Source organism: Sphingobium sp. FG58 (assembly GCF_057809055.1).
The window spans coordinates 226,809-284,479 of sequence record NZ_JBMDJF010000004.1 but is presented as its reverse complement, the minus strand read 5'-3'; the positions used below and the strand labels follow the sequence as shown (position 1 = coordinate 284,479).

49 protein-coding genes (2 of these 49 cut by a window edge) are annotated in these 57,671 nt (G+C 63.4%); 25 read left to right on the top strand and 24 right to left on the bottom strand.

The annotated features are described in order from the left end of the window. The 8 genes from ACODR8_RS07870 to qhpE form a co-directional block, all read left to right on the top strand. Positions 1-1,249, top strand: partial view of an agmatinase family protein gene (locus ACODR8_RS07870; protein ID WP_489006717.1) — the 3' portion only. It extends 137 nt beyond the left edge of the window; only the last 1,249 of its 1,386 coding nucleotides appear in the window; its start codon lies beyond the left edge, outside the window; its stop codon occupies positions 1,247-1,249. A 123-nt stretch (positions 1,250-1,372) separates the two neighbouring features. Further along, entirely contained in the window at positions 1,373-3,103 is a 1,731-nt protein-coding gene (gene peaA / locus ACODR8_RS07865) for a quinohemoprotein amine dehydrogenase subunit alpha (RefSeq protein ID WP_489006716.1), read from the top strand. Next, complete coding sequence (gene peaB, locus ACODR8_RS07860) at positions 3,100-4,554, top strand: quinohemoprotein amine dehydrogenase maturation protein (RefSeq protein ID WP_489006715.1); 1,455 nt, start codon at positions 3,100-3,102, stop codon at positions 4,552-4,554. Before peaA ends, peaB begins: the two co-directional genes overlap by 4 nt. Further along, positions 4,551-4,910 (top strand): quinohemoprotein amine dehydrogenase subunit gamma, encoded by a 360-nt coding sequence (gene qhpC / locus ACODR8_RS07855; RefSeq protein ID WP_217675223.1) that lies wholly within the window; start codon positions 4,551-4,553, stop codon positions 4,908-4,910. Before peaB ends, qhpC begins: the two co-directional genes overlap by 4 nt. Positions 4,911-4,918: 8 nt before the next feature. Further along, a complete protein-coding gene (locus tag ACODR8_RS07850) occupies positions 4,919-6,007 on the top strand; it encodes a YncE family protein (RefSeq protein ID WP_294135285.1) in 1,089 nt (362 codons plus the stop codon). Further along, the gene (locus tag ACODR8_RS07845) at positions 6,004-7,011 is read left to right on the top strand and encodes a hypothetical protein (RefSeq protein WP_489006714.1); all 1,008 of its coding nucleotides are present in this window, start codon (positions 6,004-6,006) and stop codon (positions 7,009-7,011) included. The genes ACODR8_RS07850 and ACODR8_RS07845 overlap by 4 nt, the downstream gene beginning before the upstream one ends. Positions 7,012-7,167: 156 nt before the next feature. Next, entirely contained in the window at positions 7,168-8,781 is a 1,614-nt protein-coding gene (locus tag ACODR8_RS07840; protein WP_489006784.1) for an ABC transporter ATP-binding protein, read from the top strand. After that, a complete protein-coding gene (gene qhpE / locus ACODR8_RS07835; protein WP_489006713.1) occupies positions 8,774-9,448 on the top strand; it encodes a subtilisin-like serine protease QhpE in 675 nt (224 codons plus the stop codon). The genes ACODR8_RS07840 and qhpE overlap by 8 nt, the downstream gene beginning before the upstream one ends. Here qhpE and ACODR8_RS07830 read toward each other — a convergent pair. Together ACODR8_RS07830 and ACODR8_RS07825 are read right to left on the bottom strand one after the other, a co-directional pair. Beyond that, positions 9,382-10,380 carry a HupE/UreJ family protein gene (locus ACODR8_RS07830; protein ID WP_489006712.1) on the bottom strand — a complete coding sequence of 333 codons (999 nt, stop codon included), beginning with the start codon at positions 10,378-10,380 and terminating at the stop codon, positions 9,382-9,384. The genes qhpE and ACODR8_RS07830 overlap by 67 nt on opposite strands. Then, on the bottom strand, positions 10,364-11,221 hold the full coding sequence (locus tag ACODR8_RS07825) for a peptidylprolyl isomerase (RefSeq protein WP_489006711.1): 858 nt from the start codon (positions 11,219-11,221) through the stop codon (positions 10,364-10,366). Before ACODR8_RS07825 ends, ACODR8_RS07830 begins: the two co-directional genes overlap by 17 nt. Before the next feature lie 139 nt (positions 11,222-11,360). Between ACODR8_RS07825 and urtA the strand changes: the two genes are divergently transcribed. The 5 genes from urtA (at position 11,361) to urtE (ending at position 16,090) form a co-directional block, all read left to right on the top strand. Beyond that, complete coding sequence (urtA, locus tag ACODR8_RS07820) at positions 11,361-12,572, top strand: urea ABC transporter substrate-binding protein (protein WP_489006710.1); 1,212 nt, start codon at positions 11,361-11,363, stop codon at positions 12,570-12,572. Positions 12,573-12,716: 144 nt separating this feature from the next. Further along, on the top strand, positions 12,717-13,604 hold the full coding sequence (gene urtB, locus ACODR8_RS07815; RefSeq protein WP_489006709.1) for an urea ABC transporter permease subunit UrtB: 888 nt from the start codon (positions 12,717-12,719) through the stop codon (positions 13,602-13,604). Further along, the gene (gene urtC, locus ACODR8_RS07810) at positions 13,597-14,625 is read left to right on the top strand and encodes an urea ABC transporter permease subunit UrtC (protein ID WP_489006708.1); all 1,029 of its coding nucleotides are present in this window, start codon (positions 13,597-13,599) and stop codon (positions 14,623-14,625) included. The genes urtB and urtC overlap by 8 nt, the downstream gene beginning before the upstream one ends. Continuing rightward, positions 14,622-15,380, top strand: a complete 759-nt coding sequence (gene urtD / locus ACODR8_RS07805) for an urea ABC transporter ATP-binding protein UrtD (RefSeq protein ID WP_489006707.1) — start codon at positions 14,622-14,624, stop codon at positions 15,378-15,380. Before urtC ends, urtD begins: the two co-directional genes overlap by 4 nt. Further along, positions 15,377-16,090, top strand: a complete 714-nt coding sequence (gene urtE / locus ACODR8_RS07800) for an urea ABC transporter ATP-binding subunit UrtE (RefSeq protein ID WP_489006706.1) — start codon at positions 15,377-15,379, stop codon at positions 16,088-16,090. The genes urtD and urtE overlap by 4 nt, the downstream gene beginning before the upstream one ends. 72 nt (positions 16,091-16,162) lie before the next feature. Here urtE and ACODR8_RS07795 read toward each other — a convergent pair whose 3' ends face one another. Further along, complete coding sequence (locus ACODR8_RS07795) at positions 16,163-17,170, bottom strand: Ldh family oxidoreductase (protein ID WP_489006705.1); 1,008 nt, start codon at positions 17,168-17,170, stop codon at positions 16,163-16,165. Positions 17,171-17,277: 107 nt separating this feature from the next. Between ACODR8_RS07795 and speB the strand changes: the two genes are divergently transcribed. After that, positions 17,278-18,321: an agmatinase gene (gene speB / locus ACODR8_RS07790; RefSeq protein ID WP_489006704.1), complete on the top strand. Its 1,044-nt coding sequence runs from the start codon at positions 17,278-17,280 to the stop codon at positions 18,319-18,321. After that, positions 18,318-19,745 carry an APC family permease gene (locus ACODR8_RS07785; RefSeq protein WP_489006703.1) on the top strand — a complete coding sequence of 476 codons (1,428 nt, stop codon included), beginning with the start codon at positions 18,318-18,320 and terminating at the stop codon, positions 19,743-19,745. Before speB ends, ACODR8_RS07785 begins: the two co-directional genes overlap by 4 nt. Here the strand turns inward: ACODR8_RS07785 and ACODR8_RS07780 are convergent. Further along, entirely contained in the window at positions 19,733-21,763 is a 2,031-nt protein-coding gene (locus ACODR8_RS07780; RefSeq protein ID WP_489006702.1) for a tetratricopeptide repeat-containing sulfotransferase family protein, read from the bottom strand. The genes ACODR8_RS07785 and ACODR8_RS07780 overlap by 13 nt on opposite strands. Before the next feature lie 369 nt (positions 21,764-22,132). On the opposite strand from ACODR8_RS07780, the gene ACODR8_RS07775 reads away from it, so the two are divergent. Then, on the top strand, positions 22,133-24,865 hold the full coding sequence (locus ACODR8_RS07775) for a TonB-dependent receptor (RefSeq protein WP_489006701.1): 2,733 nt from the start codon (positions 22,133-22,135) through the stop codon (positions 24,863-24,865). Positions 24,866-24,944: 79 nt separating this feature from the next. Here the strand turns inward: ACODR8_RS07775 and ACODR8_RS07770 are convergent, their stop codons facing one another. From ACODR8_RS07770 to ACODR8_RS07740, 7 genes are all read right to left on the bottom strand, one after another. Then, positions 24,945-25,451 (bottom strand): cytochrome C, encoded by a 507-nt coding sequence (locus tag ACODR8_RS07770; RefSeq protein ID WP_489006700.1) that lies wholly within the window; start codon positions 25,449-25,451, stop codon positions 24,945-24,947. Between the two features lie 281 nt (positions 25,452-25,732). Continuing rightward, on the bottom strand, positions 25,733-26,278 hold the full coding sequence (locus ACODR8_RS07765) for a methylamine dehydrogenase light chain (protein ID WP_294135315.1): 546 nt from the start codon (positions 26,276-26,278) through the stop codon (positions 25,733-25,735). 23 nt (positions 26,279-26,301) lie between these two features. After that, positions 26,302-26,904 carry a thioredoxin domain-containing protein gene (locus ACODR8_RS07760; protein ID WP_489006699.1) on the bottom strand — a complete coding sequence of 201 codons (603 nt, stop codon included), beginning with the start codon at positions 26,902-26,904 and terminating at the stop codon, positions 26,302-26,304. Between the two features lie 6 nt (positions 26,905-26,910). Continuing rightward, a complete protein-coding gene (locus ACODR8_RS07755) occupies positions 26,911-27,441 on the bottom strand; it encodes a MauE/DoxX family redox-associated membrane protein (protein ID WP_489006698.1) in 531 nt (176 codons plus the stop codon). 2 nt (positions 27,442-27,443) lie between these two features. Then, positions 27,444-28,619 carry an amine dehydrogenase large subunit gene (locus ACODR8_RS07750; RefSeq protein WP_489006697.1) on the bottom strand — a complete coding sequence of 392 codons (1,176 nt, stop codon included), beginning with the start codon at positions 28,617-28,619 and terminating at the stop codon, positions 27,444-27,446. A gap of 174 nt (positions 28,620-28,793) precedes the next feature. Continuing rightward, on the bottom strand, positions 28,794-29,447 hold the full coding sequence (locus ACODR8_RS07745; RefSeq protein WP_489006696.1) for a TetR/AcrR family transcriptional regulator: 654 nt from the start codon (positions 29,445-29,447) through the stop codon (positions 28,794-28,796). Positions 29,448-29,500: 53 nt separating this feature from the next. Further along, on the bottom strand, positions 29,501-29,731 hold the full coding sequence (locus tag ACODR8_RS07740; RefSeq protein WP_489006695.1) for a hypothetical protein: 231 nt from the start codon (positions 29,729-29,731) through the stop codon (positions 29,501-29,503). Positions 29,732-29,859: 128 nt separating this feature from the next. Between ACODR8_RS07740 and ACODR8_RS07735 the strand changes: the two genes are divergently transcribed. After that, positions 29,860-31,035, top strand: a complete 1,176-nt coding sequence (locus tag ACODR8_RS07735) for an FAS1-like dehydratase domain-containing protein (protein ID WP_119748410.1) — start codon at positions 29,860-29,862, stop codon at positions 31,033-31,035. Between the two features lie 24 nt (positions 31,036-31,059). Here ACODR8_RS07735 and ACODR8_RS07730 read toward each other — a convergent pair whose 3' ends face one another. From ACODR8_RS07730 to ACODR8_RS07720, 3 genes are read right to left on the bottom strand one after another with little or no spacing between them, the layout of a single operon-like run. Continuing rightward, complete coding sequence (locus ACODR8_RS07730; protein WP_489006694.1) at positions 31,060-32,415, bottom strand: efflux transporter outer membrane subunit; 1,356 nt, start codon at positions 32,413-32,415, stop codon at positions 31,060-31,062. After that, positions 32,412-35,573, bottom strand: coding sequence for an efflux RND transporter permease subunit (locus tag ACODR8_RS07725; protein WP_489006693.1), 3,162 nt, complete (start codon positions 35,571-35,573; stop codon positions 32,412-32,414). Before ACODR8_RS07725 ends, ACODR8_RS07730 begins: the two co-directional genes overlap by 4 nt. Before the next feature lie 10 nt (positions 35,574-35,583). After that, entirely contained in the window at positions 35,584-36,711 is a 1,128-nt protein-coding gene (locus ACODR8_RS07720; RefSeq protein WP_489006692.1) for an efflux RND transporter periplasmic adaptor subunit, read from the bottom strand. A gap of 342 nt (positions 36,712-37,053) precedes the next feature. On the opposite strand from ACODR8_RS07720, the gene ACODR8_RS07715 reads away from it, so the two are divergent. Then, entirely contained in the window at positions 37,054-37,788 is a 735-nt protein-coding gene (locus ACODR8_RS07715; protein WP_119748388.1) for a response regulator transcription factor, read from the top strand. Further along, complete coding sequence (locus tag ACODR8_RS07710) at positions 37,785-39,152, top strand: ATP-binding protein (protein ID WP_119748386.1); 1,368 nt, start codon at positions 37,785-37,787, stop codon at positions 39,150-39,152. Before ACODR8_RS07715 ends, ACODR8_RS07710 begins: the two co-directional genes overlap by 4 nt. 70 nt (positions 39,153-39,222) lie before the next feature. Here ACODR8_RS07710 and ACODR8_RS07705 read toward each other — a convergent pair whose 3' ends face one another. The 3 genes from ACODR8_RS07705 to ACODR8_RS07695 form a co-directional block, all read right to left on the bottom strand. After that, a complete protein-coding gene (locus tag ACODR8_RS07705; protein ID WP_489006691.1) occupies positions 39,223-39,387 on the bottom strand; it encodes a hypothetical protein in 165 nt (54 codons plus the stop codon). A 9-nt stretch (positions 39,388-39,396) separates the two neighbouring features. Then, positions 39,397-39,780: a c-type cytochrome gene (locus ACODR8_RS07700; protein WP_489006690.1), complete on the bottom strand. Its 384-nt coding sequence runs from the start codon at positions 39,778-39,780 to the stop codon at positions 39,397-39,399. A 288-nt stretch (positions 39,781-40,068) separates the two neighbouring features. Further along, positions 40,069-41,568 (bottom strand): CoA-acylating methylmalonate-semialdehyde dehydrogenase, encoded by a 1,500-nt coding sequence (locus tag ACODR8_RS07695; protein WP_489006689.1) that lies wholly within the window; start codon positions 41,566-41,568, stop codon positions 40,069-40,071. A gap of 94 nt (positions 41,569-41,662) precedes the next feature. Here ACODR8_RS07695 and ACODR8_RS07690 point away from each other — a divergent pair, with 94 nt between their 5' ends. Together ACODR8_RS07690 and ACODR8_RS07685 are read left to right on the top strand one after the other, a co-directional pair. Beyond that, a complete protein-coding gene (locus ACODR8_RS07690; protein ID WP_489006688.1) occupies positions 41,663-42,547 on the top strand; it encodes a LysR family transcriptional regulator in 885 nt (294 codons plus the stop codon). A 72-nt stretch (positions 42,548-42,619) separates the two neighbouring features. Then, positions 42,620-44,227, top strand: coding sequence for an AMP-binding protein (locus ACODR8_RS07685; protein WP_489006687.1), 1,608 nt, complete (start codon positions 42,620-42,622; stop codon positions 44,225-44,227). Here the strand turns inward: ACODR8_RS07685 and ACODR8_RS07680 are convergent, their stop codons facing one another. Next, positions 44,228-45,814, bottom strand: coding sequence for a family 43 glycosylhydrolase (locus ACODR8_RS07680; RefSeq protein ID WP_489006686.1), 1,587 nt, complete (start codon positions 45,812-45,814; stop codon positions 44,228-44,230). A gap of 64 nt (positions 45,815-45,878) precedes the next feature. Continuing rightward, positions 45,879-48,650 carry a TonB-dependent receptor gene (locus ACODR8_RS07675; RefSeq protein WP_489006783.1) on the bottom strand — a complete coding sequence of 924 codons (2,772 nt, stop codon included), beginning with the start codon at positions 48,648-48,650 and terminating at the stop codon, positions 45,879-45,881. A 525-nt stretch (positions 48,651-49,175) separates the two neighbouring features. Between ACODR8_RS07675 and ACODR8_RS07670 the strand changes: the two genes are divergently transcribed. Together ACODR8_RS07670 and ACODR8_RS07665 are read left to right on the top strand one after the other, a co-directional pair. Beyond that, the gene (locus tag ACODR8_RS07670) at positions 49,176-50,549 is read left to right on the top strand and encodes a pectate lyase family protein (protein ID WP_489006782.1); all 1,374 of its coding nucleotides are present in this window, start codon (positions 49,176-49,178) and stop codon (positions 50,547-50,549) included. Beyond that, the gene (locus tag ACODR8_RS07665) at positions 50,546-50,983 is read left to right on the top strand and encodes a cupin domain-containing protein (protein ID WP_489006685.1); all 438 of its coding nucleotides are present in this window, start codon (positions 50,546-50,548) and stop codon (positions 50,981-50,983) included. Before ACODR8_RS07670 ends, ACODR8_RS07665 begins: the two co-directional genes overlap by 4 nt. A 94-nt stretch (positions 50,984-51,077) precedes the next feature. Here the strand turns inward: ACODR8_RS07665 and ACODR8_RS07660 are convergent, their stop codons facing one another. From ACODR8_RS07660 to ACODR8_RS07640, 5 genes are all read right to left on the bottom strand, one after another. Next, positions 51,078-51,437, bottom strand: coding sequence for a hypothetical protein (locus tag ACODR8_RS07660; RefSeq protein WP_489006684.1), 360 nt, complete (start codon positions 51,435-51,437; stop codon positions 51,078-51,080). A gap of 455 nt (positions 51,438-51,892) precedes the next feature. Further along, on the bottom strand, positions 51,893-53,434 hold the full coding sequence (locus ACODR8_RS07655; protein WP_489006683.1) for a carboxylesterase/lipase family protein: 1,542 nt from the start codon (positions 53,432-53,434) through the stop codon (positions 51,893-51,895). A gap of 1 nt (position 53,435) precedes the next feature. Then, positions 53,436-54,191, bottom strand: coding sequence for a 2-dehydro-3-deoxy-D-gluconate 5-dehydrogenase KduD (gene kduD, locus ACODR8_RS07650; protein ID WP_489006682.1), 756 nt, complete (start codon positions 54,189-54,191; stop codon positions 53,436-53,438). 107 nt (positions 54,192-54,298) lie between these two features. After that, a complete protein-coding gene (kduI, locus tag ACODR8_RS07645) occupies positions 54,299-55,138 on the bottom strand; it encodes a 5-dehydro-4-deoxy-D-glucuronate isomerase (RefSeq protein WP_489006781.1) in 840 nt (279 codons plus the stop codon). Positions 55,139-55,206: 68 nt separating this feature from the next. Next, positions 55,207-56,259, bottom strand: coding sequence for a LacI family DNA-binding transcriptional regulator (locus ACODR8_RS07640; protein WP_489006681.1), 1,053 nt, complete (start codon positions 56,257-56,259; stop codon positions 55,207-55,209). 115 nt (positions 56,260-56,374) lie between these two features. Here ACODR8_RS07640 and ACODR8_RS07635 point away from each other — a divergent pair, with 115 nt between their 5' ends. Then, positions 56,375-57,175 (top strand): 2-keto-4-pentenoate hydratase, encoded by an 801-nt coding sequence (locus tag ACODR8_RS07635; protein WP_489006780.1) that lies wholly within the window; start codon positions 56,375-56,377, stop codon positions 57,173-57,175. 38 nt (positions 57,176-57,213) lie between these two features. Continuing rightward, a protein-coding gene (locus ACODR8_RS07630) for an MFS transporter (RefSeq protein WP_119744653.1) crosses the window boundary here: on the top strand, positions 57,214-57,671 show its beginning. Its footprint extends 814 nt past the window's final position; 458 of the gene's 1,272 nt are visible here — the first part of the coding sequence; its start codon is at positions 57,214-57,216; the stop codon falls past the right edge of the window.

Genomic DNA, 57,671 nt, shown 5'->3' with positions numbered 1-57,671 from the left:
GGCGGTGCTGGCGCGTTTTGGCCTGACGGATGAGAAGTTGCAGGTGGCGCTGGCCGGGCGCTCGGTGGCCGATGTCGACGCCTATGCCAGCGCGTTGATGGCAGTGGTGGAGGACAGCAAATATATGGCCGGGCGCGATCCGTCGGAGATTGCGCTCAACCCGCAGGCGCGCGGCTGGAACGCCAGCACCACGTTGCGTCCCAAGCTGTTCGACAAGCGCAAGCGCGACGACGGCCCGTTCAGCCTGAAACGCTATCTGTTCCAACGCGGCGCGGTGCCGACCTTCGCCGACGCGCCGGTCGCGCTGCGCAAGGAGGATCTGGTCGCGGGCAAGGTGGAGGTCGCCTTTGTAGGCGTGCCGCTCGATTTCTCGTCGGGCTGGCGCGACTCCAAGCACGCGCCGATGGCGTTGCGCGGGATGGACGGGCTGGTCGGCGCGGATGCCGATGGCGGGGTCGATCCGGGCCTGCTGCTGTCGATCGCCGACTATGGCGATCTGGCGATCGACCCGATGGCGCCCGAACGCGGGCTGCCCCATGTCCGTATGATGATCGCCGAGATGGCGAGCGTCGGCGTGGTGCCGTTCATCGTCGGGGGCGATCATGCGGTGATGTTTGCCGATGTCGCGGCGATGGTCGATACTTATGGCGCTGGCAAGGTCGCGCTGGTTCAGTTCGATGCCCATGCCGGGGCGGAGCTGAACGGCGATCATCTGATCTCCGACACGCAGACTCTGACCCGGCTGATGCAGCAAGATCTGCTGCGCGGCAGTGACGTGACGCTGGTAGGCCTGCACGGGCGCGACGCTGATCCGGCGACGCAGAAGCGGCTGACCGACAGCGGCGCGCGCATTCTATCCACCGCCGCGATACAGGAACGCGGCTGGCAGGCGGTGACCAAGGAGATATTGGCGGGCCTGAAACAGGGGCCGGAGAATGTCTTTATCTCGTTCGACATGAGCGTCCTTGATCCGGGCGATGCGCCAGCATCGGGCCGCCCGGTTCCTGGTGGCATCACCATGCGGGAGGCGATCCCGATGGTGCGTCAACTCTGCGCGCAGACCAAGGTGGTCGGCTTCGACCTGCTCGATGCCGCACCGATCCTGGACCCGACCTATGTCAGCCGGATGAGCGCCAACTATATATTGCACGCCTGCCTGAGCGGCATTGCGCTGCGCAAGAAGGGGGCTGCGACCCCCATTTCGGCCGAGCAAAGCGGGGCTGGCAAGTCAACCCGCAAAAAATCTTGAAGTCTGTCCAGTTTCCTATGGCGGATTGTCGCGGGGCCATACGTCATTTGGGCAATGGCGCGCGGTGCGCGCCTGCCTAGGCTTGGGTTTCGCGCACCCGACGGTGCTTGAGGGGGAAACAGGGTGAAGCGGGTAACACTCTCGAAATTCGGGTTGCTGGCGCTGTTTTCCACCTCGATCCTGTTTGCGCAGGCCGATGGCGGGCCGGACGGCGCGACGATGAAGGAAAGCGATCCGGGCATCCCGGTCGCCGACGCGCTGGTCAAGGAAAAATGCGGCACCTGCCACACCCCCGATGCCAAGGGGAATTTGTCGCGGATCAGCTGGGTTCGCACGACGCCCGAAGGCTGGTCGCAGGCGATCAAGCGGATGGTGCGGCTGAACGGCCTGGCGATCACGCCCGATGAATCGCGGGCGATCGTCAAATCGCTGTCATCGTCCCATGGCCTGGCCCCGCAAGAGGCGCTGCCGGTCATGTATCTGGCCGAAAAGCGGACGATCGACGAAACCAATATCCCCAACGAAACCATGCGCGGCGCGTGCGCCGCCTGCCACAGTTTCGCCCAGCCCTTGTCGTGGCGTCGGTCGAAGCTGGAATGGAAGCAATTGCAGGATCTGCATGTCGCCATGTATTCGCAGGCGGACGCGCAATATCGTCGCCCTGCCGAGGATAGCGAACAGCCAGTGGGCCGCGACCCCAAGGACAAGATGCTGCGCGGCGAATATGCGCTGACCTATATGGCCAAGGCCGCGCCGCTGCACACGCCCGAATGGGCCGCATGGCGATCGCGCCAGAGCGTGCCGCGTCTGGCAGGCGAATGGCTGGTCGTGGCATCCGCGCCGGGGCAGGGACGGTTCGTGGGCAATTTCAGCGTCCAGCCGGGCAAATCGGCGGACGAATTTGTGACCAGCAGCACGCTGCGGTCGCTGACCAATGGCGGCACGGTTAGCCGCAGCGGCGCGGGTATCGTCTATGCGGGCTATAGCTGGCGCGGATCATCCAAGGGGGCCGTGGCGGCCGGCAAGCCCGACGATCTGGCAAGCGCCGCGCGGGAGACGATGTGGTTCGCCCCCGATCAGCAGAGCGCCGTAGGGCGCTGGTATTGGGGCGATTATCAGGAATTCGGGCTGGACGTGAAACTGATCCGCGCAACGGCTGCGCCCGCTGTGCTGGCGGTGGTGCCTGGCCCGGTCAAGGCCGGAACCAAGGGCACGCAATTCCGTATCGTGGGACATAATCTGCCCGTATCGCTCACCCCCGCCGACATTGATCTGGGCGTCGGCGTGACCGCGACGAAGATCGTGTCGGCCAGCCCGCAGGAGTTGGTGGTGACCGCTGATGTCGCCGCCAGCGCGGCATCGGGACAACGCAGCGTGGCAATCGGCGGCGCGGTCTTGGAGCAGGCCTTCCCGGTCTATAGCAAGATCGACTATATCAAGGTGACACCCGAAACCGCTGTGTCGCGGCTGGGCGGGATTAAATTCCCCAAAGGCTATGCGCAGTTCGATGCGACCGGGTTCGAAAATGGCATCGACGGCAAGCAGGGTACGGCGGATGACATTGCGGTCGGGCCGGTCGACGTCACCTGGTCCACGCAGGAATATCTGGCGGTCTATTATGATGATGACGCCAAATATGTCGGGGCGCTCAGCCCGGCTGCGCTCTTTACCCCCAATAGCGAAGGGCCGAACCCGGCCCGCCGCTTTGGCCGCAACAATTATGGTGATGTCTGGGTCGTCGCCACGGCCAAGGCCGAGAAGGACAAGTTCGGCAAGCCGCTGACCGCCCGTTCCTACATGGTCGTCACCGTACCTGCCTATCAGAAATGGGATCAACCGGAGGTGTCGCAATGACCGTGATGCAGGCACCCACCTATCGCCGGGCAGAATATCATGGCTTTGACGCCGGGGGCAGCGACTTTGTCTATCTGGTGAGCGCAGGCGCGATCTTCGAGATCGACCCCGATGTGCGCGCGGTTCTGGACCGGCTCGACGGGCAGGAACTGACCCATGCGGCGCTGGTCCGCGAACTTGTCGCCGAAGGGCGCGCAGCGGAAGAAGCCGATGGGCTGGTGCGCGAATTGCGGCAGGCGCGCCTGATCCATCTGGGCCATGCCATGCCGGTGGCGCAAGTGCCGCAAGCTCCCCCGGCGGACTTCCCGTTGCAGGCGCTGGTGCTGAACGTCACCAACCAGTGCAATCTGGCCTGCACTTACTGCTATGAATTTGGCGCGGACAAGATCGCGACGCCGGCGGGCAAGCCCAAATATATGACGCTCGACACCGCGATGGCGTCGGTCGATCTGCTGATTGCCGAGGCGGTCGGGCGTAAGTCGGTGCATATCACCTTCTTCGGCGGCGAAACGCTGATGAATTTCAAGCTGCTGCGCGATGTGGTGGCCTATGCCAATCATGCAATAGCCTTAGCGGGCAAGGCGATCACCTACAGCCTGACCACCAACGCCACGCTGTTGACGCCGGAGATCGTCACCTTTCTGTCGGACAACCGGGTCGGGGTGACCGTGTCCATGGACGGCCCGCCGGAATTGCAGGACAAGCATCGCGTCTATAAAAATGGCAAGGGCAGCTATGCGGTGATCGAACCGCGCCTGCGCACGCTGATCGCCCATCACAAGACGCGGGCGATCACCGCGCGGGTGACGCTGACCGAAGGCGTGACCGATGTCGTCCGCATCTTCCGCCATCTGAAGGATGATCTGGGCTTCCACGAGGTGGGCTTCGCGCCGGTGACGACGGGCGAGGAGCGCGCCTATTCGCTCAATGGCAACGGCATGGACAGCGTGCTGGCGCAGTTCAACAGCCTAGCGGACGAGTGGCTGGAATATGCGCTGCGGGGGGAATCGCACGGCTTCACCAATGTCAGCGAAACGATCAGCGAGTTGATTTCGGGCGTCAACAAATCGCATCCCTGTGGCGCTGGGCTGGGCCTGATGGGTGTCAGCCCGTCGGGCGACCTGTCGCCCTGCCATCGCTTCACTGATGCGGATACGCACACGATGGGGCATGTCTCCAGCGGCATCGACCGGGCCAAGCAGGGCGAGTTTCTGGCCAAAGGGCATGTCGAGGCCAAATATGACTGCCAAAGCTGCTGGGCGCGTCCGCTTTGTGCGGGCGGATGCCATCATGAGGCGTTCGTCCGCTATGGCGACACCGGCCACGCCAACCTCCATTATTGCGACTGGATACGCCAGTGGACCGACACCTGCCTGCGTATCTATGGCGTGCTGTCGGTGCGTAATCCCGGTTTCTTGGAACGCTTTGCCGAAAGAAAGGGGCTGTCATGAAGCATCTTCGTGCCATCAATAAAAAGGCGCAGCGGATCGACGAGGCCGTGACCCAGATGGAAGCGGCCGCATCGCCCAATGCGGACATGGAGGAGGATGTCGTCGCCCTCCAGCAGGCCCCGCGCCCGCATGTGCCGATGGGCTGTTCGCTCTCTTTCTCCCCCGGCTGGGAAGTCGATGCCAGTGGCGGGACGGCGGGGCTATGCCAGCCGGTCGAGCGCGACATTTACGACTGCTATGTCACCTGTTTCTGGCCGGTCCAGGTGCCCGATCATGTCAACTACTCGCCCGACTGGGCCAGCAACTGCGCCACCGCGACCAAGGACTGGCGCAGTCTCGATCTCGTTTTCCCATGAGGGCCGCCATGCCAAAATATCGTCTGATGCTAGGCGCTGGCCTTGCGATGCTGAGCGCCATGCCCTTGAATGCGGCGACGTTGTTCATGGGCTCCTATCCCGACCGCCTGCTGGTGTTCGAGGAGAGCAAGGGCGCGGTTACCGGCACGATCAAACTGGACACCGGCCTGCCGACATCGATGCAATTGTCCGATGATGGCAAGCGCATCTATGTGACGACCATCACCACCAGCGGGATCGAGGTGATCGACACCGCGACGCGCAAGGTGATCAACAAGTTCAGCCTGAACGATGGCACGACCCGCTATCGTTTCTGGGGCGGCGTACCCGATCCGACCGGGCGCTATTTCTACACCGTGATCTCGAAGTTCGAGAAGGGGATCGACCGCTATACCGTCAGCAAGCCCATGTATGGCGTCATCGACCTGAAGCTGCAAAAGGTCGTCCGCACCGCCGAAATCGACAAGGAGGATGAGCGTTCCGGCGGCTGGCGCGCGGGTTATAAAGTGTCGCCCGACGGCAAAACGCTCTACGCCTTTGGTGAGAAGGTCGCGATCATCGACGTGGCGACCCTCAAGGTCACCGACCGGATCGACCTCGCCAAGCCTGAAGGCACCGGCATGGAGAATGTCGGCTTTGGCGGCACATTGGATGCGATCCGCACGCCGGGCCAATATGTGTCGCTGTTCAATGCCGCCGACGCCTATGTCCATAACAAGATGTTCGGCATGGCACGCTTCGACCTGTCCACCCGGCAGTTTGATTTCACCCCCATCGGCCCCGCGCCTGACGCCATGGCCGGACTGCAGGTTACGCCCGATGGCAAGCAGGCCTATACCGTCGTCACCAACGGCAAATATGGCAATAAGCGCTGCGAATTCTGGCATATGGACATGGCCAGCAACGCCGTGGTCGACAAGGCGGAATTTCCTTGCCGGTCCCGTTTTCGCCTGGGCATGTCGACCGATGGTGCGAAGCTCTATATCTATGGCGCGAGCTATGATCTGGAAGTCTATGACGCCAAGACATTGAAGCATGAGGTGACGCTGGACCTGGGCTATGACACCACCGGTGCGGGCATGGTCGCGGTGGAATGACCGAGCAGCGCATGATCGTCGGCATAAGGGGCAGCGGGATTGCCGCGACGACATGCGCACATCTGTTGCAGGGGGCGGGCCTTCGGATCGCAAGCGAAGCCATCCATCGCGCGCCGGTGCCGACGATCATGCTCAGCGATCCGGCCCTGGCGCTACTGCGCGACATATTCGGGCGGCCCGACCTGTTTGCCGATAGTCCCCGGATCAAGCGGCGCGTGGTTGCATGGGGCGGCGCGCCGGTGGTGGTGCCGCATGGCGCGGCTCTGGCGTCAGAGGATGCGGTGCAGGCGGCGCTGGCGGGGGAGCAGCCTGTCGCACGGGACGATCCGATCGATTTCTCCATCCACGCTGCGCCGCCGATGCCACTGGGCGAGACACGCATCTTTGGCGATCGCCATGCCGTGGCGACCAGGGTGCGGCTGCGTGACCCGGCTTGCGGCGAAGAAGGCCGGATCGAGGCGGTGCCGAACGGCTGGCTGTTCCTGGTGCCTGCCGGAGCGGACGAAGGCTGGTTGCTCGGCGTAGGGGGAACGCTGGACGATTTGCTGGCGCAGAGCGGATTGATCACGCCGGTGGTCGATGCCGTGGGGGCGGTATCGATGCCCTTTCTGGCCGCGCCGCGCCTGCATCTGCCGTTGTGCGGCGACGACTGGCTGGCCTGCGGCACGGCGGCGCTAGGCTTCGATCCGATCTGCGGCGATGGCATGGCGCAGTCGGTGCGGGAGGCGATACTGGCGTCAGCCGTTTTGATCGGTATAGCGGAGGGCGGTGATGCGGCGGCGCTGCTGACCCATTACCAATCGATGCTGATCGCGGCGATGCGGCGGCATCTGCTGCTCTGCGCGCAATTTTACGCCAGCGGCGGGATCGGCGAGTGGTGGCGGGCGCAGCATGACGCGCTGATGGACGGGCATCGTTGGTGTACCTGCCTGCTGGCCAAGATGCCGGAGCCTGCCTTTGTCTTGGACGGTGTGCGGCTGCTGCCCCGGCGGCAGGCGGCGTGAGCATTGCGAACATCCATTTCATTCCGTCATTCCCGCTTGCGCGGGGACGACGAGTGGAAGATCATTTGGGTGACTAATCTCTCACCCCCCGTCGCCGACTGGAGCGCCTACAAGCGGCTGACGCCATTCTTGCGTCCCTATCGCGGCGCTCTCATCATGGTGCTGGCGATCAGCCTGATCTCCACCGCGCTGGGGCTGGCCCAACCCTATCTGTCGAAGCTGATGATCGATGAGGCGCTGTTGCGGCGGGATATGGGCGCGCTGGTGCGGATTGCGGCGATCATGATCGGTGTGACAATCGCCGGGTTCGCGGTCAATATCCTCGCCAGCTATCGTTATGTCGCCCTCTCGGCGGCGATGCTCTACGACATTCGGGCGGCCCTGCTGCGCCATCTCCAGACGCTCTCGCCGCGTTTCTATGGCAGCTTCCGGCTGGGCGACCTCGTGTCGCGGATGAATAGCGATGTGAGCGACGTCCAGCGGATCGCGTCCGACACCTTGCTGTCCGTGGTCAGCAACCTGCTATTCTTCGTCGGCTGCGTGGCGATGATGCTGTGGCTCGACTGGCGGTTGTTTCTGGTGAGTGTGGTGCTGGTCCCGGCCAGCCTTGCGACCTTTGCCTATTATCAGCGACGGCTGACCGCACTGACCCGCGACATGCGGGAAAAGGGCGCGGATCTGGGCAGTCTGCTGGTCGATACGGTGATGGGGATGCGGGTCGTCGCCTCGCTCCGCGCGGGCGAGCATGAGGTCGGGCGCTTCCGGCAGAAGAATGACGCTTTCGTCGGCGCGATGCTGCGGATGCAGGTCGCTTCCTATATGACGGGCGCTCTCCCCGGCACGCTGATGACGGCGGCGACGTCCGCGGTGATCCTCTATGGCGGCTGGCGCATCATTGAGGATGGCATGAGCATCGGCACGCTGGTCGCGTTCATGACCTATCATATGCGGCTGCTCTCGCCGATCCAGACGCTGATGGGGCTGACGTCGGGGCTTGCTTCCGCGCGGGTGTCGTTGGGCCGGATATTCGAGCTGTTCGATACCAGGGCGGAAGTGGTCGAACGCGCCGATGCCTTGCCGCTGGAGCGCGCGGGGGTGATGCGGTTCGATCGGGTGGCGATGCGCTATGATCGCGATGCCGTGCTGCGCGACATTGACCTGACGATCCCGGCGGGCAGCCTGTGCGCGATTTTGGGGCCGAGCGGCGTCGGCAAATCGACCATGGCCGACCTGATGGTCCGTTATCTCGATCCCGATGGCGGGCAGGTGCTGGTCAATGGCCGCGACCTGCGTGACTATGCGCTTGATGATTTACGGCGGGAGATCATTCTGGTCGATCAGTCGCCCTATTTGTTCAACGATACGATCGCGGCGAATATCGGCTTTGCCCTGCCCGATGTGCGGCAGGCCCAGATCGAGGCAGCAGCCCATGCGGCGGGGCTGGACGACTTTATCGCGCGCTTGCCCTTGGGCTATGAGACGCGCGCCGGGGAGCGCGGCATGGCGGTGTCAGCGGGGGAGCGACAGCGGATCGTCCTGGCGCGGGCGCTGCTGCGGTCGCCCAGCATATTGATATTGGACGAGCCGACGTCGGCGCTCGACGGAGAGACAGAGCAACTGATCGCCGGGCGGCTGCGCGGCGCGCTGCCCGACGCGACGATCATCATCATCACCCACAAGCCCGCCATGGCGCAGATGGCCGACATGATCGTGACGCTGGCAGACGGTTGCGCGCAGGTAGAGCGTCGGGGCGAGCCGGTTCATGCCTGATCCAGTGCGCATCGCCATCATCGACAGCGGGGTACATCCCGACCATCCGCATATCGACGCCGCGCGTCTGCTGCCGGGCTTTGCCGTGGCGCGCGATGGCGGGCTGAGTGAGGGCGATACGCTGGACAGTTTGGGCCATGGCACGGCGGTGACTGCGGTGATCATGGAGCAGGCACCCGCTGCGCTGTGCCTGCCGATCCGCGTCTTTCACGAAGCGCTGCGGGCCAGCGCGCGGGCGCTGGTCAGCGCGATCGACCGGGCAGTGGCGGCGCGGGTCGATATGATCAATCTCAGCCTTGGCACCGTCAATCCGGCGCATGGCGAAGCCTTTGCGGCGGCAGTGGCACGGGCCGAGGCGGCGGGGGTGCTGATCGTCGCGGCGCGCGATGTGGACGGGCAAGCCTGCTATCCGGGCAGTCTGGATGGCGTAGTGGGCGTCAGCCTCGACTGGGACTGTCCCCGTGAAACCTATGTTGAGCGGGGCGGGATCATCCATGCCTCTGGCCACCCCCGCCCAATCCCCGGCGTCGAACAGCGACGCAATCTTTACGGTGTCAGCTTCGCGGTCGCCAATGTCAGCGGGATCATCGCGCGGGCGCGTCAGGCGACGCCAAACCCCGCGACCCGCTCGACCATCCAGAAACAGCCGATCGCGCCGACCGCATAGAGCGCGGCGACCCGCACCGGCGTGGCCAGCGAGATAGCGCGCAGGCCCGCCAGTGCCGCGATGATCGCGCCGACGAACAGCAATTGCCCGGCTTCGACGCCGATGTTGAAGAAGATCAGCGCGGGCAATTTCTCGCCCGCCTGCACGCCCAGTTCGCCCAGCGCTGTGGCAAAGCCAAGGCCGTGGAGCAGGCCGAACAGCGAGACGACGATGAGCTGGCGGCGGAACGCGAACCCCTGTTCCCCCTTCCCGACCAGCAGCGCCTCGCGGGCCATGAAGGCGATCGACAGGGCGATAGCGGCCTCGACCGGGGGGACGGGGACGCGGACCAGTTCAAAAAAGGCGACAGCGAGTGAGACAGAGTGACCGGCAGTGAAGGCACTGACAAGCCACAATAATTCCCGCCCCCGCGCAAGCAGGGCAAGGCACAGCACGAAGGCGAGATGGTCCCAGCCCAGCCAGATATGCCAGACCCCCTGCGCCAGGAATTCGGGCGCGATCTGGGTCAGGGGTCGCTGGGCCGCTGCGGTTTCACCGACGGGTATTGCAATACCGTTCGTATCCCCGGTCAAGCTGCGATCGACCTGGCTGCCCATGACATTGGTGACGAAGCGACCGCCATCGGCACGCCAGGGTGTCTGGATCATGTCACCGGTAGCAAAGGGACGTTCGCAGCCAAATTCAAAGGCATATTGCGCCCGTCCGCCGCTGGACTGGCGCGTCATGCCGGTCTGGCTGCACCCGTCTGGCCAGGCGACAGGAGCAGGCTGACCGACCGTTTCCGGCACGGCGGCGGTAAATTCATATGTGTTGGCGTCCTCGCCCCGTGTCAGGGCGAAATCGGCGGACAGGAAGATGTCGGCCATCGCCGTCGCCGGCAGCAGCAAGCCGAGCGCCAGCAGCAGTGCAGCCAGACTATTCTTCCACATCATATTTCTCCTTGAGGCCCGACAGCGCCTTGCCGATGGCGGCATTGCTGTGGGCGATCATATAATCCTGCCGCACCTGATCGCGGATGGCGGGGAAGGGGATCATGGCGCTGGCGATGCTCTCGCTCTTGCGCACGAAATGCCAGCCACGCGGCGAGCGGACCGGGCCGAACCAGCGGCCTTCCGGCGCAGTTTTGAGCGTGGCGACGAAGGGCTGCCCGAAAATGCCGCGCACCATCGAATCGCCATAGCGCGGGAAGCTGCGCCCCAGCCAGAAATCGTCGCCGGGGATGGTTTCACCGGCATTGAGCTGCGCCAGTAACAACGCGGCGTCAGCAGGTTTCTGCGCCAAGTAGATCTGGGTGAAGCTGGTGCGCGGTTCTGCGCGATATTGCGCCAGATTGTCGGCATAATGATTGACCAGCTGCTCCTGCGTCGGTTCGGGCGGTGCGCCCGCAATCAGGTAGCGAACCTTGTCCACCAGCCGCTTGCGGGTTTCCCCGTCGGTCAAATGCATGTTGCGGTCGATCGCCTCGCGAAACAGCAATTCCTCGGCCAGATAATCGCGCTTGATCCGCGCCTTGTCTGCGGCAGTGGCAGGGCGACCGACCAGTGTTTCATATTCCCCGACCATCGCCTGTTCGACCTGCGGGGTGAAAACGACCGGCGGCTTTTGCGCCCGTTCGATGATGGAATAGCCGCCGAACAGCGCCACCCCCGCAGCCATGAAAGCCACCAACGGATCGCGGATGGCCTTGCGCGCCATGGCAAGGATATGGGGTGGCGAGGCTGAAGATTTCGCCACCATCGCGTCCGCCGCCATCTGTCCCGCCCCGTCTGCCATGGCGCAATATTAGGGTGAGCCTGCGCGCGGGTGCCTACGTCAAATGACGCATACGGGGGATAGGCGGCTTTCCATAGCCTTGAGCGGTCCAGATTGCTGCAGCGCCACAACCGGCCTGCCAGGGGGAGACCTACACATCATGATCCGATCCAGGCTGCTCATGCTTGCCACCTCTGCCTGCGCGCTGGCGCTGGCTTCCTGTTCCGGCGGGGACAAGGCGAGCGCGCCTGCGGGCGACAGCGTGGCGGTGGGCGTGCTGCAATCGCTGACCGGCACGATGGCGATTAGCGAGATCACGGTGAAAAATGCCGAGATGCTGGCGATCGAGGAGATTAACGCGACTGGCGGCGTGCTGGGCAAGCAGATCAACGCGCTGGTCGAGGATGGCGCCTCCGATCCGTCCACCTTCGCGCAAAAGGCGTCCAAGCTGATCGAGAGCGACAAGGTCGCCACCGTGTTCGGCGGCTGGACCTCCGCCAGCCGCAAGGCGATGCTGCCGGTGTTCGAGCGGACGAAGAACCTGCTCTGGTATCCGGTGCAGTTTGAGGGCAATGAATGTTCGCCCAACATCATGTATTCAGGCGCGCAGCCCAACCAGCAGGCGCTGCCCGCGCTCGAATGGGCGGTGAAACAGGGCTATAAGAGCTTCTTCCTGGTCGGGTCCGACTATGTCTATCCCCGCACCGCCAACCTGATCCTGAAAAAACATATCGAAAAGGGCGGGATGCAGGTGCTGGGCGAAGCCTATGTGCCATTGGGCGGGACCGACTTTTCCGGCGTGATCGCCAAGATTGCGCAGGCCAAACCCGCGATCATCATCAATACGCTGAATGGCGACAGCAATGTCGCTTTTTTCAAGCAGATGCAGGCCGCCGGGATCAGCCCCAAGACGATGCCGGTCATGTCCTTTTCCATCGGCGAACAGGAAGCGCAGGCGATGGGCGCGGGTCTGGTCGAGGGCAGCTATGCCGCCTGGAATTATTTTCAGAGCCTGACCGGCGACGCCAATGCCAAATTCATCGCCGCCTACAAGGCCAAGTTTGGCAAGGATGCGGCGATCACCGACCCGATGGTCCATGGCTATCTGGACGTTTATGCGTGGAAAGCCGCGGTGGAGAAGGCCAAGAGCTTTGACCCCGACGCGGTGCGCAAGGCCGCGGCTGCGCTGGGCGGTTTCGCGACGCCAATGGGGACGGTCAGCTTTGCGGCCAACCAAAGCCTGGTGCAGAAAGCCTATATCGGCAAGCTGAAGGCCGATGGCCAGTTCGAGATCATCGCCGACAGCGGCAAGGACATCGTGCCGGAGCCTTATGACGCGCTGGCCTTCCCCGGCAAGACTTGCAAGCTGTAAAATGCCGATCAAACCCGTCATCCCCGCGAAGGCGGGGATCCATCTCCGGCCCCAGCGACCGGCGCGAAGTCGGGAGATGGATTCCCGCCTTCGCGGGAATGACGGAGGAAACGGGGTGAAACGATCCTTCCGGGCGGTGGTATAATGGACGCCCTTTTCCTCAACCAGCTGTTCAATGGCGCGTCGCTCGCCTCGCTCTATCTGTTGGCCGCGCTGGGCCTGGCCCTCTCCTTCGGGCTGATGCGCGTCATCAACATGGCGCATGGCGAAATGTTGATGCTGGGCGGCTATCTCGCCTGGATGACATTGCTGGTTGTGCCGGGCGCGCTGGGGATTTTGCTCGCCATCCCCGTCGCGTTCGTGGGCGCAGCGGCGATGGGCGGGTTCATCCAGTCGACCCTCATCCGCCACCTGTCCGCGCGCCCGCTCGACACGCTGCTGGCGACATGGGGCGTCAGCCTCATCCTCCAACAGGGCGCGCGCGACCTGTTCGGCGCGATCGGGGTGGAGGTACGCGCGCCCGAATGGCTGACGGGCAACTTCGTGGCGTTCGGCGTCACCCTGCCTTCTGCGCGGCTGTTCATCATCGCGATCGCGGCACTCGTGCTGGGCGGGCTGGCATTGCTGCTGCTCAAGACGCGGATTGGCCTGTTGGTGCGGGCGGTCAATCAGGACCGGATGATGGCGTCGGCCAGCGGCATCGACGTCAAGCGCGTCGATTTCACCATCTTCTGCCTTGGCTCCGGGGTCGCGGGGCTGGCAGGCGTCATGCTCGCGCTGCTAGGTCCGGTAACGCCCAATGTCGGGCAAAGCTATATCATCCCCGCCTTCCTGGTCGTCGTGATGGGCGGGCTTGGCAGCATCGTAGGCACGACCGCATCGGCGATCATATTGGGACTTTTCGCCGCACTGGCGCAAATTTTCGTCGATGTCAGCGTGGCGCAGATGCTGCTGCTGGTGTTCGTCATCCTCTTCATCCAGGTACGCCCGCAAGGCGTCGTCGCCGTAAAGACCCGCCAGCTCGATGCCTGATCTCTCCCGCCTTTCGCCGCTCAAACCGGTATTGCCGTGGCTGTTGCTGGCGCTGGGCGTCGCCGCGCCCTTTGCGCTGTCCAGCTATGACCTCAACCTGCTGGCCCGCTTCATGGCGATGGGCATCCTTGCCCTCGGCCTTGTCCTCATTTGGGGTCATGGCGGCATATTGAGCCTGGGGCAGGGGGTGTTTTTTGGCCTTGGCGGCTATGCCATCGCGCTGCACATGAAGCTGGCCGATCTGCCAGCGGGCGAATTGCCCGACTTCATGGTGTGGAGCGGGCGCGAGAGCCTGCCCTTCTGGTGGACACCCTTTGCCAGTCCGGCCTTCACGCTGGCGGCGATCATCCTTGTGCCGACGCTGGTCGGGGCGCTGTTCGCCTGGGCCGTGTTCCACCGGCGGGTGGGCGGCACCTATTTTGCGCTGATCACGCAGGCATTGAGCCTTGCCTTCGCGACGCTCATCATCTCGCGGCAGGACGTGACCGGGGGCTTTAACGGGCTCACCGATTTCTACTCCATCTTTGGCGTGAGGCTGGCCAGCCCCGGCACCGGGTCGATGCTCTACTGGATCACGCTGGCCATATTGTGCGGGGCGTTCGTTGCGCTGCGCTGGCTGCTGGCGTCGCGCTTTGGCATTTTGCTGCGGGCGGCGCGCGACGGCGAAAATCGCGTGCGGTTTCTGGGCTATAACCCGACGCCCTTCAAGGTCGCGGCCTTCGCCATCGCGGCGATGCTGGCGGGGATTGGCGGCGCGCTGTTCACGCTGCACGCAGGCGTTGTGTCGCCCGCGCTGATCGGCGTCGTCCCCTCGATTGAAATGGTCGTGTGGGTCGCGATTGGCGGGCGCTACAGTCTGGCGGGGGCGATTATCGGCGCTTTGCTCGTCAATCTGGCGCGCGATGCGGTGTCTAGCGCCTTTCCCGAATTGTGGCTTTATCTGATGGGGGCGCTGTTCATCTTCGTCGTCACGCTACTGCCGCGCGGGCTGGCTGGCATCGCCAAAGGCAAGGCGGCATGAGCGGATCGGCCATATCCGACCTGATCCTGAGCGTCGATGGCGTGACGATCGACTATAGCGGGTTCAAGGCGCTGGACGGATTTTCGATGACACTCAACCGAGGCGAAACCCGCGTCGTGATCGGTCCCAACGGCGCGGGCAAATCGACCCTGTGCGACACGATCATCGGCCGGGTGCGGCCCAGCACGGGCCGGGTGATCTTCAAGGGCGAGGAAATCCACCGCTTGCCCGAACAGGCGATCGTGGCGCGGGGCATATGCCGCAAGTTCCAGGCGCCCGGCGTGTTGCCGACATTGAGCGTGCGCGACAATCTGGCGCTCGCCGCCCGCCGCGACCGGCGTTGGTGGAAGAGCCTTGGCACCGGCATCCCGGCGGACGAGCGTGCAGCGGTGGACGAAGCACTAGAGAGCGTCGGCCTGACCCATCGCGCCACGGTGGAGGCAGGGACGCTGGCCCATGGCGAGAAGCAATGGCTGGAAATCGCGATGGTGATGGCGACGGGGGCGGAACTGCTGCTGCTGGACGAGCCGACCGCAGGCATGGGACCGGCGGAAACCAGCCGCACGGCTGAGCTGATATTGGGACTGGGCGACACACGCACCGTGCTGGTGATCGATCATGATATGAGCTTTGTCGAACAATTGGCCGCGCCCGTCACCGTGATGCATCAGGGCAAATTTCTGAAGCAGGGCAGCGTCGCTGAAGTGCGCGCCGACCCGGAAGTCGCTGCGGTCTATCTGGGCCACACCGCATGAGCGCGCTGCTGGAAATGGACGGCCTGTCGAGCGCCTATGGCCAGAGCCAGGTCTTGTGGGACGTGGAACTGACGCTGGCGCGCGGGCAGGTGATGGCGCTGATCGGCCGCAACGGCGTGGGGAAGACGACGCTGCTGCACACGATCATGGGGACGCGGCCGGTGACGGGCGGGACGATCCGCTTCGACGGGCAGGACATCACCGCGCTGCCTGCGCACAAACGGTCGCGTGCGGGGATCGGCTTCGTGCCGCAGGGACGGCATGTGTTTCCGCAACTGACCGTGATGGAAAATCTGGAAACCGGCCTGTCGGCGCTGACCGGGCGGGGCAGGGGTGCAGCCAAGGTGCCGTCGCATATTTTCGACCTGTTCCCCAAACTCTACGACATTCGCACCCGCGCGGCGGGATTTCTGTCGGGTGGCGAGCAGCAGCAACTGGCGATAGGTCGCGCTCTGGCTGGGGAACCCAGCCTGCTGCTGCTGGACGAACCGACCGAGGGCATCCAGCCCAATGTCGTGCAGCAGATCGAGGCGGCCCTGGTCCATGTCCGCGACCAGCTGGGCATGACGGTGCTGGTGGTCGAACAATATCTCGATTTCGTCTGGCGCTTTGCCGATCGCTATTGCGCGATGCAGAACGGACGGATCATCCGGCAAGGCGCGATTGCCGAGGAAAGCGCGAAAGATGTCGCGCATCTGGTGCAAATTTAGGGCGAGATGAGGTTAGAGTAAAACTCCCAACCTTCGCTCGAAACGAACGGGCCAAGGTGAGTTTGTCGCTCTCTATGCCGTGGTCAGCGCCTCCAACTGGCGCAGCATGTCCGCGCTGACCGGGATGCCCTCACGCATGGCCTTTTCACGCCCGGCGAAGCGGCGGTCGCCGGGCATACGCGCCTGCCCGGCATCGTGGAGTGCCGTGACCATTTGCTCCACCCGGTTGGCAAACCCCACCGCCGATCCGCCCCGGCTGGGATCGATCAGGATCAGGCACTCGCCAGTACAGGGCGTCTGCGCGCCGGGATGGGCGGACCAGTCCACCTCCGCCGAAAACAACCCGCCGGTCAGCGCGGCGGCCATGATTTCGATCATCAGCGCAATGGCTGCGCCCTTATGCCCGCCAAAGGGGAGAAGCGCGCCGCTGTCCAGCACGGCATGGGGATCGCGCGTGGGCTGCCCCGCCGCATCGACGCCAGCATCGGCGGGTAACATATGGCCATCGCGCGCGGCGATTTGCACGTCGCCATGGGCCAGCACGCTGACTGCCTGATCGAACACGACAATGCGCCCGTCGGCACGCGGCGCGGCGAAGGCCAGCGGGTTGGTGCCATAGACCGGGTGCCGCGCGCCGGGCGGCGCGACATAGGCCATGCTGTTGACCATGGCGATGGCGACCAGCCCCTGTAGAGCGAACGGCTCGACATCGGGCCACAGCGCGGCGAAATGGTGCGAGCGCCGGATGGCGACGACGCAGGCGCCGGTCGCGCGCGCCTTGTCGATCGCCAGTTGCATGGCGGCAGCCAGGGCGGGCTGGGCAAAGCCGTTGGCGGCATCCACCCGCAGGAAAGACGCGCCACCATCCTCCAGCCGGGGCTGCGCCCGCCCATCGACCCAGCCGCTGCGCAGGGTGGAGACATAGCCCGCCATGCGGAACAGGCCATGGCTCATTGCGCCGTCGCGCTCGGCACTGGCGCAATTGCGGGCCAATATGTCGGCCACCGCGTTGGACGTGCCATTGGCCAGAAAGATGCGGCGGAGCAGCGCGACCAGCGCGTCGAAATCCATATGGGTCATGGCACTACCCTTTCCTGCTTTGCATCGGGGCGCAACGCCTCGTGCGTGCGAAGCCATACGTTCTTTGCCCCATTGCCGCCCTTTCGCCGCCGTCCAGACTGGACGCCATGCCCGACGAACCGATCGACCTCGACGACCTTCGCCGCCTTTATGCCGGTGGCGGCGGGGCCGACATTCACGATCCACATTTTCGCGAGATTGCGGGGCTTCAGTTCAAGAGTGGGGACAAAAGGCGCTGGCCCTTTGCCGAGCCTTCGACGCTGCTCGATGCGCCCTATATCGCGGGCGGGCTGACAGCGGAGACGCTCGATACACTGGACGTGGCGCTGATCGGCGTGCCGATGGACCTGGGCGTCACCAATCGACCCGGCGCACGCTATGGCCCGCGCGCCGTCCGCGCGATCGATCGCATCGGTCCCTATGAACATGCGCTGCGGGTCGCGCCGATGAACCATCTGACAGTCGCCGATGTCGGTGATGTGGCGATGCAGAGCCGCTATGATCTGGCGCTATGCCATGCCGATATAGAGGCCTGCTACGCGATGATCGGCGCAACCAGAGCGATCCCGCTGTCGGTCGGCGGCGACCATAGCATCACCGGGTCGATCATGAAGGGGCTGGCGGCGACGCGCGGGCCGATGGGCATGGTCCATTTCGATGCCCATTGCGATACGGGCGGCATCTATGAAGGCTCCAAATTCCACCATGGCGCGCCCTTCCGCGAAGCGGTGCTGGCAGGGGTATTGGACCCGAAACGATCGATCCAGATCGGCATCAGGGGCGGCGCGGAATATCTGTGGGAATTTTCCTATGCCAGCGGCATGACGGTCATCCATGCCGAAGATGTCGCGACCATGGGCATGGACGCGGTGGTGGCCAAGGCGCTGGAGGTGGTCGGCAATGGCCCCACCTATGTAACTTTCGATGTCGACGGCCTCGACCCGGTATTCGCACCCGGCACCGGCACCCCCGAAGTGGGCGGGTTGTCCACGCGGGAGGCATTGCAGCTGCTGCGCGGGCTGGCCGGTATCGACATTATCGGCGGCGATGTGGTGGAAGTTGCGCCCGAATATGATCCCGGCACGGTGACGGCGCAGGCCGCCGCGCAAATGCTGTTTCAATTGCTCTGCCTGGTGCATCTGCGCCGATGAGCGAGACCGGCGTCCCACCCGAACCGGCGTTGCGGCGCGGCGTTACTGGCCCCGGTTTCTTTGCCCTCGCCTTCGGCACCATCGTCGGGTCGGCATGGATGGTGTTGATGGGCGAGTGGGTGACGCCCGCCGGGCCGGGCGGCGCGGTGCTGGCCTTCCTGGGCATGACGCTGCTGATGGTGCCGGTCGCCGCCGCCTATGCCGAGTTGGTTGCGCGAGTGCCGCGCGCCGGGGCCGAGTTCGTCTTTGTCGAAAAGGCGTTCGGTCCGTGGCCGGGCTTTGTCACCGGCTGGTTCCTGACCCTCTACTTTGTCGGCATCTGCGCCTTTGAAGGACTGGCTTTGTCCTGGTTCCTCGAAAATCTGGTGTCGGCGATGGCCGGGTGGCCGCCGCTCTACAGCTTTCTGGGCAAGTCGATCACGGCGCTGGACCTGGGTATCGGGCTGACGGGGGCGGTCGTCATGACGCTGCTCAATGCGGCGGGGGCAAAGGTCGCGGTGGGTTTTCAAAAGCTGGTGACCTTCGCCTTTCTGGGCGCATCGGCGCTGCTGGTGGTGATCGGTTTTGTCCAGGGTGATCCCGCCAACTGGCAGCCCCTGTTCGAGCCTGCCCATAGTGGTAGTTTTGCAGGCGGCATGTTCGTGATGCTGGGCGTGGCGGGCATGTGGCTGTCGGGATTCCAGACGGCAGCGTCCGCCGTCGAGGAACGTGCGCCCGGCACCAGCTTCCACACGGTGGCAAAGGCGATGATGCTGGCAGTGGTGGTCGCGGCGATCTTCTACAGCCTCATCATCATCGCGTCTGCCTCGCTCATCCCCTGGCGTGCGCTGACGTCGGGCGCGCTGCCGGTCGCGGCGGCGTTCGACCATGCGCTGGCCGGAGGCATCGCGACCAAGGGCATTTTGCTGGTCGCGATGGCGTCGCTGCTCAAAACCTGGAACGCGATGCATTTGTCGGCGACGCGGGTCATCTTGGCGCAGGCACGCGCGGGTTTCCTGCCTGCGGGGCTTGCCCATGTCGATGCCAAGAGCGGCGCACCCCGGCGCGCGGCGTTGCTGGTCGGTGGATGGACCTGCCTTGGCGTGCTGGCCGGACGCGGCGCGATCAGCCCGATCATCGCGATGGGGACGATCTGCACCACGGCGATCGCGGCGGTCGCGCTATTTGCGCTGATACGGTTGCGCGCGGTCGATAGGGGTGAGACCAGCCCCGCCTTCATTCTGCCGGGCGGGCAGGGGCTGCTCTTGCCCGTCGCGATCGGCGCGACGATCGTGGCAAGTGCAGCGATCATCGCGCCCTTTGGCATGGCGACGGGCATACCACTGGAAATCTGGCTGATGCTGGGCTGGCTCGTGCTGGGCATAGCGCTGGTGATGGGGCAACGGCTCTGGCACCCGTCGCCAGCGTCGCTTCAGGCCGGATAGGCTGCGATCACCGGTCCCAATGCCTGTTCCAGCGGACCGAGCCATGGCGCAAAATGCCGCCAATGATCGACGCCGTCGGTGAAGATCGGCTGGCGCACCTGTTCCGAACTGGCGGTGCGCACCGCCCGCTCTGTTCGCCAGAAGGCAAGGCAGGCTTCCTCGAACGGCAAGCCTAGATAATCCAGCAGCCGCGCGACTTCGCCCAGTGTGTCGGCGACCATATGTTCATAATGGACGCGGTGGACATGACCGGGCGCAGCAGCGTCGAACGCCGTCATCAGCGCAACATAATCGCTATAATAGCGGCCGATCTCGCTTAGGTCATAAGTGAACGCCTGACCACGCGCGAAATGCTGTTTCCAGCCTGAAAAGCAGCAGCCCATCGGATGACGCCGCGCGTCGATGATCTTCGCGTTGGGCAGGATCAGCCGGATCAGCCCGACATGCTGCCAATTATTGGGCATTTTGTCGATGAAGTGGGGCCGGTCGCTCTGGCGGTGGACGCGGGTGCGATCGACATATTCCTCGCCCAGTCTTTGCCGGTCGGCGGGCGTAAGCGACGCGATCATCGTCGCGAAATCGGAAAATTCACCTTCGTCGACGCGCGATTGCAGGCGGCTGGCGATGATCATCATCTCCGGCAATTCCATCGTCCCTTCGACCTTGCTGTGGCTGGAGAGGATTTGTTCGACCAATGTGGAGCCTGACCGTGGCAGTCCGACGATGAAGATCGGGTCGGGCGCAGGGCAGCCGCCCTCCCCGCAATTTGCGATAAAGGCGCTGGTAAAGCAGTCGGCGGCTGCCCTCACTTCTGCGGCAAATTCATCGGCGTCATAGGATAGCAAAGTGCGGCGCTGGCGGTTGCCGCGATCATAATGGCCAAAGGATGCGGCATAATCGCGCGCATCCTCCAGCGCCTTGCCCAGCGAGAAATGGAGGTGGAAAATATCCTCGCCTTTCGTCGCTGCGTCTGGCGCCAGCGTCGTCAGCGCTTGCTCCATCGCCGCAATATCCTGCGCGTCGAGCTTCACCGTCTTGAGATTGGCAAGGCTCCACCAGGCTTCGCCCATGGTCGGTTGATAATAGACTGCCTGACGATAGGCGTGGATGGCGTCGGCCTGTCGCCCCAGCGTCTTGAGCGCATGGCCCAGATTCTGCCACAGCTGTGGCTGGTCGGGCTTTTGTGCCAGCAATCCTTCGTAAATGGCCGCTGCCTGCGCCTGATCGCCCAGCCGCACCAGCACCGACGCCCGCAGCAGCGCATAGCCCGGATTGTCGAGCGGCGATTGCGCCAATATCTCGGCATGGGCAAGCGCGTCGGTCAGGCGGTTATTCTGGAGTAGCAGGCGGATCAGGAAATCGCGCGCGAGATCGAAACCGGGTGCGGTGGCGACCGCGCGTTCGACCAGCGTCAGCGCCGCACTCATATCCCCCCGCCGCCAATATATTTCGCCCAGCAACCGGGTGGCGGTCGGATCGTCGGGCAGCCGGGCGAGTCGCGTATCAAGGATCGTCGCTGCATCCTCCAGACGACCCTCATTCATCGCCATCGCCGCTTCGAGCAGGTCGCGATCGCGCGAGGAGGCATGGATGCCCGACAGGTCGGCGCGCCACGCATGGTCGGTGCGGCCGACCTTCCGCAATTCGCCCGCCAGCAGGAACCAGCCGCTTGCCACGCCGGGTTGCTGCCGGGTCAGGCTTTCCAGCGCCGCGATGGCTTGCGCGCTGTCGCCCGTTTCGCTGGCGGCCTGCGCCAGTTCCCAGAGCAACGCAGGCACGTTCGGCTGGCGACGGGCAAGCGCGGCTAGACGTGACAGGGCGGTTTCGGGCTGGCCCAGCCGACGCAACGCCTGGGCCGCCAGCAGCTCTGCGGGCGGCAGTCCGGGGGCTTGTTTCAGTATCGCTTCTGCCTGCGCCAGCGCCTCCGCCGGCTGCGCATCCAGCAGGGTGGCAGCATGGCCAAGCGCCTCCTTGAGCGCAAGGGAGGGGGGGGTGGCAGGGCGCGAGGCAGCTTCCATGGCGGGTTTTGCTTCCTTTCTCGTCTGCACAATGAACAGGATATTGCAGTTGCGCAACAACAGGAGCGATTGAAGCGCAGGAACAGCAAAATTAGGCTGTTGACTCCTGCAATCGTTACAGCATTATCAAAGTTGGACAAACGTACGAAATGACGAAAGTCCAAGGGGAATAGTGGTAAATTGTGATGCCGTGCCGTTGTACGGCAGGTCTGGAGGCGTGCGCCGTTTCCGGTCGCGGGGCTGTTTTGCCCTTGCGAAATGCAGGCTGCGACGCGCCGTGTGACAATGTGCTGCAATGCGTCATAATCACGCGGGGAAACCGCGATTTGGGAGAGTGGAGGGCATCTTTTCAAGGGGGAGTCCAACACCATGAAGATTCAGTCTCGCCGCGCCAAGCAATTTGTAAAGATATTGGGGGTGACAACCATATTGGCCGGGCTGGGCGCTACGGGCATGGCGCGCGCCGCCGATGCCGTTGCTGATCCCACTGCCGATCCGGCCATGGCTCTACCAGCCGAAGAGGCGGGCGGAGGTCTCACTGAAATCGTCGTCACCGCGACGCGCAGCGCGCAGAGCATCCAGAAGGTGCCGATCTCCATGCAGGCGCTGGGCGCCGAGACGCTGGCGGAACGGCAGGTGAAAGGCTTGAGCGATTTCGCCGCGCTGTTGCCGTCTGTCTCGTTCGAGGGGATCGGGCCGGGCCGCAACACCGCCTTTTTTCGCGGCATCGTGCCAGCGGGTGGCGCCTATGCCTCGGTCGGCTATTATCTCAACGACATTCCGATCACCGGCACCGAAGTGCCTGATATCCATGCTTATGATCTGGAGCGGGTCGAGGCGCTGGCCGGGCCGCAAGGCACGCTTTATGGCGCGGGATCGCTGGCCGGCACCATCCGCATCATTACCAACAAGCCCAATATGGACAAGTTCGAGTTCGGTTACGATGTCGAGGCCAATAAATATGGCAAGGGCGACTTTGGCGGTCAGCTCGAATCCTACATCAACGTGCCGTTGAGCGACACGCTGGCGGTCCGCGCCATGGGCTATTATCGGCGCGATGGCGGCTATATCGACAATACGCCCAATAATGGCCTGCTCAACAATGGCGCGCCAGCGGTTTACACGCTGGGTGACAATAATCCTGCCACCTTCTTCAACCTCGACAATTCCGATATCGCCAAGGATGATTATAATACGATCAAGGAATTTGGCGGTCGCGTGCAACTTCTATGGGAACCGGTCGATGGCTGGTCGGTCGCGCCGGAAATCACCGCGCAAAAGCAGGTTGCCAACGGCTATTTCGGTTTCGATCACCGCGTCGGCGATCTGGAAGTGCATGATTATGACCAGACCAAAAATGACGATCGCTGGTATCAGGCGGCGCTCAGCATCCATGGCCATATCGGCGACTGGGATTTGGTTTCCGCCACCGGTTTCTTCAAACGGCGGACCCGCACACTCAACGATTATACTTATTACACCGTCACCTATGACGGCTTCGGGCCAGGCTATGAAAGCTATCTGCAATTTTTCGACAATTGCACCGGGTCAGGCGCTGCGCAGAAATGTTCGCTGATCGACCCGACGCAATTCTATCATGCTGATACCCACCGCAACAAATTCACACAGGAATTGCGCCTGTCGACGCCCAAGGACTGGCCGTTCGACGTTACGATCGGCGGCTTCTACCAGCGGCAGAAGAACAAGACGAACACCTATTATTCCATTCGCGGGCTGGACACGATCACCGGCTATACCCAGACTGGCGGCGGCGATGTGCCGGGTGGCCTGATCGGCGTGCCGGCCATGTACGGGATTGATTATGATGAGGATGGCAACCCCTTCTTCGACACCGGCAACGTCATCAACCCCAACGGCAATCCGCTTGGCACGATGCTGCTGGGGACACAGGCGGTAAAGGGCGATGGCTTCTATATCACGGAGCAGAACCAGCTTTATCATGACAAGGCGATCTTCGCCGAAGGCCATTACAACATCACGCCGACATTGAAGCTGACCGGCGGCATCCGCTATTTCTGGACCGATTATGCGGTGAAGGGCTTTGCCGGTGTCGCGGGATCTGCGGCCAATACTGTCACGTCGGTTTTTGTCCCGACCGGGGAAATGGGCTGCCCCACACCGCTTCCGGCCGAGCGCCTGCAATGCCTCAACACCAATTTCCGCGCGCCCGACCAGACCGGGCGATACAAGGAAAAGGGCGAGACGCATAAGGTGGCGCTCGACTGGCAGTTCCAGCCCGACAAGATGGTCTATTTCAACTATTCCACCGGTTTCCGCCCCGGCGGGTTCAACCGCCCGCTGCGCATCCGTAACTTCGGCCCGGTCGATGTCGCCCCGTTCAAGTCCGAAACGCTCACCAATTTCGAGCTGGGCGTCAAAACGACCTGGAACAATATCTTCCGCTTCAATGCGGCGGTCTATTATGAGAAATGGAATAATATCCAATATGGTGTCGTCGTGTCGGGCGCGCAGGGTGCGGGCATGACCGGCAATGCGGGCAAGGCGGTGGTCAAGGGTGTCGAATATGATGCCGACCTGAAGCTGGGCAAGGTGACGATCTCGACCTCCGGCGCTTATAATGACGGCAAATTGAAGGGCAATTTCTGCAACTTCGCGCTGGACCGTGACACCTCGTCCATTTCCCAACTGTCCAGCTGTACGCTGGGTGAGGATGTGCCGGAATCCAGTCCGCCAACACCGCAGGTCGCTGCCGCAAACGGCACCCGCCTGCCGCGCCAACCCAAGTTCAAGGGCACGACCTCAATCCGCTACGACACCTATCTGGGTGACTATAGCGCTTATGTGCAGGGCGCAGCACTCTACCAGACCGGGGCGACGCAGGATTTGAACGTCGATAATAATGCGCTGCTCGGCAACACGAAGGGCTTTGTCAGCTTCGACTTTTCCGGGGGCGTCAAGAAGGACAATTGGAGCCTCACGCTGTTCATCCAGAACGCTTTTGACAAGCGCGGTCAGCTGACCAAAAATACCTTCTGTTCGATCGACTTCTGTTCCGGCTCGTCGCGCACCTTCACCATCAAGCCGCAATTTTTCGGCATCCGCTTCGGCCAGAAATTCTAACGGGCGAGGCACCAACATGAAAATGCCGCCGGGTCAGCGATCCGGCGGCATTGTTTTACCCATTTGGTTTTAGAACTGTCTATTTCTGCCCTGGATAAAGCAGCCGCATGGTCACCGGCGCGCCGCATTGACGGATCGCAACCTCGACATAGCGGGCGCGTTCGGCCTTGAGCGAAGCGGACGTCAGGGCGAATTTTCGCTCATGCGCGACCTCTTGCGCCGTGAACGGCTTTGAACCCTTGGGGACACTCGCCCCACCCAGGCCAAAGACCATATAATTGACCAGATCGGCGAGCTGTTGATTGTCTCTAATCCGGCTATGCGCGACATTGGGCAGGCGGATGAGATAGGCACGCGACTGTGGCGTACACATGAACCAGCCGACCCGCCCGCGCAGTTCGGGCAATTGCGCGGGCGCGGCGCTACCCTGTATGCCATGGCAGCCGCCGCAATGTTCGGCATAATCGGTCCGCGCCATATCCGGGTCGGTAATCGCGGCGGGCAGCACACCCAAAGGCGGCAGCGCGGCGCGGCCAATGCCGACCGCGCCGATCAGGAGCAGGGAGCCGAATAATAGCCTGCGCATCGCAATAAAGCCCTAGGGTGCAGACGCATGAATTGCGAGGATCGAGACAGGATTGTCCGGGATTCTGTGGGAGGAGAAGCGCGAAGAGCGGGCAAGATTGCCCGGTCGAGGGCTTCGACGTGCCACAGGACCCGGACAATCCTGCCCCGGAGGGGTGGGACGAAAATGACCGGTGGAGCGGTCGAACGCTCGCAAGATAGTCCCGCTATCTCGCAGCGCGCTCTCCCTCCCAACAACTATTTTCGTCTCCATCTCGACCTCGCAATTTATGGGTCTGCACCCTAGCTGGCGGACCCCACCAGCACCGCGGTCGAACAATGATATTCCATGCTGGTCGTGCCGAAACACCAGATCACGTCATTATTAAGCTGGGGCATGTAGAGCTGGGTTTCGCGGTCGGTATTGTCGCAACCGCACTGGCCGCAGGCTGGTTTGCCGCAACAGTCGCGATAGGCGATCAGATAGGCTTTGCCATCGTCCGGGTTGATGCAGGTGCCGACCCAGGAAACAGGCGATGGCTCGGCGCCGGGCGGGCAGCTATGGATACCGCCGCCGCAGCAGGTGCAAAGCGCACCGTCAATGGCGCAATAGCGCCAATAATCGCATTTGGTGTCATCCTTGGTCTGGGCGTTGCGCGCAAAGCCCGTCTTGCCCTCCGGCGACCGGTCAGGCTTGGCCGCTTCGGCGCGGCTGACCGGCAAGAGCGGGAAGGCGGGCGCCGCCACCAGCGCTGCCCCCAGCCGCGAGAGCATCGAACGGCGCGATGTGCCGCCAGCCAGCTTGCGCAACAGGCGTTCCCCCATGGCGTCGGCGTCAAATTTCTTCATGTCACTGACCCCCTATATGCCGTTCAGGCTGCCTGCGCCTTTAACGATCCGATATAATCCTGCACGGTCTTGATCCCCATTTCATGGGCCACGACCAGGCTTTCGAGATGTTCGCGGCTGTTGACCAGGCCCTTGGACAGGATCGTCCCTTCCGCGTCGAGCAGCACGGCATAGGGCAGCTTGGCGACGCCAAAGGCCTGGCCGACTTCGGGACCATTGACGAAGGGATAGGCTTCCAGCCCGTGCTGCGCGATCATCGCGCGCTGGGCGGTGGCGTCATCATCGCCGATGAAGCTGAGCGCAACCCGCTCGTCGCGGGCGAAGGATTTGGCCATCGGAATGATCGACTTGCAAAGCGGGCATTGCGCCGACACGAACATCAGCAGGCGCAGCGGCACGTCATGCGCATGGCCGCCGATCGTTACCGGTGCGCCGTCCAGCAGACGCGCATCGACCTTGACCGTGGCGTCGCCGACCGCCGGGCCACCGCTGGTGGTCAGCGCTCCGGCGGGCGCAACCCGAATGTGCAGCACCCCGACCTGCCGCGCGAGCGCCAGCAGCGCCACGCCAAGGCCCAGGATCACGATCCATGACAGGATCTGCGAGAGAATGAGCGATGTCATCATGAATGCTTATCTCCGGTAGGCGGCGGGCGACGCGACCAGCGCGCCGATGGAATTGCAGAGCAGATAGCCCAGATAGAGCGCGATACCGCCGACCATGGCCGTGCCGATATCCATTACGCCGAGCGGTGCCGCGGGCCACAGGCGCGGCACCAGCAGCAGGGCCAGTACGGCATTGCGGGCAACCAGCAGCCAGCCGATCGGATGGCGCAGTTGCGACCGGCCACAGCCGCAATCAATCTGGGTGCGACCGCGCCGGATATTGATCGCCATCGCCACCCCGAACAGCGTCAGGAGCAGGACGGCCATCATTGCCGGCAAGGGCGCAATACCCGCGATCAGCGCGCCACCGATCCCGATTTCGGCGATCGGCAGGATTTTCGCGGCAGGCCCAACCAATCCTGCGGGGAGCAGCCGATAATTGGCGATCACACCGGGCAGCAATATGCGATGCCGCAGCTTTTCCAAGCCCGCGATCAGCAGGATCAGGCCAACCCCCACCGATGCGGCCAATCCCATGATCGCCACCCCCAGCGCCATGGTCAGGACGGGTCCGCAACCGTGATGGTGCTGCCCCCGGCTTTTTCGATCTTATGCTTTTCCTCGCCGGTCGCGACATCGATGACGATCGCGCTGCCCTCTTCGCCGTTCATGAACAGCAGCGGCTTGTCGGTCTGCGACACTTCGATATTGTTCATCGGCTCCTTGAGCGCGCGGCGCTTGACGACCTTTTGCGTGGCCAGGTCAACTTCCCACACTTCGGTGCCGGACGCCTTGTGCGACCAATATTCGCCCATATGCATCAAGACGAACAGATGGCCAGACGGGCGATGGAGCGCCATGGGCTGGCGACCGCCCGGATACCAGTTCAGCTCCAGCGGCTTGGTTTCACCCGGACGAATACCCGCCGCCGCCTGGATCGAGAAAGGCGCGGAAATGGTCGGCGTCGCGCCCAGCTTGGCCTGATAAATCTGGCCGGTATAGGTCAGAAAGGTCGTTTCCTTCTTGCGCTTGTCATAGGTGAAATTGTCGAAGATCGGATCATCGGTGGCCGAAAAGAAGGGCGCGCTATGGCTGATGTCCGCCTTGGTCCCCTTGATCGCCACGGTGGCGAGCGAACCATCCGAACAAAGCGCGGAAAAGCCAACGCCCGGATTGGGCATCAGGCTGGCGCAGCCGGGCAGTTCCACCGCAGTCACGAACTTGCGCTTGACCAGATCGACGATATTCACCCCGGATACGGGACTGAAATCATAGACATAGGCGGTCTTGCCATCGTCGCTGACGATGAAGTTATTTTTGCGCGACCCGATCAAGATGCGGCCGGGCAGGGGGACTTCGGTGATCAGGTTCAATGTCTGGCTGTCATAGACCGACACCATGTCCTGCCGCGTGCCGCGATCGCCCTTCGACCAGATGGTTTCGGCGACATAATAAAATTTGCCCGCCGGATCGATCGCGAAATCGGCCAGGCGGCGGGTTTCGACCATGCCCTTCATCTTGCCGGTTTCGCCGTCGAAGATGCTGGTGCCGGGCATGTCCCATCCGCCATCGACAAAGAACCAGGTCGGTTTGGGCGGGGTGATGGTCAGGACGTCGGACGTCTCCATTTCCAGCACCGCGCCGGTATCGGCGGGCGCGGCCTGAGCCGGGCTGGCAAGCAGCGCCCAACCCAATGCAGCGGCGGCGAACAATCCCCTGGCGGCGGTCCTCGGCATCTGGCGTGATCCCCCTTGATCGTGCGGACGGACAGATGGACTCAACGGGCCACATATCAGCGTCTGCGCAAAGATTGGACAGCTGTCCGATATTGGTCAAGCGCTTTGGCGGGCGGGACGGAAATATATTTTGCGATGCAACAATGCGGGGTAAAACCGAATTATCGGCTGACCTTACGCGGCCTGCGCCATCAAGCCTGCAAGGTCGCGCGACGTCACCGTTTTGGCAAGCTGAACCAATGACGTAGCGGCAATCGCGGTGAAAGCCGGCATCTTGTGCGCCCAGGGCTTGCCATGGCCCAGAAATGGCGTCGATCCTTCCATCGACGCGCTGATGAACAAAGCGACGCTATGCACTTCGTCGGCGGTCAGCGCCGGATTAAGCTCAGCCACATATTCGCCGATGGCGCCATGCACCCGCTCGTAAAAGGCGCGAACCCGATCGGCGACGAAATCGCTATGATTGGCCAGCGCCCATAATTCGGTGAACAAATGGGTGGTGCGCTTGGTCTGTATATCGTCCAGGCACAGGATGATGACGCGCCTCAGCCGCTCTTCGGCGGTCAGGCCGGGTTTGCGCACCGTCTGGTCCATCATCGCGCCATAGGAATCGACCAGTTCGTCCAGCATCACCTGGATCAGCATTTCCTTGCGCGGGAAATGATAGCTGACATTGCCGACCTTCATGTCGCAGCGCGCGGCGATGCGACGCAGGGTGAACGCATCGGACCCTTCGTCGATCAACACCGCCAGCGCGGCTTTCAGGATCTGGTCGACCGTTTCGGTCCCGCGTGCATAGATGCCGGGACGGGAGGGTGAGAATATCATGTCACTATCTGCCTTGCACCGCTCCTACCATCCATTGGGTCGGGCCGCCACCCTTAGCCGCCATTTCGGGGCAAAGAGGCGTGGTGGCCGAAATGCCCGAATGACCACACAGCCTCGGTGCGATTCGTCCCATCAGCCAAGAAGGTCGTGTTGGTGAGCAAGCGCGGCGTCAGATTGCTGCGTTTGCCATCGCGATACCATCCAGATGCAAAGATCGGCACGACGATAAAGCCGAAAAATCCGTGCAAATCCGCCGAAAAATCGCCTTGCGGAACGCCAGGCACGGGTCTTGCCCGATCCGCCGCTCTTGGCAGATGCGCCGCGCCCGACTGTTATGCGCGTCCATGCCATGCGCCCCGATGACGGAATGTGCAGGCGACCGCCATGATTGCGTAAGAGAGGCATCTGACCTGTGAGCGAGACCATCTTCGACTGTTCGGACATCGACCAATATCTCGGCAAGCCGATGCAGCCGGCCCGGATGCGCGAACCGATCCACAATAATGACATTCGCCGCTGGGCGCAGGCGATGCATTATCCCAATCTGCTCCACTATGATGCCGACTATGCAGAGGAAAGCCGCTGGGGCAAACTGGTCGCGCCGCAGAGCTTCGCCGTGACGATGGACGATGGCCATGGCGCCGGCCCCGCCTGTGTCGGCAGCATCCCCAATTCGCACCTGTTGTTCGGCGGTGACGAATGGTGGTTCTATGGCCCCCGCATCCAGGGCGGGGATATGGTTCATAATGAGCGGGTACCGTTCGACTATGTCGTCAAGGACACAAAATTTGCTGGCCCCACCTGTTTCCAGCGCGGCGACAATAATTATTACAATCAGAATGGCGAACTGATCGCCAAGCAGCGATCGACCGCGATCCGCTATTCGGCGGAAGCGGGCCGGGAAAAGACATCGGCCGAAGTTGTCGAAAATACCGAGGATCCGGTCTGGACCGACCAGGAGCTGGTCGAAATCCAGGAACGCAAGTTCCGCTGGGTCCAGATGCTGCACGATCTGGGCCATGGCAAACGCTATCTGGAGGATGTCGCCGTGGGCGACGTCCTGCCCGAACGCGTGTTCGGCCCGCACAGCATTGCCAGCTTCACCACCGAATGGCGCGCCTATCTGTTCACCATCTGGGGCGGCACGCACCGGCGGACCGATCTGGACCTCGCCGCGCTGGGCTTTGTCGATGAAATGGCGGGCCATGAAAATGATCCGGTGATGGAGCGGATCAATCCAGAGCTGACCGACGGCGCCTATTTTGGTCCGTCGCGCGGGCATCTCTTCCCGCGCTGGGCGCGCTTCATCGGGATGCCGCGCGCCTATGGCTATGGCGCGTCGATGGGCGCTTGGGTGGTCGATTATCTGTCGGGCTGGGCAGGCGAATGGGGCATGGTGACCCATTCGGTCGCCTCCTATCGCGGCCCCGCCTTCACCGGCGACATCACGATCATGACAGGCACGATCGTCGACAAATTCGTCGATGATGAAGGCCGGGAAGTCGTGCAGGTGGACGTGCGGATGGCCAATCAGTCCGGCACCGTACTGGCAACGGCCAAGGCGGAGGTTCTGCTGCCACGCAAATGACCTGCGACGGCGGGGCTGGCGACCTTATTGGTCGGCAGCGATCACCCGGTAGAGCAGCAGCCGGTTGCTGACGAGCGCGAGATCGGTAGCGATCGCGGTGCGACGCGCGCCGTACAGCGACCGCTGGTTGACCAGCGTGTTCAGGAACGTGTCGATCCCCGACCGGTAGCGCTGTTCCGACAGGTCATAGGCGCGCTGGCTGGCGGTGACAAGCCGACGTTGCGCAGCCTGCTGCGCATCGATCGTGCCGTCCCGCGCCAGCGCGTCGGCGACTTCGCGAAACGCCGTCTGGATCGCCTTCTCATATTGCGCCAGCGCCAGGTCGCGCTGCGCCTTGCTATAGTCCAGATTGCCGCGCGCCGGTCCGCCGAAGATCGGCAGGGTGGCGGACGGGCTCGCCGACCAGGTGAAAGCGTTGCCGGTAAAGAGCGATGACAGAGCGGAACTCGCGACGCCGATCGCCGATGTCAGGCTGATCTTCGGGAACATCGCCACGCGCGCCGCGCCGATATCGGCATTGGCGGCCTTGAGCTGATGCTCGGCCTGCAACACGTCGGGACGCTGGAGCAGCATGTCGGACGACAGACCGGCAGGCACTCTGGCAACGCCTGCGATCAGGCTGTCGAGCGAGGCGGGGAGTAGTGCATCCTCGACTGGTGCGCCGACCAGCAGGTTCAGCGCATTGCGGTCCTGCGCCACCTGCGTCACATTGGCGGCGACGTCGGACGCAGCCTGTTCCACCGTCGTTTGTGCCTGATAGACGTCCAGTCCGCCGCTCAGCCCTGCGCCCTTGAGCGACTGGGTCAGCTTCAGGCTGCGCTGCGCACTGGCCAAAGTCTGTCGCGACACGGCGAGCAATTCCTGATCCGCCGCCAGCGTGGCATAGGCAGTCGCGGTTTCGGCGATCAGGGTGATGCGCGTCGCCCGCGCCCCCTCCTGCGTCGCCAGATAGGTCTCCAGCGCTGCCTCACTGAGGTTACGGACCCGGCCGAACAGGTCGATCTCGAACGCGCTGATGCCGATATCCGCACTATAGCTGTCATTCTGCCGCGTCACATTCGCGCCCGCGTCCCCGCTCAGCGTCGGCAGTTGCGCCGCGCGCTGCACCCGATATTGCGCGCGCGCCGACAGGATGTTGGCAAGGGCTGCGCGCAGATCGCGATTATTGGCCAGCGCCCGCTCGATCACCGTGCGCAGCGCCGGATCGCTCACCAACTGCGTCCATGCCAGCCCCGGCTGCACGCCAGGTTGCGTCGGCGCATAGGCCTCGCCCGTCGGCAACGCCGCAGGCACTGGCGGGGCAGGGCGGACATAGGCCGGGGCCATATTGCACCCCGCCAGCATCAGCGCCGGGATCAGCGGAAGGACGGCGCGGCTCATGCCGGCACTCCTGCGCCGGGCGGTGTCGGTTCCGCCCCAGGGTCCGTCCGCACGGGCCGGTCATTGCCGAACAGCCGGGCGATGGTGACGAAGAAGAGCGGCACATAGAAGATCGCCAGCACCGTCGCCGTCACCATGCCGCCCACCACCGCCGTGCCGATCGCGATGCGGCTCTGCGCGCCCGCGCCGGTAGCGATGGCGAGCGGAATGACGCCCGCGATAAAGGCCAGACTGGTCATCAGGATCGGCCGGAACCGCAGTCGCGCCGCCTCCAGCGCCGACGACAACGCATCCTTGCCCTGCCGGTGCGCCAGTTCGGCAAATTCGACGATCAGGATCGCATTTTTCGCGGCTAGCCCCATGGTGGTGAGCAGCCCGACCTGAAAATAGATATTATTCTCCAGCCCGCGCGCCCACACCGCAATCACCGCGCCGACCAGACCCAGCGGGATCACCAGCAGCACCGCGAACGGGATCGACCAGCTTTCATAGAGCGCCGCCAAACACAGGAACACGATCAGCACCGACAGCGCATAGAGCAACGGCGCCTGCCCGCCCGACAATTGCTCCTGATAGGACAGGCCGCTCCAGGCATAGCTGGTCCCCGTCGGCAGCTGCTTTTGCAACGCCACGATCCGGTCCATCGCCTCGCCGGAACTCGCACCGGGGCCAGCCTGTCCCTGAATCTCATAGGCCGACTGGCCATTGAAGCGCGCAACCGTCGTCGGCCCCATGGTCCAGTGGCTGGTGGCAAAGGCGGAGAAGGGAACCATCTCGCCGGTCGCGCTGGACCGCACCATCCATTTGTCGAGATCGGTCGGCAGCGCGCGATAGGGCGCGTCGGCCTGCATATAGACACGCTTCACCCGCCCGCGATCTACGAAGTCATTGACGTAGCGGCTGCCCCAGGCGGACGTCAGCACATTGTCGACATCGCCCTGGGTCAGCCCCAGCACGGCGAGCTTTTCGGAATCGACATCGACCTTGAGCTGCGGCGTATCCTCCAGCGTGGCGGCGCGCACCCCGGCCAGCATCGGGTCTTTCTGCGCGGCGGCGAGCAGCTGGTTGCGCAGCTCCAGGAAGCGCGCGCGAGACAGCCCCCCGGTGTTGAGCAGTTCGAAGGTAAAGCCGTTGGACTGGCCGAGGCCGCGAATGGCAGGCGGCGTCATCGCCAGCACCCGTGCGTCGCGGATGGCGGCCAGCTGCTTGTTGGCGCGCCCGACAATCGCGTTGGCGCTGTTCACCGCCCCTGGTCGATCGCCCCAGGGCGCCAGATTGATGAAGCCCTGCGCGGTATTTTCGCCTTGCCCGGCAAAACTGAAACCGGTCATCACGAAAGCGAAGGAAATATTGTCCTTCTCGTCACTCAGGAAATAATTTTGCATCTGTTCGACCGCATGGGCGGTCCGGCTGGATTTCGCACCGGCGGGCAGGGTCAGCTGCACCATCACCTGCCCCTGATCCTCGACCGGCAGGAAACTGGTGGGCAGCCGCACGAACAGCAGGATCAGGATGGCCAGGATCACGGCATAACCGCCCCAGAATAAAGTCCGTTTGCCCAGCATCCGCGTGGTGCGGTGGACATAGCCATTGGTCAGTCGTTCAAACCAGCGGTTGAACTTGCCCGACCATCCCTGCGTCCGCCGTTCCTCCGCAATGGGTTTCAGGATCGTGGCGCACAAAGCAGGCGACAGGATCAGCGCCACCAGCACCGACAGCAGCATCGACGACACGATGGTGATCGAAAATTGCCGGTAGATGACCCCGGTCGATCCACCAAAAAAGGCCATCGGCAGCAGAACCGCGGACAGGACGAGCGCGATGCCGACCAGCGCGCTGCCAATCTCCTCCATCGACTTGATCGTCGCCTCGCGCGGCGACAGTCCTTCCTCCTCCATGATGCGCTCGACATTTTCGACCACAACGATGGCGTCGTCCACCAGCAGGCCGATCGACAGCACCATCCCGAACAAGGTCAGCGTATTGATCGAATAGCCAAACAGCGCCAATATGCCGAATGTACCCAGCAGCACCACCGGCACCGCAATCGCCGGGATCAGCGTGGCGCGCCAGCTTTGCAGGAACAGGAACATCACGACGACGACCAGCAGCACTGCCTCGATCAGCGTCTTGATGACCTCCTCGACCGACAATTTGATGAAGGGCGTGGTGTCGCGCGGGAACACGATCTTGTAACCGTCGGGCAGGTTGGTCGAAAGCTCCGCCACCCGCGCCTTGACCATTTCGGCAGTCTTGAGCGCATCGGCCCCCGGTGCCAGCTGCAACGCCATGCCCGAGGCCGGATGGCCGTTCAGCCGCGCGGCGGTGGTATAGCTTTCATTGCCCAGCTCCACCCGCGCCACGTCGGACAGGTGGACGATCGACCCGTCACTCTGCGTCTTGACGATGATATTGCGGAATTGCTCCGGCGTCTGGAGCCGCGCGCGCGCCGTGACCGTGGCGTTGAGCTGCTGCCCGGCAGGCGCGGGATCCGCGCCGATCTGCCCGGCGGACACTTCGACATTCTGCGCCGCGATCGCGCTCTGCACGTCGGACGGCATCAGCTTGACGGCGGCCAGCTTGTAGGGGTCCAGCCAGATCCGCATCGCATATTGCGATCCGAAAATCTGCGACGATCCGATGCCGCTGATCCGCGCGATCGGATCCTGGAAATTATTGACCAGATAGTCGGAAATGTCGGACTGCGACGCCCGGTTGGTCTCGTCATAAATGCCGACCAGCATCAGAAAGTCGGTTTGCGACTTGGTGACGGTCAGCCCCTGCTGCTGCACTGCATTGGGCAGACGGCTCAGCGCCTGCTGCACCTTATTCTGCACCTGCACCTGCGCGGTGTCGGGATCGGTCCCCTTCTCGAACGTCACGGTGATCGATGATCGCCCGGTCGCCGAGGAGGAAGACGAGAAATACATGAGCCCATCGACGCCGGTCAGTTGCTGCTCGATGACCTGGGTGACGCTGGTTTCGACCGTCTCTGCCGACGCGCCCGGATAGGTCGCGTTGATGCCGACCGAAGGCGGCGCAATATCGGGATATTGGGCGATCGGCAGCGACAGCATGGACCCCATGCCCGCGATCATCACGCCGATGGCGATGACCCAGGCGAAAATCGGCCGTTCGATGAAAAAGCGACTGAGCAAGATCCGGTCCCTACTTCTTCGTCGCGATGGTGACGGGCTTCACTGTGTCGTCGGGCTTCACTTTGTCGGTGCCCTCGACGATCAGGCGGTCGCCCGCCTTCAGCCCGTCGGTGATCAGCCATGCGTCGCCGATCGCCTGACCGGCGGTCACGATCCGCCGTTCGACCTTATTATCCTTCGTCACCACCAGCGCGGTCGCATTGCCCTTGGGATCGCGGCTGATCCCCTGTTGCGGGGCCAGGATCGCGCCCGGCACAACCGATTGCGGCGCGACCACGCGCACGAACATGCCGGGCAGCAGCAATCCGTCGGGATTGGGGAAGCGGGCGCGCAGCGTTACGGTGCCGCTGTTGACGTCCACGATCGGCTCGGCAAATTCGATTCGGCCTTCCTGCGGATAGTCGCTGCCATCGTCCAGCTTCAGCCGGATCGTGGCGCTGGCCGGCAGTGTCTTGCCCGCCGCCAGCGACCGGCGCAGTTGCAACAGTTGCGCGCTCGACTGGGTGATATCGACATAGATGGGGTCAAGCTGCTGGATCGTGGTCAGCGGATCGGCCTGACTGGCGGTCACCAGCGCGCCCTGCGTGAACAGGGTGCGCCCTATCCGGCCACTGATCGGCGCGCGGACCAGCGTGAATTGCAGATTGACGTTGCTGGTCGCCAGGGAGGCGCGCGCCTGCTGGACAGCGGCGGCGGCCTGCCGCGCGGTCGCGGTCACATCATCGCGATCCTGCGCGCTGACCGCTTCATTGTCCGACAAGGTAGCATAGCGCCGCGCTTTCGCCTGTGCCGCCGCAGCAGTCGCCTGCGCACTGGCCAGCGCGGCCATCGCCTCGTCGCGGGACGCGCGGTACAGCCGCTGGTCGATCTCATAAAGCGGCTGGCCCGCGCTCACCAGCGATCCTTCGGTGAACAGCCGCTTCTGGATCACACCCGCCACTTGCGGCCGGACTTCCGACATCATAGTGGATACGGTGCGGCCCGGCAATTCGCTGGCCACGGTGACATTGCGCGCCGTCAGCGTCACCACGCCCACCTCGACCGGTCCCTTCTGCGGCGGCGGCTTGTCGCCACAGGCCGCGACGGCCAGGCAAAGCGCCAGCAGGGGCAGGAAGCGGGCAGAGAAAGGCGCTAACATCGTTGGGCAGGTTCCTTGTTGACCAGGCGGAGCCTTGCGATGCGCTTTCGCGCGGGGTTCGACCTGCCGGGGCGCACGAGGGGGAGGGGGACGCACGCTGACGGCCGGATCGATCGCGGCGATTGTCCGTCCCGGTGGACGGACAGGCATCGCAAGGACTCCGCATGGTGTCGGCGAGGGGGCCAGCCGACCTCAGCCTCTTGGCTATTTTGGCAACGACAGCATAGCGGAATTTGGCTTCCATCTGTGGCACTGTGCGGCATAGCGTATCGCTTTGTATCAGCCTGTATCATCGCTGGCCGCCGGGCAGACTTTCGCCACGCGACGCGCTACGGAAGGGGGATGCCTGATACCGCTCCCGCCCGTGCTGCTACCGTGCTGGTCGTCGATGACGATGCGGACATTCGGGAATTGATCGTCGGCCAACTGGCCCAGGAAAATTACCGGCTGCTGGCGGCGGCGAACCTTGGCGAATTGCGGCAAATGCTGCGCGATCATCCGGTCGACCTCATCGTCCTCGACCTCAACCTGCCCGATGGCGACGGCCTGTCGCTGTGCCGCGAGTTGCGCGGAGAAGGATCGGACGTACAAATCATCATGGTGACCGCGCGGGGCAGCGCGATCGACCGGGTGCTGGGGCTGGAACTGGGTGCCGACGATTATCTGACCAAGCCGTTCGAGCCGCGCGAATTGCTGGTGCGCATCCGCAACCTGCTGCGCCGGGGCCGGGGCGACACCGGAACGCAGGGCAGGGCAAGCACGATGCGCTACGCGCATTTCGGCCCGTGGCGTCTCGACCTGGTGCAGCGACGGCTGATCGCGCCCGACGACCGGCTGGTCATGCTGTCCTCGGCCGAATATCGGTTGCTGTGCCACTTTATCGAGCAACCCAATATCGTGCTGGGGCGCGAAGCCTTGCTGCCCGAACGGCGCGCCACTGCCGCGTTCGACCGTTCGATCGACCTCCAGATCAGCCGCTTGCGCCAGAAGCTTGCCGATGTGGCAGGCGGCAGCGAACTCATCCTGACGGTGCGGGGCGAAGGCTATGTGCTGGCCAGCGCGGTGGACTATTCATGATCAGGCGGCTGGGCGGCCGGGTCCGCACTTTCTTCCGCTCCATGGCGGGGCAGATTTTCGTCATCCTGACGCTGGGCATGACGATCGCCGCGATCATCGCGCTATTGGTCGCCGAACAGACCCGCCGCCATGATTTTGAACGGGTGCGGCGGCAGCGCGTCGTGGCCAGCGCAGTCGACATTGCCGACCGTCTGCGGCGCGATCCCGCCCGGATCGAATCGATGATGGCCGATCACAGCATCATGGGCGCAGCGCCGGTGCCGCCCGGCATCTCGCTGACCGAACCGGATACGGCCCTGCAACAGTCGCTTGTCGAACGCTTTGGTCCGCGGTCGCAACCCGAAGCCGGGCAGGTGCCGACGGGCCTGTGCTTTGCGACCTATACCGGTCGCTGGGAACGGGCGGCTGGCCTGGTCGATGCGCCGCGTCCCGACTGCTGGATCGTCCGCTTCACCGATCACGCCGGGCAACGCCGCGAAATGGCGCTCAGCTTCCCGCGCCTGGCCAAACCGCCCAGCACCATCTTCAATCCGCTCTATTTGCTGGTCATCGTCGCCGCCTCGGCCGGGCTTGCGATATTTGTCGCCCGCTTCGTGTCCAAGCCATTGCGGCGGCTGGAGCAGGCGGCGGAGGCCTTTTCGGTCTCGCTCGACCCGGAGGAAATTCCCGAACGCGGGCCGGAGGAGGTGCGCGCCGCACTCTCCACCTTCAACCTGATGCAGCGGCGCGCGCGGGCGGGTTTTGCCGAACGGACCCAGCTGCTCGCCGCGATCAGCCATGACATCCAGACACCGCTCACCCGGCTGCGGCTGCGGCTGGAACTGGTCGAGAATGAGGAGCTACGCGCGCGCCTGCTGGCCGATCATGAAGCGATGCAGCGGCTGGTGCGCGAAGGGCTGGACCTGGCCAGCAGCACCGAAGCGCGGGAGGAGTGGTCGGTTCTCGATATCGACTCGCTGCTCGCCAGCATGGCCGAGGATGCGGAGGAACTGGGCGCACCAGTCCGCTTCCTGACCGGCTGCGGCGGCACCGTCCGGGTCAAACCCAATGCGCTGACCCGCTGCATCGCCAATCTGGTCGACAATGCGGTGCGCTATGGCGGCAGCGCCGACATCAGCTGCGCGCGGGCAGGGGGGCGGGTGCTGATCCATATCCGCGACCGGGGACCGGGCATCCCCGCCGACCGGCTCGACCAGATGTTCGAACCGTTCACGCGCGGCGCGACCGGTCAGCCGGGCGGACGCACCGGCACCGGCATCGGCCTCACCATCGCCCGCTCGCTTGCCATGAGCTTCGAGGCATCCGTGCGGCTGCGCAATGCCGATGATGGCGGCCTGATCGCCACCATCGATATGAAGGGCTAGCTGTACGACTCCTGATCCTCACCCATTAAGCAAGGGCTATCGTATATGAGCCGCACCTCATTTACCTCCGTCATGCTGAACTTGTTTCAGCATCCATCGTGTCCCAGAAGCCTTCGCTCGTGGCGAGAAATCGACCCTGAAACAAGTTCAGGGTGACGATGAGGATTGGCATCGTTTCATATGCGACAGCGCGGCAGATCAAAGGGGAGGACGCTTCGTCGGCACGCAGGTTCAAGCCGCTAGCCTATTTCGCTTCGGCCTTGAGATAGGCGATCAGATTGGCACGATCCGCCGCCTGCGGCACACCGGCAAAGGCCATGCGATTGCCGGGGACAACGCCGCTCGGCTTCGTCAAAAACGCGTCGAGCGTCTTGGCGTCCCAGCGGATCTTCGCCTTCTGCATCGCGGGCGAATAAGTGAAACCTGCCATCGTACCCGACGTGCGGCCGAACAGGCCCGCCAGATTCGGCCCCATCTTCTTGGGTCCGGGCTTGACGTCATGGCACAGCGCGCAGCGCGCAAAGACAATCTTGCCCTTGGCGGCATCGCCAGCCTGCGCCAGCGCTGGCGTGGCGGCCATGGCGACCATAGCGATTGTCAGTCCAGCGAAATTACGCACGATCGTCATGCTCGAATTTGTCCCTTCACCATGTCCTGAATGCAGATCAGTGACCGATTCTACCCATATGGCATTCCGAATCTGAACGGGGATTGACGCAAAACCCGCCATTTCGCTTCGCCACTTATCAGGAAGTTGCCACAGGGCAACTACCGCCTTGAGGGCCGCCGCCAGTCTCCAACCAAAAAGGCCGCACGAACAATCGCGCGGCCTTTCGTGACAGGCATGGAAACAGATGCAAGTTCGATAACAAGGATTATGTTAAATACAACCCCATATCAAATCGCTTACATATGTTCAGCTCATCGTCGGGATAACGAAACTCTGGTCCATTACCGCGCCGCCGCTGGGCCAACGCTGGGTGATCGTCTTGACCCGCGTATAGAAACGCACGCCATCCATGCCATATTGGTTCATGTCGCCAAAGCCCGACCGCTTCCAGCCGCCAAAGCTGTGATAGCTGACCGGCACCGGGATCGGCACGTTGATGCCGACCATGCCGACCTCGACATTGGCGCAGAATTTGCGCGCATAGTCTCCGTTACGGGTGAAGATCGCCACGCCATTGCCATATTGATGCTTGGTCGGATAGCTCAGCGCCTCCTCGAACGTCTCCGCCCGCACCATCTGAAGCACCGGCCCGAAAATCTCCTCATTATAGCTTTTCATGTCGGGCTTCACATGGTCGAGCAAGGTCGGCGCCAGGAAGAAACCCTCCTCATAGCCCTGCAACGCAAAGCCGCGCCCGTCGATGACCAGTTCGGACCCTTCATCAACCGCCATCTGAATATAGTTTTCAATCCGAGCCTTATGGGCCGAACTGACCACCGGACCATAATGGGCGTCGGGATCGCTCGGCACGCCGACGCGCAGCCCCGCAATGCCGCTCTCCAGCTTGGCCCGCAGCGCCACCGCGGTCGCTTCGCCCACCGGCACCACCACCGGCAATGCCATGCAGCGCTCGCCCGCCGAGCCATAGGCTGCACCAAGAATGTCCGCGACCGCCTGGTCCAGATCGGCGTCGGGCATGACGATCCCATGATTCTTCGCCCCGCCCATACACTGCATCCGCTTGCCGTTCGACGCGCCGCGCCCATAGACATATTGGGCGATGTCGGACGATCCGACAAAGCTGACCGCCCGGATCGCCGGATTGTCGAGGATCGCGTCCACCACCTGCTTGTCGCCATGGACGACGTTCAGGATGCCTGCGGGCAGTCCCGCCTCCATCGCCAGCTCCGCCAGCCGCACCGGCACCGACGGGTTCCGCTCGGATGGTTTCAGGATAAACGCATTGCCGCACGCAATCGCGGGCGCGAACATCCACATCGGGATCATCGCCGGGAAGTTGAACGGGGTGATCCCTGCCGCGATGCCGATTGGCTGGCGCATCGAATAGACATCGATCCCCGGCCCTGCGCCTTCGGTATATTCGCCCTTCAGCAGATGCGGGATGCCACAGGCAAATTCCACCACGTCCAGCCCGCGCTGAATATCGCCCTTGGAATCCGAATGAACCTTGCCATGTTCGGCCGACAGCATTTCGGCCAGTTCATCCATATGCTTTTCGATCAGCGCCTTCAAATTGAACATCACCCGCGCCCGGCGCTGCGGGTTCATCGCTGCCCATGCGGGTTGCGCCGCCTGCGCATTGGCGACGGCTGCGTCCAGCTCGGTCGGATCGGACAGGCGAACCTGCGCCTGCACCTTGCCGGTGGCCGGATCGAACACGTCGCCCAGCCGGGTGGAGGTCGATGCCTGATGTTGGCCGCCGATGAAATTGTCGATGATGCGCATGATGCCCTCGCGTTAAATGTCTGACGCGGCCATTAGCCTATGGCATCACGCGCAAAAATGATCATATGTGCGCATCTGTTGTGCATGGATATATATGCTGCATTGGGATGATCTTCGCCTGTTCCTCGCCGTCGCGCGCGCTGGCCGCCTGATTAGCGCGGGGCAGGCGCTTGGCGTGAACCACACCACCGTCGCCCGCCGCCTGACCGCGCTGGAGGAGGCGCTCGGCGCACGCCTGTTCGATCGCACTTCGCGCGGCGTGGCGATGACCGCGGCGGGCGCGCTGCTGCTCGACCATGCCGAACGGGTCGAGCGTGAGTTCGAAGCCGCCGCCGCTGCGCTATCGGGACGGGCCGAAGCCATCGCAGGCGAAGTCCGCCTCGCCACCCCCGAAGCGTTCGGCACCTATATCGTCGCGCCCAACATCGCCGATTTCCACGCCCGCTATCCCGACCTGTTGCTGGAGCTGATGCCGGAGTCCCGCGCCGTCAGCCTCGCCAATCGGGAAGCCGACATCGCCATCACCGTCGACCGCCCGCCGCGCGGCAAGCTGGTGGTGCGCAAGCTGTGCGACTATCAGCTCGGCCTCTACGCCTCGGCCGACTATCTCGCCCGCCACCCGCCGATCCGCACCGCGCAGGATGTCGCGGCCCAGCCCTTCGTCGCCTATATCGACCAGATGATCGACATGCGCGGCCTGCGCTATCTGTCCGAAGTCGCTGGCGAAGCGCGCCCGGTATTCCGCTCCAGCTCGATCGTCGCCCAGCAAAAGGCGGTGGCGTCCGGCGTCGGCCTCGGCCTGCTCCACCGCTTTTCCGCCAACAGCGAACCGGGCCTCGTCCGTATCCTCCCCGACGAGGTCGAAATCACCCGCAGCTACTGGCTGGTCCTGCGCCCCGAACATCAAAAATCCCCCCGCACCCGCGCCGTCATCGCCTTCATCGACGACCTGCTGGGGCGATACCGGGCGCTGCTCTGACCCTCGCCATCGCCAGAGCGCTGGATTGCCGGCCCGCTTGCCCGTGCCGCCATACTCCCGCATTTCTGCGCCATGTCCGACATCGCTCCCCCCCGGCGCACAACGCCCACCGGCTGGTCAGTCCGCCGTGATGACACCTTCGCGGCACAGGCTTATAAGGATGGCTGGTGGCAGGCGGATACCGCCGCCGATGCCCTGATTCAAGCTGCCCGCGACACGCCCGACCGCGTCCTGCTGATCGACGGCGACACCAGCCTGACCGCCGCCGCCCTCCACGCGCAGGCCAACCGCCTTGCCCAGGCCATGCTCGCCCGCTTCGCACCGGGCAGCGCCATCTCCTTCATGCTACCCAACTGGCAGGAAGCCGCGATCATCTATATGGGCGCGACGCTGGCGGGCATGGTCGCCAACCCCATCCTGCCCTCCCTGCGGGATCATGACCTGCGCTTCATCCTGGCCGACCTCGACAGCGCGATGATCTTCATCCCCGCCAGCTTTCGCGGCCATGATTATGCCGCGATGCTCGCCCGCGTCACCCCGGCGCTGGAAAACCCGCCCGCTGTCATCGTCCTGCGCGGCGATGCAGGCCCGCACATGGCCTTTGCCGACCTGCTGGCGGAAAGCGGCGACGCCCCGCTCCCCACGGTCGATCCCGACGATGTCCGCATGGTCATGTACACCAGCGGCACCACCGGACGGCCCAAGGGCGTCCTCCACAGCCATAACAGCATCAATGCGCTCATCCGCCAGATTGGCCGTCACTGGCTGGTCGAACCGGGCGATCGCTTCCTCGTTCCCTCACCGGTCAGCCATATTGGCGGATCGATCTACGCCTTTGAAACCCCTTTGCTGCTAGGCGCGACCGCCATCCTGATGGAACATTGGAATCCCGATGATGCCGTCGCGATCATGACCGCCCAACGCTGCACCCATATGGCAGGCGCCACCCCGTTCCTCCAGCATGTGCTGGCCGCGGCCCGCGCTGCGGAAACGCGCCTGCCCGACCTTAAACTCTTCATCTGCGGCGGCGCGTCCGTCCCGCCCAGCCTGATCCGCGACGCCGCCGCCTATTTCGACAGGGCGATCGTCAGCCGCGTCTATGGGTCGACCGAATTGCCGGTCACCACGGTCGGCGTCATCGACCCCGCCGACCGCGATCATGCCGCCGATACTGATGGCCGCGCTGGCATCGCCACCATCCGCATCGCCCCGGACGGAGAAATTCGCGCGCGCGGACCGCAGATGATGGTCGGCTATCTTCACCCGGAAGATGAGGAAAGCAGTTTCGACGCCGACGGCTATTACCGTAGCGGCGATCAGGGCGCCTGGGTCGATGGCGACCATCTGGTGGTCACTGGCCGGATCAAGGATCTCATCATCCGCAACGGCGAAAATATTGCGCCCAAGGAGATTGAGGATTTGCTGGTCGGCCACCCCGATATCGCCGAAATCGCCATCGTCGGTATCCCCGACGCGCGCACCGGGGAGCGCGCCGTCGCCGTCATCGTGCCGCGCGGTGACGCAACCCCGGACGTCCCCGCCATCGCCGATTTTCTGGGCCGCCACGGCGTCGCCCGTTTCAAATATCCCGAAACCGTATTGCTCTGGGATGCCCTGCCCAAAAATGATGCGGGCAAGGTGCTGAAAGCCGCCATTCGCGCGACGCTGACGGCCAACTGATCAGAGCGCTCGAAACCGGAAATTGCGGAACTGCGCCTCGCCCGGACCTGCCGCATAAAGGCCGGGCCGCAGCATCAGAAATCCGCCGCGCACATTATGATGATAGCCCGACACTTCCATCCCCCGGTCGAACCGGCTCCATGTCCGTCCGCCGTCACCACTCAGATGATAGGCGATGATATGGTGGCGGTTGGTCACCTTCATCGTCAGCTTGCGACCATAGGGGTTGGCCGGGCGGCCTCGCTCCATGCCATATTGGTGGGTGACGAAACGGGTCTCGTCAAAACCCAGCCCGCAATAGAGCTTGTCATCGTAAAAGAGCAGCAAGCCCGCCGTTCCGCCCGGCGCAATTTCGATCTCGCACTGAAATTCATAGGACGGGTCGCCCGCGATCAGCAGCAGCGGTGATGAATTGACCGGCGCGGTGCCGCGCGCCTTCAGCACAAGCGCGCCCTTCTCCACCCGCGCCCGGCTGGCCTCGTCCGGGCCTGGCCGAAAGAAATTCCATTTCGCGCCCAGATTGAGGGTCGCGAAATCATCCGACAACGCCATGCCATGGGGAAGTGCCTTGCCCCCGCGCGGCTTGGCGATCGGCTGCGACAGATCGCCCCCGGTCATGCGGAACCAGCCATCCGCCGTCCACTCGACCGGATCGAGCAAGGTCTGTCGCCCCAGCGTCCACAGCCCATTTTCAAAACCATGATAGACCGCCCACCAGCTGCCGTCCGGCGCCTCCACCAGACTGGCATGGCCCCGCGACCACCAGCGTTCGGACAGGCTTTCCGTCCGCACCAGCGGATTGCCCGGATGCTGCTCCCACGGCCCATGGATGGAGCGGGATCGCGCCGCGATCACCATATGCCCGGTCGGCGGCCCCGCTGTCCCGCCCACGGCAGTCAGCATATAGAACCAGCCGCCATGGCGGTGAATCTTCGGCCCTTCGGGCGAAAAGCCCTCGACATCCCATGTGTCGGGATAGCGCCAGGGATCATAGACATGCTCGACCGCGCCAACTGTGGACAGACCATCGGCGCTCAGCCGGATTCGGTCCCCGCCCGACAGGAACAGCCAGCGGCTGCCATCCTCCCCCACCGCATGGCACGGGTCGATATGATCGTGCAGTTGCAAGTCGATGGGGTCGCTCCACGGCCCGTCGATACTGTCGGCATGGATCACGAAGATGCTGTTCGGGCTGGCCTTGACCGGAATATAGATGAAGTAGCGGCCCTCATGCTTCTCCAGGCTGACCGCCCACACCGACCCGATATTCTTGGTGAGCGCCGCCCCGCGCGGCTGCCAGTTGATGAGGTCGCGGCTGTGCCAGATGGTGACGCCCGGATAGCTGTCGAACGTCGAAAAGGTCATATAATAATCCGCCCCATCCTTCAGGATGGCGGGATCGGGCCGATCGCCAGAAATCAGCGGATTAAGGAAACGCCCGTCGCCAAGGTCAGCGATCCGTTGATTGTCGAAACCCCGCTTCCAGTCGGTCGCAGCGGCAGGAGCCGCAAGTGCGTCCGTGCCGATCAACGCCAGCGCACTCCCGGCCAGCCCGCCCGTCATCGCATCGCGTCGGCTGATCGTCATGGGGCGCTCCTTGTCATACAGAAAAAACCGGGCCGCCCGTGCAGAGGCAGCCCGGCCATGAGCCTTACATCTTGAACCGCGCGCCCACCTGGAACGTGCGCCCGTAATGCAGCTGCTCATAATTGCGATTGGCATCCAGATCGGTGTAGCGATCGCGATATTCGTCGGTCAGGTTGATGCCCTCCAGCGACAGCTCGATCCAGTCGGTCAGCTTGTAACGCATCGACGCATCGACATTGATCGTGCTGTTATAGCCTTCGAACACGTTACCCGTGGCGCTATTCTGGTCGATATAGCCGCTGCGATAGCTGGCCGACACGCGCGCGCTGAACTTTGCGTCCTCATAATAGAGCGTGCCGTTGAAGGCGCGCTTGGACAGGCCAAAAAGGGTTGCATCGCGCGACGCTGCGATATTACCGGCACCCGGCACGACCGCTGGACCCGAAACCGTATAGTTGGCGCTCGATTTAACAAAGGTCGCATTCACGATCCCGCCGAAATGTGACAGGAAACCGGGAAGGAAGGTGAAAGGCGCCTGCAAAGACACTTCCAAGCCTTTCAGTGTCGCGCCTTTACCGTTAACCGGTCGCGTAATGTTCCAGATCCGACCTTCAGGATTGCCTGCGGCTGGCGAACTGGGCGGAATGGACCCAAGCGGTAGCCCACTCGAAGCGTAAGTTCCGGTTATCGTTTCGCTAACCGGGAAGCTCTGCACATCCTTCTTGAAAAGGGCGACGGAAAATATCGATTGAGGTGCGAAATACCATTCGACGCCCAAATCAAATGCCGTCGCTCGATATGGCAGCAATTCCGGGTTGCCGAAGTTGATATTGTAGTTGAACCCATCAACAGAGCCTCCGGGTGTAAGGCTTCCTAGCGATGGACGAGTAACAACATCAGCCACCGATGCGCGGATGATAAAATCGCGATGTGGGAAAAGGGCGATATTGATAGCCGGCAACCAATCATCATAAGACCGCTGCGCGTTCAAAATCGGCGCACCGGCAAATCCATTGGATGTTTGGTCAGTCTTGACGTATCGGATGCCTGCATTGGCCGCATATTCCAGACCGAGAATATCGCCCTTGGCATCGAACTGAAGATAACCACCTTTGGTTTTCTCTACGACATTACGCGTATTGCCCGCATCGATCGCCGGGTTGCGCTGATACAGCTTGGTAAAGTCGGTTCCCGTCGCCAGATTGGGCACCAGCCACTGCGTCGTCGTCCCCGCAGGCGCATCCGCCCCTTTCAGCGTGAACATCTCCGCCAGGGCCGCCGTCACCGGGAAGCCATAGACTGCGCTCGGACCAAAGGCGGACGACGGCGAACAGGCCAGCGTCCCCAGCACGCGATCGACGCCGCCATTGCCGCACACCACCGTATCGCGGGTAAAGCCCTCAGTATCGAAGGAGAAGCGGCGATAGACCGCGCCCGCCTTGACCGTGAAGCCCTCCGTCACGTCCCATTCGGTGCGCAACTGCATCGTGCGGAACTTGTTGACCGTGGACGAAGGCCGGTCGCGAATTTCGGCCAGCTGGAAATTGGCCGGATCGGTGACGCTGGTGCCGAATGTCAGCACCGGGCGGCTCATATTGCTATAATCATATTTATAGCCCTGCGCATCGCGATCGTCGAACACCAAAGTGGTCTCGACCGGGATCGACGCATCCGACTTGGAAAAGCCGCCCAGCAGGGTGAAGCGGAAATTGTCGCCCACATCCTGGTCCCAGGTGCCGCCCAGCTGATAGAATTTCGTCTGCGACTTGCGCAGATAATGTTCGGTCCGCACCCACGCATCGTTCAGCGTGGCGGAAATCATATTATTGTTGCTGTCATAGACCGGGTTGACGACATTGATCGACCGCTCGTTCGACCGCAACAGCACTTCGCCCCATTTCTCCTCGCGCGTCTCGCGGAAGCGGGAGAACAGCCCGTCGATCGAAACCTTGGTCGCATCCGAAGGCGACCATTGGATCGAGCCGGTCACGCCCAGACGCTCGCGCTCCTGCGCAATTTCGCCATAGCGCGGAATACGCGGGTGAAACGCCAGAGCCGCCTTGTCGCAACCGGCGCTCGGCAAATAGGTGCCGCCGCTATTGGGCGCGGTAAAGCAATTGACGCCGTCAACGCTGTCGAACCGCGCCTGCGACCAGCGCACCGTATTATTGCCCATCTGGAGCGTATCGAGCTTGGAATAGGCCGCAGACAGCGCCACGCCCCATTGCCCGTCCGGCGATTTCCACGACAGCAGCCCGGCGGCGCGCGGCCCCCATTTTTTCGACAGGTCATTATAGGAACCCGTCGCAGATCCGACGAAGGTGAAACCATCCTTGCCCGCAAGCGGATTGCCGGTGTTCAGATCCACAACCGCGCCCAGCGACCCTTCGTCGAGTGAGGCTTCGGCAGTCTTATGGACCACCAGCGAGCTGAACAGTTCGGACGCGAACACGTTGAAATCGAACGCGCGGTCACGGTTGGCGCTGGCGCCGTCGGTCGATGTCGCGACCGTCTCCATGCCATTGACGCGCACGCGGGTGAATTGCGCGCCCAGACCGCGCACCGTGATCGCCCGGCCTTCGCCGCCGTCACGCTGGATCGAAATGCCCGGAATACGCTGCAACGATTCCGCCAGATTCTGATCGGGAAATTTCGCAATATCTTCTGCCACGATCGCGTCGACCGACCCGACCGACTGGCGTTTCAGATTGATCGCCGCGCCCAGCGACTGGCGAAATCCGGTGACGACGATATCGGCGGCGTCGCCTTCCTCTGCGCTTTGTACCGGAACCTGCGGCGCATCCTGCGCCAGCACAGCCGCCGGCATCGCCAGCATGATCGCTGCGACGCTCGCCCCGGCCAGCCAGCGCTGCGCGCCGCCCTGAGTATTGCCCTTCCGAATCTGCACGTTCCGCTCCTTCCCTGTTGTCGATACCCGCCCGACCAAATCGGCGAACGGGGCATGGTCTATCGGCAGGATCAGGGGCGATTCGTCTCGCTTGCGCCCTCTCCTGCCCGTGCCGCCGCCAGCTGTTGCTGGTCCGTTAGCGTCACTGGAAACCGGTGTCATAACCGAAGCCATAAATGCGCGCCACGTTTCCGGCTGTCAATATAGGGTGATGATTATTGTTCGCAGATGGCCTGAATGCCACAGTTGGCAATGCTTCCCTTGCTAGGTTGCGACACAAAACCCCCTGCTCGACCCGCGCTGGCACCCTCATATCGCGATTATCAGACACCGGTGTCACAACAGACTTGCGGCCCATGCCACACAATGGCACACCCATGGCTAAAGAGAGGAGCCACCGTCACCATGCCCATCCCCCGGTCCCGCCCCCACTGGATGCTGCTTGGCGTCGCGATGGCCCAATGCCTGTTGGTCCAGCCGACAGCCGCCCAACCCGCGCCACAAAGCGCCGCCGCAGCACAAGCCGCCTTCCCAGGTGCGGTCGGCTGGGCCGCCACCACGCCCGGCGGGCGGGGCGGTCGCATCCAGCGCGTCACCACCCTCGCCCCCGACGGTCCCGGCAGTTTCAAGGCCGCGCTGGAGGCCAAAGGCCCGCGGATCATCGTGTTCGAAGTCGGCGGCATCATCGACATGGCCCGCCAGACGCTGAAAATCACCGAACCTTATGTCACCATCGCGGGCCAGACCGCGCCCTCGCCAGGCATCACCCTGATCAAGACCGGCATCGACATCGCCACCCATGATGTGGTGATGCGCCATATCCGCATTCGTACCGGGGTCGATAGCCAACCGAAAATGAGCGGCTGGGAAGCCGATTCCCTCTCCACCGTCGCGGCGCACAATGTCGTGATCGACCATTGCAGCTTCACCTGGGCGATTGACGAGAATATGTCCGCCTCCGGCCCGCGCTTCACCGGCAAGACCCCGGACGACTGGCGCAAAGGCACCAGCCACGCCATCACCTTCTCCTACAATATCGCCGCCGAAGGCTTGGCCGACGCCAGCCATCCCAAGGGCGAACATAGCAAGGGAACGCTGATCCACGACAATGCGAGCGAGATACTGATCTACCGCAACGTCTATGCCCATAACAAGGAACGCAACCCGCTGCTGAAGGGCGGGGCGCAGGTCCAGATGGTCAATAATATCCTCTATGATCCGGGCGAACGCGCGGTTCATTATAATCTCATGGCGCTCGAATGGGGCGATCATCAATATCAGACCGGCAAGCTGTCGGCGGTCGGCAATGTGTTGCGCGGTGGTGTGTCGACCGCGCCCGGCCTGCCCTTCCTGACGCTGGGCGGGGATGGCGATCTCGATTATCACGGCAAGGATAATATCGCGGTCGACCGCTTCGGCGTCGCCCTGCCAATGTTCGGCCGCTACGGCGAAACCCGCGCGAAAATCAATCAGGTCGCGACCCCGCCCATCTGGTGGCCCGGCACCCAGGTCCTGCCCGTCCGCGACGTGGAAACCCACGTCCTCGCCCATGCCGGCGCCCGACCATGGGACCGCGATGCCGACGATCTGCGCGTCCTCTTTTTCGTGGCCGAAGGACGCGGCGAGATCATCGACGATGAACGGCAGGTCGGCGGCTACCCCAAAATGGCCCAGACCCGCGCGCCCTTCGTCGCGGCCGACTGGAACCTCGACACGATGGAGCCGAAATCGGGCCGCTATCCCGGCCAGACGGCTGAGATCGCCGAACATCTGTCCGACCGCGACAAGATGATGCGCCAAGGTACGCCTTCAGGAGAGCCAAAATGATCCTCGCCCCCCTCCTCCTCGCCGCCGCCCCCGCAGCATCGCCCCCCGCGCCGCCCCCCGCTCCACCGATGGCCGTGATCGACGAACAGAGCGTCCGCCGTGAAGAACCCACCCCCCATGGCAAGATCGGCCTCAGCACCGCCTTCCGCATCAGCGATGCCGCCCCCCAGCCCCGCACCATGGAATTTCGCAAACGCATCCTCCATGTCGGTTCCGCCATCGGCCTCCACCCCATCGCCCATGACGAAGTCTATTATGTCCTCTCCGGCACCGGCGACGTCACCTCCGACGGCAAAACCCAAAGCCTCACCCCCGGCATGGCCGCCTATCTCTACGACGGCGCAGTCGTCGGCATCCGCCAGACCGGCAAGGAACCGCTGGCGCTGATCATCAGCTATCCGGTGAAGCAAGCGGTCGGCGAAAAGGCAAAATAGCGGACGCGATCTCCCGCCCCCGCGCATCCACACCTATCATTTCGCGACATATGTGGGACACGACCCATATGTGCGGGAAAGAAGATTGTGAACGTCAGGGTTTGTCAACAACTGGGCGCGGCACCCAGATTGTGCATGATAACCCGGTGCTAGCCTGTTCTCCGTTAGACAGCCGAATACGCTTGAAGCAGCCGCCAAGCGGAAACTCTCGGCTAAGCCAGCGGCCCTCGGGGGTGTCTTGCTCGTAAGGACGGACACCTGCGCCTTCCAGAAAGGCCCAGAGATGAGCGGCCGTGTCACCAACGCAAATGTATTTGTGGCTATCGTCTGTGTCGGTCACTTCTCCGGCCGCCACTGCATTTTCCAAACACGCTTCAGTTAGTCCGGGCAACTTTTCAGGAAAGGCCGCTGGGGCATCATTGGCGAGTAGCAGGGCAACGGCAAAGATCAGCATAGGTTTTCAACTCACGCTAAGTCTGGTGATACCACCAGCGGGGGATCGAACCCGCGCCTTCACCTACCAGCGAGGATCGGTGTAGCGATACCTCTACCAATCCCGTCACGCTGGCAGACCCATTTAGCCGGAAAACGGATCGTGCGGCAACGTTCGCTTTCGAGCTAAGCAGTTGGTGATGCGTACGACCAAAAATGGTCGTTTGACGACAGGCGCTTACAACCGTCATCCCACACTCCTCCGCATCCCCGCTGTCCTACACCCCCACCCCATGCTATATCGCAGCCCGGCTCCTTCCCATCGTCCACACCCCTCACCCGGCCCCGACCCCCAATCGCGCGCCGAAGCAAAACTTCGCTTCAAATCTTCATAAGCCATATGGGCGAAGTTAGCGAAGTGCCACGCCCTGCCCCTCCGCGTCCCCGCGCCTCCGCGTGAACTCAAACCCTTGTTTTTCAACTACCCGGCTGAATATAGGGTGCCCGCGCAAACAGGTCCCGCTCCCAGCCACGCGGGTCATCTTCCACCCGGCTTTGGACGTCGAAAATCATCGTTGCGCGCCGATCCAGCCGATATTGCGGCCAATCCGCCCGTCCTTCCCGCGCAAATTGGACAAACCGCATCATCATCGCCGTCGATGCCGCCCGCGCACCCGCACCCGTCCCGGTGAAAGCCCCCGGCGCGTCCAGCGTCCCGAATGCCAGTGCAATGTCCATGGTATGCGGCGCGCCCCGCTTCGGCTGGGTCGGCGACTGGAAATCGACCTGATAGACCCAGGTCGGCGCATCGGCCCGCGCCCGCGCTTCCGCCTCGATCACCTGCCCCGGCCAGCTCCGCCCCGCCGTGGTTGCGGCATAGAAGATCCGCTCCGCTGGCCAGTCGGGAAAGCGCGCGCGATACTGGCCCACGATCCATTCGGGCGACAGGTCGATCCGCAATTCCCCCGCCATCCGCGCCGCCAGATTGCCCCAGTCCAGCCCCCGCACCAACGGCCCTTCAGGGTCGATAAAGGCCCGCGTCTCGTCCAGCGTATTGCCCAGCATCATCGGGATTACATTGCCCTGCGGCGCGGCGTCGGGCCAGAAAGGATGCCGCGCCAGCGACCGCATATCCAGCACCGGCCCCATATAGACGCCTCCGCCCAGGATCGGATCGATCGCCTCCAGCCCCTCGATCAGCCGCGCCACCGGCATCGTCAGCAACGCCGCCAGCGCATCGGGCTTCACCCCCAGCCGATCGAGATAGGCTGCCGTCCGCCGCGACGCATTGATCGGCCCGCTGGCCGTCACTTGCTGCCCGCTCATCGTGATCGCGCGGTGGAACAGCCCTTTGGCGGCGGGCATCGCCATCATCGTTGCGATCTTGGCCCCGCCACCCGACTGACCGAACACGGTTACATTGGCCGGATCACCCCCGAACGCGGCAATATTGTCCCGCACCCAGCGCAGCGCCAAAATCAGGTCCAGCTGCCCGACATTACCGCTATCGGCAAAGCGCGGATCAAGCCGCGCGAGGTAGAGATAGCCCAGCGCATTGAGCCGATGATTGACCGTCACCACAACGACATCGCCCGCCGCCGCCAGATGCCGCCCGTCATTCAGCGGATCGACCACGCTGCCATTGGCATAAGCGCCGCCATGGATATAGAGCATCACCGGACGTTTCGCGGCAGTCTCCGTCCCCGGCGTCCAGATATTGAGGAACAGGCAATCCTCGCTGGTCCCCGCCTGCATCGCCCGCTGCGGGCAGGATGGCGCAAAGGCGGCGGCGTCCACGATCCCGCGCCATGGTTCAGGTGCCAGTGGCGGCTGGAAGCGGCGCTGCGCCGTGTCCTGCCCGTAGCGCACGCCGCGAAACACATGCAGCCCTGCCTCCCGCCTGCCCCTGATCTGCCCGATGGTCGTGGCGACGACCGGATCAGGTCGCGCAGCGAAAACGGGCGCGGCACTCAGGCCAATCGCGCCTGCAACAAAATGGCGGCGATCGACGCCGGCCATGTTACCGCGCCAGCCATCCGCCATCGACGGCGAGGGTGTGGCCGTGGATATAGTTGGCGGCGGGCGAGGCGAGGAACACGGCGGCTCCGCCAATGTCGGATGCGTCGCCCCAGCGGCCTGCGGGGATGCGTTCCTGGATCTGGCGGTTGCGCTGTTCGTCGGCTTGCAGGGCGGCGGTGTTGTTGGTGGCGATGTAGCCCGGCGCGATGGCGTTGACGTTGACGCCCTTGGCCGCCCATTCGTTCGCCAGCAGCTTGGTCAGCCCCGCGACGCCGCTCTTGGACGCGGTGTAGCTCGGCACGCGGATGCCGCCCTGGAAGGACAGCAGGGAGGCGATGTTGATGATCTTGCCTGCGCCTTGCGCGATCATGTGGCGACCGGCCGCCTGGCTGAGGAAGAACAGCACCTTCAAATTGGTGTCGATCACCGCGTCCCAGTCGTCTTCCGTAAAGTCCACGCTGTCGGCGCGGCGGATGATGCCGGCATTGTTGACCAGGATATGCAGGCCACCCAGCGTGGCGATGGTTTCGTCGACGACGCGCTGGACCGGCTCGATGGTCGACAGGTCCGCCGAGACGATCTCGGCCCGGCGGCCAAGCGCGCGGACCTTCTGCACCGTTTCCAGCGCAGGCGTGCGCCCGACAGCGGCGATATCCGCGCCCGCGCTGGCGAGCGACAGGGCGATCGCCTGGCCAATGCCGGTATTCGCGCCGGTGACGATGGCCGCTTGGCCTGAGAGGTCGAAGGGGTTGGTCATGGGTTTTCCTGTCCCCCTCCCTTCAGGGAGGGGTTAGGGGAGGGACTGTCGGGACCGGGCTATGCGGACATGCCCTCCCCCGACCCCTCCCTGAAGGGAGGGGAGAATTACGCCAGCTGGCAGATGTCCAGCACGTTCATGTCGGTATAGTCCTGATTTTCGCCCGCCATCGCCCAGATGAAGGCATAGGCTTTGGTGCCGGACCCCATATGGATCGACCAGGGCGGCGAGATCACCGCTTCCTCGTTCGCCATGACGATGTGCCGCATCGCATCGCCCTCGCCCATATAATGGAACACGCGGTCGGCAGGGCCATCCAGCTCGAAATAGAAATAAATCTCGCTGCGCCGCTCATGGATGTGCGGGGGCATGGTGTTCCAGACGCTGCCGGGCTTCAGGACGGTGAGGCCCATGACCAGCTGCGCGCTCTCGCAAATGCCGGGGATGACCAGCTGGTAGATGGTGCGTTCGTTGGATTCCTCCAGGCTGCCGCGTTCGAGCGTGGTGGCATCGGCCAGCGAGATGAGGCGCGTCGTGAACGCCTTGTGCGCGGGGCAGGAGGCGAGATAGTAGCGCGCGCCTGCGCCGGAAAAGACGACGTCCTTCGCGCCCATGGTGACATAGAGGCAATCCTTGTTGCCGAGCGTAAAGGCTTCGCCATCGACGGTCACGGTGCCGGTGACGCCCGACACATTGACGATCGCCAGTTCACGCCGCTCCAGGAAGGGGTGGCCAGCGGCGGACGCGGGTTCGGTCTGGGCGGGGAGCGCGACGGGCGCATCGGCGACCGCGACGCCACCGATCACGAAGCGTTCGGCATGGGTATAGTTCAGCACGCACTCGCCATCGCGGAACAGGCCGCCGATCAGATAACGATCGCGCAGTTCGTCATTGCTGACGCACTCCATCATGTCCGGGTGGGTCGCATAATAGGTCTTGTCGAACATGGTCGGCCCCTCGTCCTTCATCCAATATAGATGTCCCATTGGACACCGGTGTCATGCAGCATCGCCTATCAGGATATGGCGGGCGGTGCAACCGATGCGCGACGGATCAATGTCGAACTGAACATCGACGGCTCGTTGACCTCCGACCCCTCGCCAATCGCCGTGCCGATCAGCTTGAGCGCCGCCGCCCGCCCCATGGCGACGATCGGCCAGCGCACCGTACTGAGCGGCGGCCAAACGCGGGTGGTGAGCGGCGTGTCATCGAAGCCGATGATCGACAATTCCTCCGGCACCGCAATCCCCCGCATCCGCGCCGCATACAGCACGCCCGCTGCCATTTCGTCATTGCTGGCGAAGATCGCGGTCGGGCGCGGCGTCAGGTCGAACAGGCTTTCTGACGCAGACAGACCCGATTCGAACGTATATTGGCCATCGGCGATCAGGCTGCGCGGCAGGCTGATCCCCGCTTCCGCCAGCGCCTGTTCAAAGCCTTCGCGCCGCTCCTGCGCCGACCGGAAACCATGCGGCCCGGCGATCAGGCCGATCCGTCGATGCCCCTGCGCGATCAGATAGCGCACCGCGTCGGCCACCGCCTCCTTGTCGTTGGACGCCACCATATGTTCAGGATCGTCCAGCACCGCGGACCCCATCCGCACATAGCGGCAGCCCTGCTCGTCCAGCATCCGTGCCAGTGCGTCATTTTCCGACATGGGCGGCAGCAGCACGACGCCGAACAGCCGCTGGCGCGTGACGAAGCCACGAATATCGTCCATTACCAGGTTCGATCCGCGATCGACCGGGCGAATCACCAGTTCGAATTCGGTGCCGTGCAACGCTTCCAATATGCCGCGCTGCATCGACAGGATCATCTGCGCATTGGGATTGTCATAGACCAGCCCGATCAGGAAGTTACGCCCCAATGCCAGCGCCCGCGCCTGCGGATTGGGGACATAGCCGGTTTCCCGGATGATCGCCTCTACCTTGTCGCGTGTCTCGCGGTTCAGCAGCGGCGATCGGTTGATGACCCGGCTGACCGTCTTTTTCGACACATCCGCCATGCGGGCAATGTCGTTGATCGTCAGCTTGGGCGCCTGTCCCTCATCCTGGTTCTGCTTTGCCATAGCGCCTTATAACGCAGTTTACGCGCCCCGCCAGCGCATCTGTCCGCGATCCGGCTTGTCAATGACACCGGTTTCCATTACCGACAGGATCAACGAGGATGGAAAGGATTTCGCAGTGAGCGCCAGCAGCCCGGCCGAAGCGACAGCAGAGCGTTTTCTGGCGGCACGACAGTCCGCACAGGGACTTGCCGACTATCCAGGCCCAATGCCTGCAACGCTGGATGAGGCCTATATCGTTCAGGACGCGGCACTGGCGCGTGTCACAGAGGCGGTCGCAGGCTGGAAAGTCGGCCGGATCTTGGGCGATCTGGCGGATCGCTATGGCTGCGACCGGCTGGCTGGGCCTATCTTCGCCTCGACCGTCGCGACCGCCGATGCGCAATCGCAGGGATTGGTCTTTGCCGAAGGCTTCGGCGCGGTCGAAGCGGAATTTCTCTTCCGCATCGGTACGATACCGGCGACCGGCAAGACGCATTTCACCCTGGAGGAAGCGGCCGATCATATCGACGCTGTTCATATCGGCATTGAAATCGCCAGCTCACCTTTTGCCGGGATCAACGGCCATGGTCCGGCTGTCACTGTCTCCGACTTTGGCAATAATAACGGCTTGCTGATCGGCCCAGCCGTGCCCGACTGGCGCAGCGGCGCTTATGCCGATCAACTGGTGACGACCCGCATCGACGGCGAAGCGGTCGGCAGCGGCACCGCCGCCGCCTTCGCGCTGGGCGCGATCGGATCGGTGCAGTTCCTGCTCGAAAATCTGATTGCCCGCGGGATCGCGATAAAGGCAGGCTGGTGGATATCGACCGGCGCGGTATCGGGTGTCCATCCGGTGACGCCGGGACAGAAGGTGGACGCCGATTTCGGCCCGCTGGGTATTCTTCACTGCACGATTGCCGCACAAGAGCCGCGCTGAAACAAGCGGTCGACCGAGCCATAATAGGAGCCAGGATGATGAACGAAGCAGGGGTGCAGGGTCCGCCGGTCGGGCGCTATCGCTGGGTAGTGGTGGCGCTGCTGTTCGCGGCGACCGCGATCAACTATGTCGACCGGCAGATGATCGGCGTGTTGAAGCCCACCTTGTCGGCGGAAATGCAATGGTCGGAAACCGACTATGCCAACATCGTGTTCTGGTTCCAGGCGGCCTATGCAGTCGGCTATCTGGGCTTTGGCCGGGTGGTCGATGTCATCGGTGCGCGCTTTGGTTACGCCATCGCCGTCACCATCTGGACCATCGCCCATATGGCCCATGGCGGCGTGCATGGCGTGACCCAGTTCGCCATGGCGCGCTTTGGCCTGGGGGTTGGCGAGTCGGGCAATTTCCCCGCCGGTATCAAGGCGGTGACCGAATGGTTCCCGCAAAAGGAGCGCGCCTTCGCCATCGGCCTGTTCAACGCCGGGGCCAATATCGG

Coding starts and splice junctions, on each gene's coding strand:
- urtC (WP_489006708.1), top strand. CDS start 13,597: ATGCCTGATCTCTCCCGCCTTTCGCCGCTCAAACCGGTATTGCCGTGG.
- ACODR8_RS07795 (WP_489006705.1), bottom strand. CDS start 17,170: ATGACCCATATGGATTTCGACGCGCTGGTCGCGCTGCTCCGCCGCATC.
- ACODR8_RS07715 (WP_119748388.1), top strand. CDS start 37,054: ATGCCTGATACCGCTCCCGCCCGTGCTGCTACCGTGCTGGTCGTCGAT.
- ACODR8_RS07720 (WP_489006692.1), bottom strand. CDS start 36,711: ATGTTAGCGCCTTTCTCTGCCCGCTTCCTGCCCCTGCTGGCGCTTTGC.
- ACODR8_RS07640 (WP_489006681.1), bottom strand. CDS start 56,259: ATGGCAAAGCAGAACCAGGATGAGGGACAGGCGCCCAAGCTGACGATC.
- ACODR8_RS07755 (WP_489006698.1), bottom strand. CDS start 27,441: ATGGCGCTGGGGGTGGCGATCATGGGATTGGCCGCATCGGTGGGGGTT.
- ACODR8_RS07770 (WP_489006700.1), bottom strand. CDS start 25,451: ATGCGCAGGCTATTATTCGGCTCCCTGCTCCTGATCGGCGCGGTCGGC.
- ACODR8_RS07670 (WP_489006782.1), top strand. CDS start 49,176: ATGGCCCAATGCCTGTTGGTCCAGCCGACAGCCGCCCAACCCGCGCCA.
- ACODR8_RS07690 (WP_489006688.1), top strand. CDS start 41,663: ATGCTGCATTGGGATGATCTTCGCCTGTTCCTCGCCGTCGCGCGCGCT.
- ACODR8_RS07775 (WP_489006701.1), top strand. CDS start 22,133: ATGAAGATTCAGTCTCGCCGCGCCAAGCAATTTGTAAAGATATTGGGG.
- ACODR8_RS07845 (WP_489006714.1), top strand. CDS start 6,004: ATGACCGAGCAGCGCATGATCGTCGGCATAAGGGGCAGCGGGATTGCC.
- kduI (WP_489006781.1), bottom strand. CDS start 55,138: ATGTTCGACAAGACCTATTATGCGACCCACCCGGACATGATGGAGTGC.
- qhpC (WP_217675223.1), top strand. CDS start 4,551: ATGAAGCATCTTCGTGCCATCAATAAAAAGGCGCAGCGGATCGACGAG.
- ACODR8_RS07655 (WP_489006683.1), bottom strand. CDS start 53,434: ATGGCCGGCGTCGATCGCCGCCATTTTGTTGCAGGCGCGATTGGCCTG.
- urtD (WP_489006707.1), top strand. CDS start 14,622: ATGAGCGGATCGGCCATATCCGACCTGATCCTGAGCGTCGATGGCGTG.
- ACODR8_RS07780 (WP_489006702.1), bottom strand. CDS start 21,763: ATGGAAGCTGCCTCGCGCCCTGCCACCCCCCCCTCCCTTGCGCTCAAG.
- ACODR8_RS07730 (WP_489006694.1), bottom strand. CDS start 32,415: ATGAGCCGCGCCGTCCTTCCGCTGATCCCGGCGCTGATGCTGGCGGGG.
- ACODR8_RS07660 (WP_489006684.1), bottom strand. CDS start 51,437: ATGCTGATCTTTGCCGTTGCCCTGCTACTCGCCAATGATGCCCCAGCG.
- qhpE (WP_489006713.1), top strand. CDS start 8,774: ATGCCTGATCCAGTGCGCATCGCCATCATCGACAGCGGGGTACATCCC.
- ACODR8_RS07840 (WP_489006784.1), top strand. CDS start 7,168: ATGGTGCTGGCGATCAGCCTGATCTCCACCGCGCTGGGGCTGGCCCAA.
- ACODR8_RS07785 (WP_489006703.1), top strand. CDS start 18,318: ATGAGCGAGACCGGCGTCCCACCCGAACCGGCGTTGCGGCGCGGCGTT.
- ACODR8_RS07760 (WP_489006699.1), bottom strand. CDS start 26,904: ATGATGACATCGCTCATTCTCTCGCAGATCCTGTCATGGATCGTGATC.
- ACODR8_RS07665 (WP_489006685.1), top strand. CDS start 50,546: ATGATCCTCGCCCCCCTCCTCCTCGCCGCCGCCCCCGCAGCATCGCCC.
- ACODR8_RS07765 (WP_294135315.1), bottom strand. CDS start 26,278: ATGAAGAAATTTGACGCCGACGCCATGGGGGAACGCCTGTTGCGCAAG.
- urtB (WP_489006709.1), top strand. CDS start 12,717: ATGGACGCCCTTTTCCTCAACCAGCTGTTCAATGGCGCGTCGCTCGCC.
- ACODR8_RS07825 (WP_489006711.1), bottom strand. CDS start 11,221: ATGGCAGACGGGGCGGGACAGATGGCGGCGGACGCGATGGTGGCGAAA.
- ACODR8_RS07695 (WP_489006689.1), bottom strand. CDS start 41,568: ATGCGCATCATCGACAATTTCATCGGCGGCCAACATCAGGCATCGACC.
- ACODR8_RS07745 (WP_489006696.1), bottom strand. CDS start 29,447: ATGATATTCTCACCCTCCCGTCCCGGCATCTATGCACGCGGGACCGAA.
- ACODR8_RS07700 (WP_489006690.1), bottom strand. CDS start 39,780: ATGACGATCGTGCGTAATTTCGCTGGACTGACAATCGCTATGGTCGCC.
- ACODR8_RS07750 (WP_489006697.1), bottom strand. CDS start 28,619: ATGCCGAGGACCGCCGCCAGGGGATTGTTCGCCGCCGCTGCATTGGGT.
- ACODR8_RS07675 (WP_489006783.1), bottom strand. CDS start 48,650: ATGCTGGCGATGCCGGCGGCTGTGCTGGCGCAGGATGCGCCGCAGGTT.
- ACODR8_RS07710 (WP_119748386.1), top strand. CDS start 37,785: ATGATCAGGCGGCTGGGCGGCCGGGTCCGCACTTTCTTCCGCTCCATG.
- ACODR8_RS07680 (WP_489006686.1), bottom strand. CDS start 45,814: ATGACGATCAGCCGACGCGATGCGATGACGGGCGGGCTGGCCGGGAGT.
- kduD (WP_489006682.1), bottom strand. CDS start 54,191: ATGACCAACCCCTTCGACCTCTCAGGCCAAGCGGCCATCGTCACCGGC.
- peaB (WP_489006715.1), top strand. CDS start 3,100: ATGACCGTGATGCAGGCACCCACCTATCGCCGGGCAGAATATCATGGC.
- urtE (WP_489006706.1), top strand. CDS start 15,377: ATGAGCGCGCTGCTGGAAATGGACGGCCTGTCGAGCGCCTATGGCCAG.
- urtA (WP_489006710.1), top strand. CDS start 11,361: ATGATCCGATCCAGGCTGCTCATGCTTGCCACCTCTGCCTGCGCGCTG.
- ACODR8_RS07850 (WP_294135285.1), top strand. CDS start 4,919: ATGCCAAAATATCGTCTGATGCTAGGCGCTGGCCTTGCGATGCTGAGC.
- ACODR8_RS07830 (WP_489006712.1), bottom strand. CDS start 10,380: ATGATGTGGAAGAATAGTCTGGCTGCACTGCTGCTGGCGCTCGGCTTG.
- ACODR8_RS07685 (WP_489006687.1), top strand. CDS start 42,620: ATGTCCGACATCGCTCCCCCCCGGCGCACAACGCCCACCGGCTGGTCA.
- speB (WP_489006704.1), top strand. CDS start 17,278: ATGCCCGACGAACCGATCGACCTCGACGACCTTCGCCGCCTTTATGCC.